The organism is Desulfovibrio sp. 86, assembly GCF_902702915.1.
Taxonomy (GTDB): domain Bacteria; phylum Desulfobacterota; class Desulfovibrionia; order Desulfovibrionales; family Desulfovibrionaceae; genus Desulfovibrio.
Window position 1 is genome coordinate 3,385,001 of the sequence record NZ_LR738849.1, and the last position, 57,671, is coordinate 3,442,671.

Consider the following 57,671-nt stretch of genomic DNA (forward strand, 5'->3'; position numbering starts at 1 on the left):
TAGAAAAGCTTCTAAGTATAGAACATGCAAACCGTACCGAAAACCAACTCAGGTGGGTGGGATGAATAATCCAAGGCGCTCGAGAGAACTCTGGCCAAGGAACTCGGCAAAATAACCCCGTACCTTCGGAAGAAGGGGTGCTCCTTCGGGTGAAATTGATTCACTTAATGAGCCTGAGGGAGCCGCAGTGAAATGGTGGTGGCGACTGTTTACTAAAAACATAGGTCTGTGCGAAGTCCTAAAGACGACGTATACGGACTGACGCCTGCCCGGTGCCGGAAGGTTAAAAGGAGAGGTCAGCGCAAGCGAAGCTTTGAATTGAAGCCCCGGTAAACGGCGGCCGTAACTATAACGGTCCTAAGGTAGCGAAATTCCTTGTCGGGTAAGTTCCGACCTGCACGAATGGCGTAACGATCTCCACACTGTCTCGGCCAGAGACTCGGTGAAATTGAAGTCGCGGTGAAAATGCCGTGTACCCGCAGAAAGACGGAAAGACCCTGTGCACCTTTACTATAGCTTGACATTGGGATTTGGAACTGCATGTGTAGGATAGGTGGGAGACTGTGAACCCTGTACGCTAGTATGGGGGGAGTCATTGTTGAAATACCACCCTTGTTTTTTCAGGTCCCTAACCCTCTACCGTTATCCGGTGAGGGAACAGTGTCTGGTGGGTAGTTTGACTGGGGCGGTCGCCTCCTAAAGTGTAACGGAGGCATGCAAAGGTTCCCTCAGGCTGATTGGAAACCAGCCGTCGAGTGCAAACGCATAAGGGAGCTTGACTGCAAGAGAGACATCTCGAGCAGGTACGAAAGTAGGTGTTAGTGATCCGGTGGTCCCGAATGGAAGGGCCATCGCTCATTGGATAAAAGGTACGCCGGGGATAACAGGCTGATCGCATCCAAGAGTTCACATCGACGATGCGGTTTGGCACCTCGATGTCGGCTCATCACATCCTGGGGCTGAAGCAGGTCCCAAGGGTACGGCTGTTCGCCGTTTAAAGTGGTACGCGAGCTGGGTTTAAAACGTCGTGAGACAGTTTGGTCCCTATCTTCTGTGGGCGCTGGAGAATTGAAAGGGCCTGTCCCTAGTACGAGAGGACCGGGATGGACGCACCCCTGGTGGACCTGTTGTCGTGCCAACGGCACAGCAGGGTAGCTATGTGCGGAAGGGATAACCGCTGAAAGCATCTAAGCGGGAAGCCTGCCTTAAGATAAGTTCTCCCTGGAGCAATCCCTGAAGGGCCGAGGTAGACTACCTCGTTGATAGGCTGGAGGTGGAAGCGTCGCGAGATGCGGAGCTGACCAGTACTAATAGCCCGTGCGGCTTGTTTATGAAAAAAACTCCTTCCTTCCCTGTCAATTAAATATTTGACAACTTTGTTGGTAGCCATGGAGGAGAGGGTACACCCAATCCCATTCCGAACTTGGAAGTTAAGCTCTCCATCGCCGATGATACTGCATAACGTCATGTGGGAAAGTAGGCCGCTGCCAACATCTTTTAAAAAGCCCTTCGCTGCTACAGCGCGAAGGGCTTTTTGCCGTTCTGTAGCTAGATCTTCCTTTCATTTAACGCAGCCTGATTCCTTGCCGTTTCCCATATCCTTCCTTTTGGCCGCCTGCGCGGCGGGCGGCAGAGGGGGCTTGTTAGGGGCTGTGTCCCTCCGAGGCCCCCTCTGCACTCCCCCCGGACGACCCCCTGAGGCTTTCCAAAGCTTTACGCCCGCGAGGGCTGCGCGGCCTCTGCTGCGGGAGCTTCCTCGCTGCGCTCGGCGATCTCCCTCCGCACCGCGCAACGCCAGCGTACGATTTGCAGCTAATCAAAGATCAATGCGAACGTAGGGTACATTGAATCCCATTTCGAACTTGGAAGTTAAGCTCTCCATCGTCGATGATACTGCATAACGTCATGTGGGAAACTAAAGAAAAATTGCCGTGCCTGCAGGGTAGCCTGCCGCTCAAAGACCAAGTGGTGAAGGGTCGCTGCAAAATAATTTTGCCTTGGTAAGCATTTGTATGTCTGTTGTTTGACAATACTCTGCTGCAGTTTTCTTTGTGATTATGTTGAAGGCGCTCATACTCAGAGCTTGTTGGAGAGGGAAGGCGGTCCTGGTCGTTCAAAAGGCGCTGCGTAAGAATACTTGACAGCGCCTTTCTCATGGCAACGGAGAAGGAGTGCAGCAATGCAGACTATGAAAGGGTCAAATTAGAGTTATGCGTACGCCCGTGATTGCACTATTCTTTACTCTTGTCAGTGGTCAATAAAAGTACGGCTCCAAGCACTAGCGCGCAACCTAACCAGCCAAGGGGGGTAAAATTCTCATCCCAAAACAACCAGACCCACAGAGTACCGAGTACTGGTTCCAAATGGCAGGTAACAGCGGCGCGGACGAGGCTGATGCGCTTTAGCCCCATGCCATAACAAAAATATGCCAAATAGCAGGTTAAAAAACCGAGAACTATGAGCCATGCCCAGATATCAAGACTGTGGGTAATGTGAATGGGTTCAAAAAATCCCAGGGCAATACAGCCACCAAGAAGCATGTAGGCGTAGATAGCAGCAGTTGAATAGCGCGTCTGCCACCAACGATAAAAAGGGTAGTGTGTTGCGTAGCAGAAGCCAGCTAGCAACCCAAAAAGTATCCCCATAATGGATGCCTCACCGGGAATGCTGCCCCCAGTGAAGCAAACTAGTGCCGTGCCGCATAGAGCTATGCCAATGGCCAGAATTTTACGTTTTGTGATCTGCTCTTTAAAAAGAAGCCGAGAAAAAAAGGCAACCCATACAGGGGCCGTGTATAACAGTACTACTGCAGTGCCCCCGCCACTGAATTTGATGGAGATCTGCACGGCGGCGAAAAAGACAGCCGTGCCCCATAGTCCAAAAAGCATAAAAAGTAGCGCATCACGAATATTGACGCGCCATGAGCCTGTTATTGCCGCGTGGATTATGAAGCATAGGCAGCCGATAGCCGCCCGCCAGAATGCTGTTTCAAGAGGCAACAAACCGCCCGCAATGCAAAATTTAGAGGCAACGCCCAGCAAAGACCAAAAAAATGCCGCAAACAAAATCCACACATAGCCACTGTCTTGTGGATTTACCTGCAACATGAGGTCTCCGACTGTGCCGTCTTTTTGCATTGTCCGCTCCTTATGTTGACTGTCTGTCCACTGCCAGCCCCAGCGCCCGCAGAATAAGATCGGCTATATCGGTCTGTTGAGAAGGCATGGTCTGGTTTTTCCAGGCTGTGCCCAACAGCCATAGCGGAACACGCCGGGTCGCTTCTGTATTGTCATTGTGTTTGTGGTCTTCATCCATGCCATGGTCACTGGTCACCAGCACAGAATAACCGAGACTTAGCCACAGCGGGAGCCATTTGGCCAACAGCCCGTCAGCGTGGCGTGCGGCATCGCGATATTCACGGCTGCGGGCACCGTAACAGTGCCCCGCATAGTCAATGCCCATAGAATGCACCAGTAAGAGATTCGGAACAAAACATTGACAAAGTGCGGCAGCATCATGAAAAAGTTCATCGTCAGGGTAGGCGTCGTTACTGTAAAACAGGCCATGTTCGATGGGCATGCCTGGGGCGTTGGTCAAACGATGTCGCGCTGGCTCAAAGGGGGAGGTGTTGCACAACTCGCTCATCCAGTAGTAGGCGGCAGCGGCGGTTACAAATCCCGCATTTTGCGCCCTGGAAAAGATGGTAGGTGCGGGGCAAGGCCGCAGGTCGCCATTATGAAAAATACCGCTTTGCGCAGGTGGCAATCCGCAGAGCAGCGTTGCGTAGGCAGGTCGGGAAAGTGGGGGAAGAAAGCACATGAGTTCGGCGTATTGAGCTTCGCCGACCTCCTCAAGAGCTTGCGGATAGGAAAGGCATTGCCTGGCTGTGGCAGCAGCGAGTCCGTCCAGCAGGACCATGATTACGCGGGGCATTACCAGTCACCATCTCCCGTGGGGCGTGTTCCAAAATGCAAAGAAGGCGCAAGAGCGCGAAACTCCGCCGCAGTAACTCCAATGACGTCATGATTTTCACGCAGCCAGCGCAGGTAGTCATAAATTTTTTGGTACAAGGCGTCGGCTGCGGCTTTGTCTGGTATGTTGGGAGAACCACCTGGCAGCATTTCGGAAGAGTGCCAGAAAAGACTGAGCACCCGTCCCCCGCGCCGTAACAACATCTTGGTCGCTGCACGCATGATGGATTGGCTGTGCCATACAGGATTGGGGCTTAACGCTCCCCAGAAATGAAAAGAATCCACCATCGGCCACCTGCGGGTCAAACTGTACCAGAGGCGGGCCAGAAACGGATGCAGCGGCAACTGTGTAACCGGAGACTCCAGAAGGCCGGGAGCGTCATCGACCCAATACGGGTCAGTCGGCGCAAGAAAATGGTCTGGCCCGCCAGGAAAAACCCGTAACGGACAGACGGAACTGTCGAAGGTAATGCCTTCCTCCACCAGCAAGGGGCGTACACTGGATTTCAGATCCCAGCGCCCCATGCGGAAGCTGGTCAGGGGCGCGCCTTGAAAATCAAGTCCGGCGTCCAGCAGGGTTCGCAGGCGTTGCCGCAGCAGTTCGCGCGGCAAGACATCCGTGCGGATGGGGGGGCCTTCCCCGCAATGGGGAGAACCCTCGCACGAGAGGAACGGCGGCGTACTCCAATGATGGAGGTGAGCGGCAATTTCAGCCTGACATTTGTCACGCATCCAGGCCAGGTGGGGGCGGGCTTCATTGCTGCTGAAAACGGTATGGGCGCAAAAAAGCGTCAAAGGGAAGTCCAGATCGCGGGTAAGGGGGGCAAGTCGTGGGAGCAGGCCCACATTGCGTACGCCGCATCCCGAAGACGCATACCGCCCTGAAAAAAGCCCTTCTTCTTCCACATCAAGGCTGACAATGACGTAAAGAGGTTGGCTGGTGCTCTGCTGTGCGGCTGATGGCTTGGTCATTGCGCCATTGTAAACTCAACGTCCTGGTATGGCAATGTAATAGAGTCCCAACAAAGGATGAAAACTGTCGCATGCCTGGTAGGGCGTCGCTTGCAAATAGCTCTGGAATACATAAAAATGGGCGCAATCGTTCACCTGGGGCGGGTTGTCCTGTTCGGGTTGAATGCTTAGCGCCGAAAGGTTCAGCCAAGGCTTTTCGCGCCATAAGGAGAATCATGCCCACACCTCTGCGCGTTCTTTTTTTGATGGAAGACCTTTGCTTCGGCGGAACACAGCGTCAAACGCTGGAATTGGCCCGCCGCCTCGATAGAAAAAGATTCACTCCGGTCATGCTTACCCTTACAGGGCCGACTGATCTCGACGCTTCCGCCCATGAAGCAGGAATTGAGTTGCATCATATAGGCATGGGGCGGCGGGTGCCTGTGTTCTTTTTTATGCAATTGGCCGTCATCCTGAGGAGGCTGGCCCCGGATATCATTGTGCCCTGCACAGCCTTGCCCAATATTTGGGGCCGTATATGGGGGCGCGCACTGCGCCTTTTTGACGGAACCAGGCGTCCAATGATAGTTGGCACCTGCCGTGGCGGAGGCGCCCCGGCACGCCAGCATGAAAAGTACTTTTGGCGTTTGGCTGACCATATGGTATGCAATTCTGAGGCCCTGCTTAAAATATTACAGGACTTTGGCGTTCCTTCTGGCCGGATCAGCTATATACCGAACGGTGTGGATACGGAGTTCTTTGTTCCAGCAAAACCTGCACCTTCACAACGGGAGCCGCTCATACTTTGCGTCGCCCGCCTGGCAGGCGACAAGGATCATCTGACGCTGCTGCGCGCCTTTGAACTTGTGTTGCAGCGTTGTCCTTCTGCCCGTTTGCGCCTGGTAGGCGATGGGCCGGAAGAAGCCGTGCTCAAGCGTTGGGCCGCAGAAAATCCTGCGGGCTGCAGTGTTGATTTTGTTCCCGGTGGGCTGGACATGCGGCCCCATTACGCTGCCGCCCGCATTTTTGCCTTGTCTTCGGCGCGGGAAGGGCAGCCGAATGTTATTCTTGAAGCCATGTCCAGTGGATTGCCTGTATGCGCCACTTCTGTGGGGGGAATCCCGCGTCTGGTTGAGCATGAAAATAGCGGGTTGCTTTCGCCAGCGGGAGATGCCGCCACGTTGGCGCGCCATTGCTGCCGCCTGCTTGAGGACAGCGCCTTGTGTGATTCTATGGGGGCTGTGGGCAGGCACAGGGTTGAGAGGGCTTTTTCCTTTGCGTCAATGGTAACGGAACATGAAAAAATATTCAGCCATATTGGTATGTTGATGTGATTTTGTGCAGAAGAGAGTCATGTATGAAATGTATGAACAAAGCTCAAGTAACACTTGAAGCATTGATCGGGCCAGATCCCATCCCCGATTCCGAGATGGCAGGTCTTGCCCAAAGAATAAAACATAGTTTAACTCGTTGCGTGTCTGATGCTTGTGGCGAGACCTTTTTACGGCACAGGGGGCGTTTGCGGATTGGCTGCCTGCTGTTGGCCGGCCTGATGGTTCTTTGCCAGGGAGGCTTTTATGAGCCCCGGGCTCAGGAGAACGCATCCACAACTACAGACGTGGCGCCGGATGTTGGCGGTGAAAGCAAACCTCACACTGACGCGGCCAAGGAAGAGGCCGTGGCTTCGGAGCCCTCGGGGGGGCCTGTTGAGGTGAGAGAGCTTTGGACGGGCTCCCTCTATTCTTCAACCTACAGGGTTGGCCTATGCTTTTCGGCCGACGGAAATGTGCGTGGCGTCGTATACTTACGCCTGTACAACGGCAAAGTAGACGTGTACCACATCGTCGGCAGCGTCAAGAATAATGAAGTCCGGGCGCGGCATTCTTCAGGTCATGCCTTTAAAGGGCGTCTCGTTTCCAATGATAAGGTCGAGGGCACGATTACGTTGAAAAACGGTATGAAGGTGCAGCTTGAAGGCAAGCGCACTCTTGACGTTCCCCTTGCACCTGAAAATTGTGCGCCCTTGCCGGAATAATGCGAATACTGTGGCGAAGACAAAAATCTTGATCCGTAAGGCTCCGGGTTCTGTGTTATTGTGAAGGAGTAGCTATGTTTTGGCTTTGGTTAGCGCTGGCAAGCTTCAAATGTTTGTTGCTTTATATTCTGGCAAAGACGGGTGAATCCCTGCCGCGCCGTGTACGCCTTGACGAGGCGGCCAACCGCGCCCTGCCGGAAGACCGGTGGCCTGTAGTGGGGATGATTGTGCCTATGGCCGGAACGGACAGGCGTATGTCTGCGGCAGTGCGAAGCTTGCTTATCCAGAACTATCCCCAATATATTCCCGTCCTCGTTACGGCGAAGAATGAAGAACCCGCAGCGGATCTCGTCCGCAGCATACAGAATGACTATCCCCATGTACGGCATGTGGTCGCTGGAGCAGCGCAACATTGCGGGCAAAAAAATCATAACAGCCTTCGCGGTGTGGCCGCTGTAAAGGACGATGTGGAAGTTTTTGTCTTTTGCGACAGCACGCACATGGCCAGGCCAAATTTTTTACGTCATCTTGTGGGCCCCATTGCCACAGGGGAAGCGGAGTTTTCCACTGGCTATCATGTCGTGGACCCGAGAGATCAGCGTCCGGTAACGCTTGCCTACGCCTTGTGCGTTTTGCTTATGCGGCTTTTGCAGGCCGTATCGTCCTTAACCCAGCTCTGGGGCGGGGCCATGGCAATGACGCGCGAAGCCTTCAGCAGGTTCGCTGTTGAAGAACTGTGGGCAAGCAACGTTGTTGACGACTGCTCGCTTTCCGCTCGTCTGCAAAGTTTGCGGGTGCCGGTGCGCTTATGCCCCGGTGCGCTTCTGCATACGGAGGCCGCGAAACATGAACGTCAGGTCTGGCGTGCCTGGCTGGAACGACAGGTTCTTTTTCTCAAATTTTGCATGCCGTTGCAGTGGGGCTTGCTGGGCTTCATGTGCGCGGCAATGGTTCTGCCCCCTTTGCTGGCAGTCTTCATGCTGTTGGGGTGGCTTTTTGCCAAGGTCAGCGGGCTGACCATTGTATTGGTGCTGTTGTGGGTGGTGCTGCTGGCCAAGGTTCTGCATTTGTGGCGAAACCTCTTGAAGCGAACCATTTCACTCGCGCGTTGGTGTCTGAGCTTTTTGGACGCCGTGGCGATGTTTGCACTGGTCTATGTGCGCAGTCTGCCCGCCAGAAGCATTGTCTGGCACGGTCAGCGTTATGTGGTTGGGCCGTGCGGCAAGGTACTGCGGATAGAGCGGCGTTTTGAATGAAGTGGCAAAATTTTTTCGACAAGACGATCTGAGTGTTTGTCGGCAGTCGGGCCAGCAGCCTTGGTGGGCGGATAGCCTTTGACATATGGCTGTTCTGGCATATATAATACTTTGCTCATTTTGAGCAAAAGTGAAAATTCTCCTGGCCTGCTGTTGGGGGGAAAGATTGATACGGTACGTATGCGGCGACTGATTACGCTTTGTTGACACCACGCGCGTTACAGTTTGTTCAATGATATTTTTACAGTGGTTTTGTCATGATTGCCATGTCCGACCTTTTTCGCGTCAGCCTGCGTCAGGTTGTGCGCCAGCGCGGCTTCGGGGTGATATTGTCTATCGCCCTGGGCATCACGGCCTTTATTGTTCTATCAGTGCTTGGGCGAGAAATTCGCTACAAAGTCGGCCAGGATATGGTTTTGATGGGGGGGGTAAACGTTGTCCGCGTATATATGGATGACGCCCAGTACCCTGGTCAGCCCATGCGGGGCTTTTACCCCGACTCCATTGAAGCCCTGCGCCGTCTGCCCGGTGTGGGCATGGTCAGCCAGAACATCCGGGAGGGCAAAGGGTTTGCCCTGCGCGGAGAGGGTGAACGTACGGTCAATGTGTACTTTATTGGCATTGACCAGTATTTTTCTGATGTCTTTTCCGTGTCGCTGGTTGCCGGGCGCTTTATGGACACTGAAGATGTCACTGCCCATAAACGCGTATGCATGCTTGGCCGTGAAGCCGCCCAGGACCTTTATGGCGATCCTGCGCAGGCTGTGGGGAAACTGCTGTTTCTCCAACAGGATGTTTTTGAAGTGGTGGGAGTGGTCAGTGGCGTGATGCTTGGCAGTTGGTCGCAAGGGGGCTTTTTGCCCTATACGACCATGATTGACCGAAACTGGGGGGGCGACAAGGTGACGCGACTGTTTGTCCGCGCCATCGGCTGGCAGGATGTCCCCCCCCTGGTAAAAGAAATCCCCACTGTTGTCAGGGATCATCAGGCTGCTCCCTACCTTGTCGTGCACACCCAGGAAGATCAACTGGTCCGCATTCAGGACACATTCCTGTGGGTTGAGGTGCTTCTCTGGCTTGGTATCGCCGCGTCTCTGATGCTCGGCGGCTTCGGTATCTGGTATGGCACCTTTGCCGCCGTGCGTGCGCGTACTCGTGAAGTGGGCCTCAAGAAGGCCATGGGCGGATCGGACACCGATATTCTGGCCCAGTTTTTGGCTGAAGCCCTGTGTAAATCCGTGGCTGGCGGCGTGTTGGGCATTGCCGTGGGCATCACGCTGGTTGAAGTGGGGGCCTTGTCCTTGGGAACAGGCATTTCCTACCCGCTGCTGCTGGCCAGCAGCTTGGGCAGTATTGTTTTTTCCGCCGTTATCGGTGTGGCTGGCGGCCTATACCCGGCTGTTCAGGCAAGCCGGATGGATGTTGTTACGGCTCTGCGTTTTGAGTAAAAAATTCTGGCGGCCTGTTCACCGAGATGGCGGAACCGGCTGCTTATGGATAGGGTGATTCATGGCTCCTGTGATCGTCGCCAAAGATCTGTACAAATGCTACGCTGGTTTTGCGCCAGTTTTGCGTGGCGTGAATATTGAGGTGGAGCCGGGTGAAATGGTCGCCATCATGGGACCATCCGGTTGCGGCAAGTCCACCATGTTGCACGTGCTTGGCATGCTGCACGCGCCGGATTCCGGCTCGCTGGAAATCCTCGGCAAGGACGTGCTGCACCTCGACAGAGAACAGACCGCAGCCTTCAGGCGCGGCACCATGGGCTTTGTCATGCAGTCCAGCAACCTTTTCGACCATTCCACTGTTTTTGAAAACGTGGAATTTCCGCTCATCTACGAAAAGCTGCCCCCTCAGGAACGTTGGGAAAGGGTTATCCGGGCACTGGAACTGGTGCGCCTCTCGACCCGGGTGCACTACCGCAGCAACAGGCTTTCGGGCGGCGAGCAACAGCGAGTGGCCATCGCTCGCGCCATGGTCAACAACCCCCGTATTCTTCTTGCCGACGAACCCACCGGTGCCCTGGATGCCAAAACCAGCCGCCTTATTATGGATAACTTCCGTACGCTTTGTCATACGGGCGGCGTGGCCATGGTTGTTGTGACGCATGATCCCAAGATGGCTGAGTTTTGCGACAGCGTGTATACCCTTGAAGACGGTATTTTGCATTGCCGCAAGCGTGAGATTCCACAAATTGCCGTTCAGCAAGCGTATAACCTTCTTGCCGGACCCAAGCCCGTTGTGCGCGGCGCTCTTGTTGCGGAGCGGTTTCCTGAAGCGTCCGGCCAGGGCCTCATGTATGAAGCGCATCACATGTATGACACTGGCCTGCTTAGCCGCATTTACGCCATTCATGACAACGGCCTGTTGGGCAGCCCAGAAGGTTACGCTTTGCCCCTTGCTGTACGCCGCATCGGCGCATGGCGCATACTCGGCGCATACATGACCATGTTCCGCCATATGCGCGGCTCTTCAGCAAGCATGTGGAGCCTTTGGCGCACTTTGCCTGGTCGTGGTCGCTGGGGGCATGGGCTGTGGGACCATCTGCGCTCTTTTGGTTCCGGCGCATTGCTGGCCCGATGGGGTCTGGAAGAAAATATTGAAATATTTTATGCCGCTGGCGCGCATGGACCAGCCACGGCGGCCTGGGTTGCTTCACGTCTGTTGGACGTGCCCTATGCCTTTGCCGTAACGTCGCATGATCTGGCAAGCCCTGGCCAGAATTGGGCAGCCAAGGTCAAGGATGCGGTTTTTGTGCGCTGTGATACCGAAGCAACACGTAAGGCCATGTGCGAACTGTTGCCAGAAACGCCTGGGAACAAGCTTGTGGTTTTGCGTGATCCTCTGACGCTGACGCCCGCACTTTCCGAAGAAGATGCGGGGCAGGGGGCTCCTGGCGGCAAGGTAGAGAGCGCTCTGAATATTCTGGCTGTGGGATCCATTTGTCGCCGGAAAGGATATGATATTCTCCTGCAAGCCTGTGCTGCCCTGAAAAACAGAGGAAGAGATTTCAACCTCAAAATAGTCGGACGCGGGCCTGCGCGCTTGCGTTTGCGCTGGTTGGCCCTACGTCTGGGCTTGCGCGGCCATGTGCAGTTTATGGGCCAGGTGCCCCATGAAAATATGCCCGAACTCTACAATAAGGCGGATATTTTCGTGGCCCCCGGACGCCGGACACGGCAAGGCGATATGGACGGTCTGCCGTCGGCGCTGGTAGAGGCCCTGGCTTTCGGGGTGGCCGTTGTTGTGAGCGACCTTCCTGGTCAGACCGAAGCCGTGACTGATGGGCGCAATGGACGTGTGGTGCCGCAAAATGACGTGGCCAGTCTGGCCGCCGTTCTTGAAGAACTGGCTGGGGCCCCTCATGAACGTCATCGTTTGGGCGAAGCCGCACGACGCGCTCTGCCCGATTTCCTTGACGAAAAGGGTGTTGAAGCCCGAATGAGCGCTTTTTTCAAAGAAGCATGTCATAAACCGTGAGGCTGCATTGACGCGTCCACGTCTTGAAACGGAATTGCCATGAATTTTGACAAGGTACGTGTACTGGTTGTGGGCGATGTCATGCTGGACCGCTATATAACCGGCAAGGTGGGACGCATTTCTCCCGAAGCCCCTGTGCCGGTGCTTGGTGTGAACAAACGCTGGTTTGCGCCAGGCGGAGCGGCCAACGTTGCCCGAAACCTGGTCCATCTTGGCGCGCAGGCCGCCTTGGTCGGGCTTACCGGGGCCGATGCCAATGCTGCGGATCTTTGCCAATGTCTTGAGCAGACAGGCATTGCCCACCGCCTTGTGCCATCATTGACACGCGCCACTACCTGCAAAACCAGGATGATCGCACAGGGCCAGCAATTACTGCGTCTGGATGAAGAACAATGCCGCTGCCCCTCGGCGCAAGAACTTGAAGCCTTGTGGCAGGCTGTGCAGGATTTGCTGCCCGCATGCCAGGCTGTCGTTATTTCCGACTATGGCAAGGGGGTATTGCTGGACACCGAACAGGGTCGCAATTTATGCCGCCTTGTCATAGACGAGGCGCGCCGCCTTGGCATCAAGGTGCTGGTTGACCCCAAGGGCGTAAGGTGGGAGCGCTACGCGGGCGCGCACTGCGTCACGCCGAACAGGGCTGAGTTTGATATCATTTGCGGCAGGGACGCCAATATGCCCCTTGACCGTGAAACGCGCGAAAAGCTTGCGTCTCGTGTACGCGACGACTACGCCATTGAAAGGCTGATCATAACCCGAGGTCCCAAGGGAATGGCCTTGTTCACTCCCGATATGCCGCCGCGCTACATTCCGTCTGTGGTGCGGGAAGTGGCGGATGTTTCGGGAGCGGGTGACACCGTCATCGCTACCCTGGCGGCCTGCATCGGCAGCGGTCTGACCTGGGAAGAAAGCATGGATGTGGCCAATGCCGCTGCCGGCGTGGCCGTGGGCAAAATGGGCACAGCCCCTGTGAGCCTCAGCGAATTACGCCAGGCTCTGCGACAGGGGACAGACAACCCCAAGCTTTACGCCTTGCCGGATCTGCTTGAAAAAGCGGAAGACTGGCGTCGCAAGAACCAAAGCATCGTCTTCACGAATGGCTGCTTTGACTTACTGCATCCTGGTCATATTTCTCTTCTTCGCCAAAGCGCTTCTCAGGGTACACGGCTTGTGGTGGGCCTGAATTCTGACGCCTCTGTGCGCCGCCTCAAAGGGCCCAGCCGTCCGGTACAAAACGAACAAAGCCGGGCCATGCTGCTGGCTGCCTTAAGCGGCGTAGACGCTGTGGTGCTTTTTGATGAAGATACTCCCCTGAACCTCATTACGGCGCTTCGCCCTGACGTGCTTGTCAAAGGCAGCGATTACACTGTGGATACCGTTGTGGGGGCGGATGTCGTTCTCGCCTCCGGTGGACGGGTATACCTGGCTGATCTGGTGCAGGGATGCAGCACTACCAGCATTGTGCGCAAAATCGACGCATCAGGCGCAAGCGCCCCTTCACGGTAAGAGAAATCAGTCATGCAGAGGATACTCGTAGCTGATGTTGGTGGCACAAACTGTCGGTTCGCCAGTTTCTGCCTTGAGAATGACAGGCTGTCCCTGGAAGTGGCAACACGCATTGATTCCAAAATATTGACCAGTAGAGAGTCGCTGTTTGCCGCATTGTCAGACACGCTGTCTCAGCCTGTTGAAAGCGCCGATGCCATTGTGGTGGGATTGGCCGGGCCTGTGGACCGGCTGCGGGGACGCCTTACCAATGGCAGTCTGTACATAAATATTGAAGACATGCCAGCGTGCCAAGCCGTTCGGTGCCTGCTCCTCAATGACTTTACCCTCCAGGCTTACGCCACGCTGACCCCACCGGGAATTTCGGCCTTACATGTGGCGGGCCCTGCCAAAGGGCGGAGCGCCGCTGTGGGAGCCTCGTCGAAATCCACTGGGGGCAGTGGCGCAGACGAACAGAGTCACAGGGAGGCACGTTCGGTTGTCGGCGCGGGAACAGGACTTGGCGCTGCCAGCCTCCTGCCTGTCGGAACTGATGAGTGGCTGCCTGTGCCCAGCGAGGCCGGGCATGCCGCCTTTGCTTTTTTGGAGGACGAAGAACAGGAATTCAGGCGCTTTTTGTGCAGAGAGCTGGGGCGGCCTTTTGTCAGCGCCGAAAATGTTCTTTGTGGCGATGGTCTCTCCATCCTGCACTATTATCTTACTGGACAGTTTTTTCAGCCACGACAAGTCGGCGAGCGCGCACTTTCGTGTGATACGCCAACCCTTCAGTGGTATGCCCGCTTTTTGGGCCGTTTTTGCAGGGGCTGGATGCTCTCTACTCTTTGCAGGGGTGGTTTGTGGATAGCGGGTGGAGTAGCCGCCGCCAATCCGCTTTGTGTCACCAGCCCAACATTTCTTGAAAGTCTGTATGCTTCTTCTGAGGCTACGCGGTCTCTTTTACAGCACATTCCTCTGTATCTTGTCACAGATACAGACAGTGGGCTTTGGGGGGCGGCCTTTGCCGGACAGACCCTGTTGCGGAAATATGGGCATACACATACAAGTGTACCGCTGTAGCAGGATGTGTTTTACAGCATATGGCACAGTTATGCGCATATGGACAAAAATAAAATTTCAAATAATACACGTTATTGCCTTGAAAATTGCGAATACTGCAGTTTGTCTGGCCCTCCATGCTTGACCTCATGATGGAAGTTTTATAACTTACCATACTCCTTTGATTCACAAACAGCAGTGGAAGTGCAGGACGAAGCAGCAATGCCGAATTTTGTGGCTCGTATTCTACGCCGCATCACGGTAAAGCTACGTCCGGACTGAGTATTGTTGCGTTGGTTATCTCTTGGCCCGGAGTAGTTTTGGGTGAATGCCCAAAATGAACCATGGCCAGGCGATCGATATGGCGCGTGAGACGACAGGCCGGCAGTATTCTTTTCGGAGCCTACTGGGTGTCTTGTCGCTGGAAAACGACCGGGGGCAACCGGGCGTATTTTGCCAGAATACCAGGCGGGAGAAGCGTAGATCCGTACCGATCTATGCCGCTTGCAAGATATCTGCGGACTTTTGGAACTGGGGCCTTTGGTTCCATGTCTCAACGGAGAATGAAGGAGAATGTGAAGGCTTCCAGCCGAAGCAATGCTGACCCTGGCTATGATACGGTTTGGGCACGGTTGCCTGCGGGTGCGTATCAAGACGCCAGGGTGGCTACAGTTCATTGGTTACGCTTCGGGTTGAGGCTGTGGATGAAGGTGGGGGAAACGGGGCGCTGTGCGACAACATTGCGCTTTGTTAAGGGTTCTGTGTCCAAATTCAAACAATATCACTGCAGGTTACACTAGGGTAAAAACATCATACCGTCATGTCGGCGTATGTGTTGCGCTATTTGATTAAGGCTTCGTATTTGCGGCCTTTTTAATAATGGCAGTCACATGATGGGAGCTTTGCTCAAGGGCGCGGCTCCAGAAGACATACGGTCGCATGTGTAGGGCTCAGGCTTTTTCGCTCAAGACAACCGCGTAGCAGCGTGACCGTGAACCTCGTTCCTTGATCTCGGTTCAATTCAAGCCATAGATCCGGCCATTCTGCTTATTGGACCCAGACAGCAAAAAAAACGCTTTCTGGGTGAAATGGGCTTGACAGCATCCTGCGGTAACAGTAATTTTTACTATCAAATGGAGACTGATATGGCTCAAACAAATGGAGACTGATATGGCTCAAATTCAAACAAGAATGACCCGGCAGCGCGCGGTGATTTTGGAAGAACTGCGTAAAACAAAAACGCACCCAACAGCGGATGAGCTTTACAGCATCGTGCGTGAACGCTTGCCCCGCATCAGCTTGGGAACCGTGTACCGCAATCTGGACTTTTTGGCGGATAGTGGTGAGATCCGTCGTCTTGAAGCGGCTGGTTCCACAAAGCGTTTTGACGGCGACATTTCTCGGCACCAGCATGTGCGTTGCATCCAGTGCGGCCGCATCGGCGACGTGATGGAACCGCGAGAGGCGCCTTCAGTGGCGGGCCTGAGTGTTGAAGGCTTTTCAAGCATTCTGAATTCGCGGATCGAATATGACGGAATTTGCAAAGAATGCGCTGGCCGCATTCGCAGTACCAGTCATTAGGAAACCTTCGCTGTTTTTTCGCCGTTCAGGCGAATAAAATTTGCCCGCTTTGAGGAGTTGCCTCAAGGCGGGCAAATTTTATATACTATAGTACGGGATAAGAGAACGTACCGTAACAGGCAATTCTTGTCTTCTTACACCCTTGCCTTGTTACGCATTCCCTAGCCCGTCCGGCTTGTGTGTTTATTCAAGTCGGTTTATAAATATTCCATACCTGCTTAACATCAAGGAGTATCCGAATGGCAGAAAATAAAGAAAACCGTAAGGCCAAGGTGATTGAGGTTCTTAACAAAGCTCGCGCCCTGGAGCTGCACGCCATTCACCAATACATGAACCAGCATTATAGCCTGGACGACATGGACTATGGGGAACTGGCTGCGAACATGAAACTTATCGCCATTGATGAAATGCGCCACGCTGAAAATTTTGCCGAACGCATCAAAGAGTTGGGTGGTGAGCCCACAACCAATAAAGAGGGCAAAGTCGTTACCGGACAGGACGTGCCCGCAATCTATGAAAGTGACGTAAATCAGGAAGATGCAACCATTGAGGCATACAGCCAGTTCCTTGCAGTCTGTAAGGAGCAGGGCGACATCGTCTCTGCGCGTCTATTTGAGCGCATTATTGATGAAGAACAGGCTCATCTGACGTATTACGAAAATATTGGCAACCACATAGCCAAGTTGGGCGACACCTATCTTGCCAAGATTGCCGGCACGCCCTCGACTACCGGAACCTCAAGCAAGGGATTTGTTACCGGGACTCCGGCTGCCTAATAATTGCTTACAATGGAGGCACCATGGCTGATCCTCATGACATGTGGCGTTGCCAGATGGTGAACTGTGGTTACGTATATGACCCCGATCGCGGTGACAAGCGCCACAAGATTCCGGCGGGAACCAAGTTTGAAGATTTGCCGGATGATTGGCATTGCCCGGTTTGCGGTGCGGGTAAAAAAAGCTTTCGCAGGTTGAGCGACGAAGCCTAGGCATCGTCGCCGGATCGGTGCAAGCCATTAATTGTAGAATAACTCCGGCCGATAGGCTGCCCCCACAAACCGGCAGGTAAAACGACCCTGAGGCCACACGTTCGCGGCCAGCTTTTTCCATTGGGAGAGCTGGCCGCATACTATTATGGCGGTAGCCGATTGAGCGCGCAGCGCCTAGAGCAGAGATTAACTTTGAAATGCTTCACATTTCAAAGTTTTCATTAAGCCGAAAAATGCGGTTTGCGACAGCCATCAGCAGGCTGTTCGTTCTATTAACCAATCGCTGTGGCCATTCGTAAGGCTCGCAGACTCGCCAACGACTGCCGCGAAGACAGCAGGCGTAACGACACAGCTTGTTCCATACAATCGCTGTCGCCATCCGTAGCGATGCTGTCCTGCCCCGTAAGGCGGTTCCCGCCAACGGTTCAGGCAAGTCCGCAGGAGCGGGCAACGGCTACCGCGAGAACGGATATTCTCAGTGCGAAAATGCTCTAGGGGATCAGCCCCGAAGTACGGCAAAGGCCCAATACCATGCCAGGACGGGAACCGCTACGGCCAATGCTCCGGCCAGCAGTTGAGGAAGGGCGGGCCAGTTTTTGCCCAGGCGCCAGGCTTCCCATGCGCCCAAGGCCATGCCGCTGCAAAGGCCTGCGATATGCGCAGCGTAGTCAGTGCGTTCGCCTTCAGTGCCGAGCATGGCCAAGATGGCGATTCCCGCCGCGATTGGCAGGATGGCCTTGCCGCGTTGGCTGTGTTGCAGGGCCATAAAACCGGCCAATGCCCCCACTGCGGCAAAGAGTGCGGTGGAAAAACCCATGCTTGTGACCAGGCGTGGGCGAAAAAGCACTGTCAGTCCGTTGCCCAGGATGCCGCCGGCCACAGTAAGCCACAGGGCGCGACCTATCCCGGTGAGCCGGGCAAGCAAGGGGAGGAAGATGGCGCCAAAGGCCATGTTGCCGCACAAATGCGTCAGCCCTGCATGCAGGGTCAGTGCGGTGGCCAGTCGGTACCATTGTCCGTAGATGCGTACAAGAACATTATCAAGCATGCCTGCCCCTGACCATGTTTCAGGCGGAGGCAAAAACCGGGGTGCTGGCCACCAGTCCACGCGCCAGCCATGCCATACAAGCAGGGGCAAAAGAAAAAGCGCGGCAAAGGCATAATGCCTGTGCATGCGCAAAGGCTTTGAAACTGGCGCAGGCCTGCTGCTTTCAGCAGAAAACTCGCCAAGCTCCGCCAGGGCAATGCCTTCGAGCAGGGGAGGAACATAAATTTGTTCCCTGCCCGACAATGAGACTGTTTTGTGAGGAATGGCGCGGGCATTGAGCACCAGCAGCCAGTCGCGAAAGCGCACGTAATTGTCCACACCACTGGCCTGGCTGATATTCCGCCAGAACCGTGGCAAGCTGTTGGGCCTTCTGCGAATGAGCCAGCGCCCGCTGGTGGGCTTTGCAGCGCGCGAAAAAATCGGCGGCATATAGCAAAAAAGGCCCCGACAGAAAACTGACGGGGCCTCAGATGCGAAAAAAGGTGCTAACCCTGCTTGCGAACCAGGGGCTTGGACACCACGCCAGAACGGATGCAACGGGTGCAGACGGTAAGGGTCCGCACGCTGCCATCGGCGAACTGGTGCCGAACGCGCTGGAGGTTGGGGTTGAAGCGACGCTTGGTCTTGATGTTGGAATGGCTGACGAGATTACCAACCTGGGGCTTTTTGCCGCAGAAAATGCATTCCTTGCTCATACTATCCTCCGTATATGCAAAAAAGTTGTTCACTTCACATGCGGCAAAAACAAGGCCCTGCGCCGGAAGATGTTCAGCGTATGAGTGGGCGTAACCGCGCGAAGAAGTGCTATAGCTGATGCAGCACTAAAAGGCAAGAAATTTTCTCGAAACCGATGCGCACAATGGTGTGGTGCCGTTATCAGGAGAATTTCTCTGCACCATATACCTGTCAAACTCTGGCTGATGAAGCGGACTGTTTGTTATCTCCTGCCGGAGGAGCCATGGACGCCGCCTTGGATGTGGCCATCAGATAGATTTCATGTGGATCCAGAATCAGGATAACAGACCCGTCGCCCATAATGGTCGCGCCGGAAATGCCCTTGAGGTCCCCAAGATAGGCTCCAAGGGGCTTGATGACTATTTCCTGCCGTTCCAGCAACCTGTCCACAACCAGGCCAAGGCGGCGGTCATTATCGTGAATGACCACAACGGAAAGCACCTCGGGGAGGGGATCGCTGGCTCGGGGCAGTCCAAGCATTTCCGCCATTTCAACAATGCCTAGTACCTCACCGCGCAAGGTGACGGCTTTGCGGCCCTTTACGTCGGTAAGGCGATGGGCTTCAATCTTTGTGGTTTCAGATACCGCGTCCAGGGGGATGGCGTACATCTGACCGGAAACATTAACCATAAGGGCATCGATAATGGCCAGGGTCAGCGGCAGGCTGAGGGTGAAGCGCGTTCCCTTGCCGACCTCGGAGTGCGTGCTGACGCTGCCCTTGAGGTTCTTGATATTGGTACGCACAACGTCCATACCGACGCCTCGGCCGGAAATGTCCGTGATTTGGTCGGCGGAGGAGAAGCCAGGCGCGAAAATGAGTTCTATTGCCTCACGGTCGTCAAGCTGGGCGGCTTCATCTGCGGTAATCAGCCCCTTGCGTACGGCGATTTCGCGCATCTTGACCGGATCTATGCCCTTGCCGTCATCTTCAATTTCAATGGCAACGGAATTGCCCTTATGGAAGGCACGCAACGTGACCTTGCCCTTGGGGGGCTTGCCTGCGGCAATGCGCACATCCTCAGGTTCAATGCCGTGATCCACAGAGTTACGGATAAGGTGAACCAGCGGGTCCCCGATAACTTCCACCACGCTTTTGTCCAGTTCTGTTTCCTCGCCTTCCATGATCAGGTCCACTTCTTTTCCGCTTTTGCGCGAAAGGTCGCGCACGAGGCGGGGGAAGCGTGAAAACACTGAAGAAACCGGAACCATGCGCACTTTCATGATGGTGTCTTGCAGATCGTCAGAAATGCGCGCCATGGCATAGGTGGTTTCAGAAAGGCTCTGCGCCACGTGCGAGATGTCCACCTTTTCGCTGCTGTCTTCAAGAGAACGGGCAATGAGGGTGTAGCGGTTACGATTGATAATCAGTTCGCCAATAAGGTTCATGAGGTGGTCGAGGCGCTCGTGATCCACTCGTATGGTCGAGGAACTCTTGTGATTTTCAGCAGCAGGCGCAGCACCCTTGGTCTGGGGCGCAGCCGGGCGCGCCATGGCGGCCGCAGGAGCAGGCTGCGCGGCCGGGGCGGCCGTTCTGGCTGGGGAGGCAGGGGCCACGGGGGGTGCAGCAGCCGCAGGTTTTACGGCGAGGTTTTGCCCTTCCCGACTTGCGACGGGCTGAGATGCCTGGGCCGGGGCGGCGCTGGCGACCATTGCGAATGTTTTGGGCTGGGCATGGTCGGCGCCAGGAGCCTGAACTGGGCTATCAGTTTCGTCTTTTTCATCCACCGCTTTTTCAGCGCTGGAGCAGACGTCCGCCGCAACTTTGCCCTCCGCCAGCGCCTGGTGGATCATATCTTCAATGATACTGACTTCCTGGCTGAGCAGGTCGATCATAAGGCCAAAATCGATGTCACTGATGCGCCCCTGGTCAACGATGCCAGCGGTGCGTTCCGCGTAGGTTTTAATGTCGGCAAGTCCCACAAAGGCGCAGGCGTTCTTTATGGCCACAAGGCAACGGAACAGGGCGTCGATGGAGTCTTTGTGACTGCCGTTTTTTTTGAGTGTTTCCAGCGCGGCGTGTATGATTTCAATCTGCTGTTGCACGGTAACGCGGAAAGCTTCCGTGTCGTCGCTTTCGGAACCGACCGGAATGATTGTGGGGGTGACCACCTCAACAGAAGATGCCTGATCAGCCGCCTCTGTTCCGGAATCCCTGGGTTCTTCAGCAGGCATATGGGCGCGCCCTTGCGCCGCCAGCAATTCTTCCGGCAAGGCAATGGGGCCGCCTGCCAGGGCAGCCTGTAGCTGACGTACCACGGCATCGGTTTCAAAGGGGGTGGCCTGTCCGGAAGGAATATCGATATTGCGAACCAGGGCTTCCATTACATCCACAACCAGCAGGAGCAGGTCGATAAGATCGTGGGTCGGCGTTATCTTGCCCTGCCGCACGTTGTTAAGCAGGGTTTCCGCTTCATGGGTCAGCGCATTGAGCTCATTATAGCCAATAATGCCGCTGTTGCCCTTCATATTGTGGAAAAAGCGGAAAAGGTCATTGACCAGATCATTCTGACCCGTGGGATTTTCTTCAAGCTCCAGAAGCCCATTGGTGAGATTTTCTATGATCTCGATGGATTCATCAATGAAATCTTTAAGATGCCCTTCGCCGAAGGCAGTGAGGGCATAGGGCTCGTGCTCAGGCAATGTGCCCACCCATTCTTTGCCGGACATGCCGCTGGCATTGTCGGGCGCGGAAGCGGAATCAGCCTGGACGTCCTGAGGCAATTCCGATGCGGAAGCCCCCTCAACACCGGTTTCAGCCGGCAGGGCACCTTGTGCCTGAACATCCGCGACCACAGGGGCGGCAACGGTTTCGGCAACTGTTTCGACAGGGGCGGCGGCAACGGGCGGGTTCAGAGCGGGGCTGTCGCCAGCCATAATGGCGTCGATCTGCGCCATAATATGTCCGGTTTCAACCTCTCCTTCAGAGTTGTTGGCTTCAAGGTTGTCGATCATCTGGCGCAGGGCATCGGTGGAAGCCAAAATGACATCCATAATTTCCGATGTAACCACCATGCTGCCTTTGCGCAGTTCGTCAAGAATATTTTCAGCCTTGTGGGCAAGCTGATTGATGCGGTTTAGCCCAAGAAAGCCTGAAGCACCCTTGAGGGAATGCATGGGCCGAAAAATATCATTGAGCAGGGCCAAGTTTCCTGGGGCCTTCTCAAGCTCCAAAAGATTGGGCTCAATGGTCTCAAGATGCTCTTTGGCTTCTGCAATAAAATCGGCGAATAATTCTGGGTCAAAAAAATCTTGGCTCATACCCCATACCTGCTTGACTGAAAGCGCTGTACCCAGACGGGCAATATTGTCTTTCTTATCGGCTAACCCAAGAGCATCTTTATATTACGGACCATTTTTTCGGGCTGGGCGGGCTTGACCATATAAAGATTTGCCCCAAGGCTCATGCCGGTCTGTATATCCTTTTCCTGTCCTTCCGTTGAAAGAACAATAATGGGGATGTCCTTGTAAGCGTCCTGAGCGCGGATGGTTTTAATGAAGGTGAATCCATCCATGCGAGGCATATTGACATCGGAGACGATCAAATCAACGGGGTCCAGGCTGTACAGCTTTTCAATGGCATCAAGGCCGTCTTCAGCGGTACTGACCTTAAAGCCTTCTCCTTTTAGCACAAAGGCCACCAGATTACGGATGGTCTTTGAGTCATCGACGACCATGATATGTTTTTTCATAATATCCGTTCCTGTCCGTCAGATGTTGACTGCCGCCTTATCGGGAAAACCTGGGCGTTCGATTGTCCGATTATGCTGAAAGCAGCCGCGCACACAAAGAATGCGCGCCATTATAAAGGGCTGAGCCCTGAAAGAGCACTCAAAAGCTTGCCACACATCATATTGATGCGAACTGTTTAGAGGTTATTCATACTTTTTGCAACGGTACAATTTTATTACAAATTCTGTGGATTAAGCTTCAAGCAGCTTTTCCACGATCATTTGTGGGTCAACAATGCCGTGCAGGTGGTCATTCACTTCGGCAAGTCCGCAAAGCAGGTCTGCGCTGGCCCCCAGTTGGGCCTCGGCATTCCAGTTTATCTTGGCCTGATCCAGCATATACATAGTATGAATCTTATCAACGATAAGGCCAAGCTGCATTTCATCACTGCCGCACACCACAATGAAACTTCCGGGTGTGTAACGATGCTGCTGATCAAGGGTCAGCAGGGCATCAAGGTGCAGCAGAGGGGTGACGCGCCCCCGCAGGTTGACGACGCCAGCCACAAAGGACGGAGCCATGGGCAGTCGTGTGAGCGGCATATGACGCAACACTTCAATAATCACGCAAACCGGCAGAAGAAAAATCTGTTCACGCACATAGAACGATACCATCTGCACTGTGGGCAGTGTGGTCAATTGCGTTTTTAAACTGACTGCGGCCTGCGTGGGACGTACTGCATGATCCTCACGTCCCTCTAAGCCGGGGGCGGATATACTGCCCAGAGCGGCGTCCGGCGCTGACCCTGCGGCATCGGGGGAGTATATGGACATATCCGCCAGCGCATCAACGCCAAGATACTTTTGAACAAAAGCCTGCTCAGCGGCGCTGAGCGCAGACGATGCCCCTGCCATGCCCGGCGGGGTAAAGCTCTGACCAGAGAAATATTCTTCAGGCGTTTTTACCATAGCTGCAACACTTCCTGCGCAAGAGCTTCATAGCAGCGCGCCCCTCGCGAATGCTGATCAATGTCATAGATGCTGCATCCCTGTGCGCTGGCCTCACGAAAACGTGTGTCAATGCCAATAATGGAGTTGAACATGGCGTGCTCCATTTTTTGCTGCAAAAGCTCCAGTACCCTGGTGCATGCTTTGGCGCGCTTGTCATACATGGTGGGCAGGGCCCGGTAGAGAATGGGTCTGCCCAGTGCCTTGTTCAGTGTATGCAGCGTGTCAAACAGCAGTTTCAAACCGTGCAGCGCCAAAAAATCTGTCTGTATCGGAATTATCAGCAAGTCAGCCGCCACCAGTGCGTTCACAAGAAGTATACCTACATGGGGCGGGCAATCCAGAATAATAAAATCATAATTTCTGCGCACGGCCTCCAGGCTTCTGCCCAGTATGCTGCCTTTGGCGCTTCTGTCTTTAAAATCAACTTCAAGCTCCGACAGGCGAATGCTGCCAGGGGCCATATCCATACCGTGCAATGCCTGGGAGCGCAGCAAAAGCGGCCACAGTGCGGGCCAGCTTTCTTCGGAGGCCATAAAAAGGTCATGCAGGCTGTAACGCACGTCCTCTGGATATATTCTGGCATGCAGGGTTGCACAGGCGTGCGGATCGAGATCCAGCAACAGGACTTTTTTCCCCGCCCGCACCAGCGCACAACCCAGAGTTACAGCGGTTGTGGTTTTTCCCACGCCTCCTTTCTGATTGGCAACAGCCAGGATTTTGGCGCACATGTCGCGCCTAAGCCAGCTTGCGGTAGACGATGGTGCCTTTGAAATGCTCCAGCTGGAACGCACGGCTGATATTGTGCAGCGACTCTGAATGGCCGATGAGCAATGCGCCATTGACCTCCAGATTGTCATAGAAGGCATTGATGACTTTGCGCTTCATTTCATCGTCAAAGTAAATAATGACATTACGGCAAAAAACGATCTGCGATTTATCAACACGCTTCAACTGTTCTTTGTCGCTAAGATTTATCTGCCCAAAAGAAACGAGGTTTTTCAGTTCGGGCTTGATCTTGTAGACGTTGTCCTCTTTAACAAAGTAGGTGTCGACAATGGATTTTGGCGTGGTGCGCAATGCGTACTCGCTGTAGATGCCACGCCTTGCGGCAGCAAGTACGGCTTCAGAAAGGTCGTTGGCCGTTATTTTGATGTCCCAGCTATGGATTTCACTTCTGAGAACTTCATGAAGAATGATAGCGAGGGTATAGGGCTCTTCACCTGTGGAACAACCTGCCGACCAAATACGCAATTTTTTTTGGCCTTTTTGGCGGCATTGATCCAGTATCTCGGGCAGCACGTTTTTTTGAAAAACTTCCAGTTGCGGCGGATTGCGGTAAAAACTGGTTTCGTTGGTGGTAACAACCTCAAAGAGCTTATTTAATTCAGTCTTCCTACTGGCATCAAACCGAAGGAAATTGTAGTATTCGTTGTAACTTTTGAGATTCAGATCTTTAATGCGGTTGGAAAGACGGTTTTCAACCAGATATTTGCGGTTTTCGGCGATAAAAATGCCGCATTGCTGGTAAATAAAATCGCGAAGCTGCAAAAATTCCTCATCTGAAATCTGCAAGTCCTTGCGAAAGGGCGAAGCAGCCTTTGTGTTCACAACAGCAGGAGTAGGCGTGCGAAAGGCCGAACTTGGGGTGAGGGGTTGACGCAAAGGCGTGCCTGGCTGTGTGCGGAAAAGAGAGGGCTTTGGCGGCACTGCCGCCTGCGGCGTCGTATTGGCCCCGGGCTGGAAAGCGCTGGTTTTGTTGGCCGCCGCGCCTGCTGACGGAAAAAGGCTTGAGCCGGTCGCGCCGAAAGAGGGTGCCTGCTGCGCCCCGAAGGGAGGTTTTTGCGCAGCGGCGTCTTTTGCGGCAAAGGGGCTGGAAACCGAGGTTCCGGGCGGCGTCTGGGCTGTCTGGCGCAAGGGAGACGTCCAGTTGGACTGCCCCAGATTGGGTTGTCCCAGGCCAGACTGGCCAACATAGGGAGAGGTTGCGCCGCCAAATGCAGAAGGCTGGTTAGGCGTAGTGCCCCCGGAACTGAAGGGGCTGCTTCCCGTGTTGTTGCCAAAAGCGGGCCGCGCCGGGGACGCGGCGGGGTCTGTGGGGCGCGGGGCATATCCTGAGGGTTTGAAAGCTGATGTCGGTTGCGGCGGTGTCAGACCTGCGCCAGGGCGTGACGTTTGTTCGTCAGCCGGACGCGAAAAAGCCCCAGGCTGGCTAGGGGGCTTGCCCGTCGCGGATGGAGCCGTGGAAGTGGACGTTCCGCGATTTTCTGTATCGTTGGCGTTTTTATTTTGCGCGCCGTGGGGAAAAAAGGTCGGAGGCTGTGACATGGCTACTCCTGTTCGGCCTGGATGGCTGCCACCGCTTCAGCCGCAGCGTGCTGTAATTCCTGGTCTTCACTGTTCATCAAGCCAAGAAGCACACTGAAGGCCACATTGCCGCCGATCATTCCCAAGGCTTCAATAATCTTGTAAGAAACCATGGGACTGGCTGTTTCAAACAGTTGAGTCAGGTAGGGAACAGCATCGGCAAGTTTGTGTACGCCCAGGGCTTCAATCGCTCTGATTTTGACCCAGTCATTCTCGTCGGCAAGGGCAGAGACAAGGTGCGGCATGACTGCTGGCGTCCCTATCTGACCAAGCAGGTCCACCAGGGCGATCCGCACGTCCTTGTCTTCATCAATCAGGCGGGGCAAAAAGTGGGGCAAAAAGTCTTCAGCCTGTGCCCCCAGATTTTGAAAGGCCTCGATGGCAACCTGTCGCACACGGGGCGAGGGGTCTTCAAGAGCCTGCAGTATTTCATCAAGATTTTCAGTGACGCTATAGCGGCCAAGAGCGTAGATGGCCATCATGCGCTGCATGGGGTCTTCGCTGCGCGCCCTGATTTTAAACTGGCTGTTGAGTTTGGGGCTGTGAAGATTGATGCATGCTTCAAGAGCCATTTCCTGCACATCAACATATCGATGGTCAAGCTGGGCAAAAACGATGTCTTCCACTTCAGGGCAACCATGCTGATTACCGAAAAACACCAGCGCGCTCTTTAAAACTTCCGGGTCGTCAGAGTGTTCGATAATGGAGAGAAAGAACGGAGTATCCGTGCATGTGCCCATCTGCGCGAGCTCGGCCACAGCTTCCCGTCGCAGTTCTGGACTTACCCGCCAGAAGATGTTTTTAAGCTCCTCAACCGGACTTTGATCCTTTAGAAGCCGACAGGCTTCCATTGCCACGGCAATACGCTTTTCATCTTCGCTACGCAGGGCGTCACGGAGCATGTTGTTGTACCCAAGGGAAGCAATGGCATGTATGGCAGCCTCATAAAGTTCGGGCTGCCGCTCCGCATCAAGGCCTACGGCCAGATTGATGATAGCCTTGGTGGAGTCTTCGTTGCCAATGGCGCTCAAGCCTTGCAGCGCGGCCAACAGAATGTCCTCATCATTATCGGCGAGCGCCTCAAGCAGATAGGCGCGCAAGCGTTCTTGTGACTTGGCGGCCAGCAACGACAGGGAGCGCACGCTCAGAATCTGTACGATGGCTTTGACGATTTTATGCCGAAGAGGCACGCCGACATTTTCAAGTGAGCTGAAAAGAAGCGGTATGGCTTTTACATCCCCCATATCGCCCAGAGCGTCAATGATGGCGGAGCATACCAGTGGCGACGCCTGCGGCAGCAGCTTTACAAGCCCATTGGCAGCGGAAGGATCCTTGATTTTCGCCAGGGCTTCCACCACCGCGAACTGCACCCATTCTTCATCGTGCATGGCCTGGCACAGAGAGGGAACTGCCTCGGGAAAAGCAAGGTTGCCCAAACTCACGGCCGCCTGATAGCGTACGTTTACTTCCGGATCTTTAAGCAGAGCTTTTGAAAGAAGCAGAACAGCCTGGTGCGTCGGGCTGTATCCGAGAATGTCGGCTATAAATATGCGCAGATCCGGGTCTTCATCCTGAAGATACGGCTGCATGCTTTCAATGCTGTCACTGCCGATTTCACGCAAAATATCCATGGCCACATTGCGCACAGGGGCTTCATCGCTACGCAGCAAGGGCAGCAGGGCAGCCACTACCTGGGGGCCTCGAATTTTGCGCAAGGCGTATTCTGCCGCTTCCTGTATGCCGATATTGCTGCTTTTGACAAGCGAGCAGAGCAAAGGGATAGCTTCAAGCAGGGCCATGTCGCCAGCATTGAAAGCGGCACCGCGAATAGTGGCGCTGTCGTCTGACTGCAGTGCTTCAAGTACTTGCGGAGCCGTGTCGAGCGAATTTTCCATAATAGTGCTTCCTGCTGCGCTACTGGTCAGCCCTTGACAATTGTCATGATGGCTTGGGCGATATCATCTGCATCAAGAATCTGATTGGCCAATTTGGCATCAATGACAGCCTTGGGCATGCCATATACCACGCATGAAGCCTCATTTTGGGCAATGAGGCAGCCGCCTTTTTCTCTCAAAATTTTTGCGCCTTCACATCCGTCCGAACCCATGCCGGTGAGCATGACGCCCAAGGTGCGGCGGCCCATGTTTTTTCCGGCGCTTTCCATAAGCAGGTTGACGGTGGGCTTGTACAGCGCGTCACGGGGTTCTTCGGTGATGGCGACTTCAGGCAGGGGGCCGCGCATGCGCACGCTTATATGCTTGCCGCCAGGGCAGACGTAGGCATGCCCGTTTTTTATGCGGTCTCCATCCACTGCCTCGGTGACGCGTATGTTGCAAACACTGTCGAGCCTTTTGGCAAAAGGGCCTGTAAAGGCGGCAGGCATGTGTTGCGCCACAAGGATGCAGGCTGGCATATCTGCAGGCAGGGCTGACAGGATCTTTTGAACCACTGGCGGCCCCCCCGTGGAAACGCCCACGACAACGAGGTCGCGTGGTCCATGGCAGGGCGTCTGAACATAGTCCGCCGGTTGTGAATGCTGCATTCGCGGCAGGGGGGAAGCCGGCATGGCAATATTGTTGATGCGGCGGTATTTGAGACGGATGATGGCCTTACGCCGGGCCAGCGCCGTTACTTTGCGGCGCAGTTCCGACCCGAAAGAATCACGGTCATTGCTCATGTTCTTGGGTATGAAGTCCAGCGCCCCGTATTCCAGAGCCTTGAGAGTGCTTTCAGCACCGCTTTCTGTCAGCGAACTGATCATGAGCACGGGCATGGGCGTAGTCTTCATAAGGCGCTGCAGCGTTCCAAGGCCGTCAAGGCGAGGCATTTCCACATCAAGCGTCATGACGTCCGCATCAAGCTCTTCGGCTTTTTGCAGAGCTTCCAGCCCATCTCTGGCAGTACCGACAACCTTGATTTCCGGGTCCTGCTCCAAAAGAGAGACAATAGCGTTGCGCATGAAGGTTGAATCGTCCACCACGAGAACACGGGTCATACAGGTCGTTCGCTCCGCAAAGAATTTGTCCTTCTAAGGACGGATGTTATATTACGTCAGCCCTAATTTTTTTACAAATAAAAAATGGCTTGCCAAAATTCAACGTCTCGCATATGTTCCCTTTCTCAACGGGATGTGGCTCAGCTTGGCTAGAGCGCAGCGTTCGGGACGCTGAGGCCGCGCGTTCAAATCGCGCCATCCCGACCAGTAAAATCAAGGGGTTACAGATAACATCTGTGGCCCCTTTTTTTATCGGGGTACTGGGTGGTTCTTTGCTTTCACAGACAAGGCCTGCCCTCAATATGGTTGTTGCTTACAACTGGTGTACTATGTTGACAACGATGCCGTCATCCTGCATAGTGCCTCAACAACTGCTTCTACATTCCCTGATTGCCCCGGTATCCCCGGGGCTTTCCATTTCAGAGCTACTAGCAACACGCTGCTTTATTGCGCAAAATTATAAAATGAACTTCTTTGTGCCGCAAAAAATCACCTGCGGCCGCTGCGGTTCATTTTTTTATTTTGTAAAAGCAGAAATAATTATTTTTTGTTTCGCGTGGGCGTGTGGACAAGGTAGCGGTTATGTGCCGCTTATGGCTTAAAAGAGCTCCGGCGGCTGACTAGAGCAGTTTGCCCTTGATTTCGTCAAAGCTGTCGAACAATTTCATTGCCTGAGGGTTTTGCTGGGTTTGCGCACCATAACGTGCCACAAAGCAGAGGAACAGCAAGGCTTCTTCCGGATCTGACATGCTGTTGCAAACAATATCGTAATATTCTCCCCTGTTGGCAGAATCGAATTTTTTTACGCTTTCCGCAGCCTGGTGAAAAGTTTTAAGGAACACTTCACACATCTCGTGCCGAAACACACGGCGTGACAGGGTTTGCAGCAGGGGCGTTTCGGATCGGTTGCCCGCAAGCACGCCTTCCACCTCATCAATAAGCGCTGGCACGGGTGAATCTTGATCCGGACTGCCCACATCGTAACCAAGGCAGTCATAGATAATGCGGCGTACGTCGGCAACAGTGTAGCGATGTTCCCTTGATTTTTTGAATTCATCCATCAGCAGAAGAAACATTCTTTCCCTGTGGTATAACAAGGCATTTTTCTTCTGTTTTTGCAGCTCCTTGCGTTGTTCGCGCATTTCATCATTCTGCATTTTTATTGAAACGATAATCCCAGCGAAAGCCAGGCCGGAAAACAGCGTGTTCAGCACTCCGAAAGAGTCGCCGAATGTGCCGGATTTACTGAAATCTGAGGCGAACAAATATAAACCCAGGGCAGAAGCGGACCAGATACCTACTACAAGCAGGGCCGCTTTCATAAATAGTGACCACGTCACCCGATCCTGAGTCGTTTCTATATTATGCGAGCGTGAATGAGGAGTGGCGGTGTACTCCGGGCCCCGCCGGGTTTCCGCGCTGGAAACGGCTTTGTTTTGTGTGTGTGTACTCATGATTCCGTCTTGTGTCTCCCTTATCAGGTGGCATTGATATTTAGAACATAGCCTTTCGCCATCTGGTCTGCAATCCTGGATGATCAGGAGGTCGTTGTTCCGTTTGCATTTTTGCCAGTACCCAATCAGCTTGACACTATGGCCCATATTTTCCGGGAACACACTCCAGAATCTGACCAGAATCTGAACGGATGATCTGTATTCCATTCATGCCAAGGAATTTTGTGCAGCATGGTGGAGTGAATAAGTTGTTATCCTCTGTCTGGGCGGAGGAGTGGTGCAAGAAACACATCGACATTGATCCGTTCTTTGTCTGCTGTATCTATTCCCACAGCATGTCTTTGCTGATATGTTTTTCCATGCCCTAAGCAGCAGCCGTTCAAGACACACTTGCCCCATATGACTCTGCGGGACGATCGCGTGGGCATGGTGCTGTTCCGCATCCACACGGCAAGCATTGGGACAACCGTCAGTGTGTCGTGTGAGCGTGTGCAAGCGCCAGCGGCTTGCGGGCGTGGGGAGGAAGACATGCCTGACAGGCGTCAGCCCGGCAACACGGGTGTAGGCACAGGCATCATGCAGCGCAGCTGTGCGAGCCGTAGCCAATGCCGTTGCGCGCGAACCGTTCCGCCCGTGCTGCTGTCGGCATTGGCGATGTGGGGAAACAGGCCGAGGGCGGCAATATCCCGTCTGACCATGACAATCTTTCGTTTCCAACAAGGAGCCCATGAAAATATAAGGCGCCATCAGAATACATTCGTCAGTCATCCTTCGTAAAAATATAACAAGCAGGAGACGCAATGGCGGCAGAAGCATGGATAGGTGCGGGCATCGTCACCGCCACGATCGGGCTTTGGGCCACGGCGAGGCTGCCGGAATACCTCGTCGCTTTACTGTTTTTTGCAACCGCCGCCATCTTGCATCTGGCCCCGCCCGACGTGTTGTTCTCGGGATTTTCTTCGGGCGCGTTCTGGCTGGTGCTCAGTGGCTTTGTCCTTGGCGTTACTATCCGCAAGGTCGGTTTGGCGGACCGCATCGCCCGCAGTCTGGCGAGCCGGTTGACAGGCTCATGGCTCCATATGGTCGGGGGCGTGGTGCTGCTCACCTATGCTCTGGCCTTCATCATGCCTTCCAACATGGGGCGCATCGCCTTGCTGATGCCCATTGTCCTTGCTCTGGCCGACCGCTCTGGACTGGTAGAGGGCAGTCGCGGACGCACGGCACTGGCATTGGCGGTCGGCTTCGGCACCTTCCAACTGTCTGCCAGCATCCTGCCCGCCAATGTGCCCAACCTCATCATGGCTGGTGCAGCCGAAAGCGCGTATGGCATCCACCTTTCCTACCTGCCCTACCTGCTGCTGCATGCGCCTGTACTCGGCCTGCTCAAAGGGCTCGCGCTTGTGGGCTGGCTGTGTCTGCTGTTTCCCGCAAAGCCGCGAAAAATTGCGGCATCTGGGCCCTCCCAACCGCTGAGTCCTGCCGAAAAACGCCTGAGTGTCCTGCTGCTTGCGACGTTGGCGCTGTGGATAACCGATGCCGTGCATGGCATCTCGCCAGCCTGGATAGGCTTGGCGGCCGCCTGCGTTTGCGTGTTGCCCCGCATTGGCTTTCTGACTGGCGACGAGTTTGCCGCTGGAGTCAACATCCGCACCTGTCTCTATATTGCCGGTATCCTGGGGCTGGCCGCGTTCGTGAACTATTCCGGGCTGGGAGCCATCATGGGCACGTGGTTGCTGCACAGGCTTCCGCTCGATCCGTCCAGCCCGGCCAGCAACTTCGGAGCCTTGGTCGCGCTGACCAGCGCATTAAACTTCACCGTTACTGCCAATGGCGTACCAGCCTTGTTCACTCCCCTTGCGCAGTCCCTGTCAGATGCCTCCGGTCTGCCTTTGCTGACCGTGCTCATGGTGCAGGTCATCGGCTATGCCACGCCGTTGCTTCCTTACCAGGCATCCCCCATTGTCGTTGCAATGGGCATGGGGCAGGTGCCCGCCAGGGATGGCATTCGACTTTGCCTGGCGCTGGCAGCGACCACCTTCCTGATGCTGGTGCCGCTCGACTATGTCTGGTTCAAGCTGCTGGGCCAGATTCCGCACTGAGCAACCGCACTGAACGCCTCTGATGAGGCCAACGGTCCTTTCTTATGGGGCAGTTGCCACAGGATCGTGGCCCGGTTGCGCGGGCGAAATTGCCCGAAACCGTGCCGCTGCCGTGGCGCGGATGGGCCATTCGAGCATTCAGACCACGGCGGCAACCTATGCTCACGTTACGTCGAAGGGGCAGGGCAGCAGCCCAATTGATGCCTGGATTTAATAGTGGTGATACGGCAGTGATATAAAAATAAGGCGGCTACATTTCTGTAACCGCCTGCTTTTCTTTGGTACCGGGAGCGAGACTTGAACTCGCAAGAGGTTGCCCTCGGCGGATTTTGAGTCCGCTGCGTCTACCAATTCCACCATCCCGGCAAGACGTGGGGCTGGTTTTATCCCTGCCCGTACGTGCGAAAAGCATTACTAGCGCAATGGGCGGGGGTAAGTCAAGAACCAGAGTGAAGCTGATTGCCCCTGAGGTCAGAAACCCTGCGATGTCGCAGAAGTATGCGCATCAAAAAAGCGTGGTGTTGGCGCTTGGGCTGGCCCCGCAATGCATTGCTATGGCGCTTGGTCAGGCGTCTGTTCCTCTATCCAATGGGAGGCCCTTGCAACGGCGCGGTGCCATTGGTGCAGCATTTTTTCTTTTTTATCTTCCGTCATTGCGGGCGTGAAGCGGCGATCGAGCTTCCATTTTTGGGCAAGGACCTCTTCACTTTCCCAAAAGCCCACAGCAAGCCCCGCCAGATATGCAGCCCCAAGAGCCGTTGTTTCTGTAATGGTGGGGCGTTCCACCACTACTCCCGTGAGGTCGGCCTGAAATTGCATGAGCATGTTGTTTCTGCTGGCGCCGCCGTCCACCCGCAAGGTAGTAAGGCTGATGCCAGTGTCTTTTTTCATGGCGTCAATAATGTCAAGCGTCTGTAATGCAATGGCCTCAATGACGGCTCGGGCGATATGGCCTCTTGTGGTGCCTCTTGTCAGGCCGACAATCGTGCCTCTGGCATATTGATCCCAATAGGGTGCGCCCATGCCCACAAATGCCGGAACCATATACACGCCGCCATTATCAGGGACAGTGGACGCCAATCCTTCCAGTTCGGATGCGTCTTTGATGAGCCCAAGTCCGTCCCGGAGCCATTGCACAGCCGCACCAGCCACAAAAACACTGCCTTCAAGGGCGTATGAATAGCCCCGGTCTGTTTGCCATGCCACTGTGGCAAGCAGGTTGTTCTGGCTTGTGCATGGTTTTTCGCCGGTATTCAGCAATAAAAAACAGCCTGTTCCGTAGGTGTTTTTGGCCATGCCTTCTTGCATGCAGCCGTTGCCGTATGCCGCCGCCTGCTGGTCTCCCGCAATGCCGGCAATGGGGACGGCGTGCCCAAAAAATTCAGGATGCGTCCGTGCCATGATGCTGGAAGAGGGGGCAATTTCGGGCAGCATGGCACGCGGTACGCCCATAATTGCCAGCAGTTCATCATCCCATTGCCGCGTATGTATGTTAAAAAGCAGTGTGCGGCTGGCGTTGGAGGGATCCGTGACATGGGCCCCACGCTTGCTGAGGTTCCAGACAAGCCATGTATCCACCGTGCCGAACAGAAGTTCGCCTGCTTCAGCCCGCGCGCGGGCGCCGGGAATGGTATCAAGAATCCAGCGTATCTTGCTGCCGGAAAAATACGCGTCAAGGACAAGACCGGTTTTATCCTGAATAACCTTGGCTTTTCCTTCGGCGCGCAGCTGGTCGCAAAAGGCTGCGGTGCGACGGTCTTGCCAGACTATGGCGTTATAGATGGGCGCTCCGGTGGATTTTTCCCAAACAATGGTGGTTTCGCGTTGGTTGGTGATCCCGATGGCTGCCAGGGCGTTGCCGCTTACCTGTGCATTGCGCAGGCATTCGCGAACGACGTGACTTTGCGAGTCGAAAATTTCATTGGGGCTGTGTTCTACCCATCCCGCCTGAGGGTAGAGTTGCGTGAATTCTTTTTGCGCGATCTGAACGATGTTGGCGTTGTGGTCAAAGAGGATTGCCCGTGAACTGGTAGTGCCCTGATCAAGAGCCAATATGTATTGTGCAGCCATATGTCCTCCACCTGATTCAAAAGCCAGCGGTCTTTGCATGGTACACGGGCAGGGCTTCGTTGAACAGGGGATGCCTCTGGCCTGTATCCCAAGCTTTGCCTGTGAAGAATGCATGTGGCAAAAGAGTGCCCCCATGTTGCCGCTGGCGGATAAGGTGCATTACTGACGTGTCATGCCGGGAGTGCGGCTGCGGGGAGTTTGGCGCACATGTGGATGTGTCCTGAGCCTGAGACGCAAATACCCCTCGGCGCAGGGCCAAGGGGTATTTGCCATAACATTGGAGCAGAGTGCAGCCTGGGCGCTCGGCCAGGCTAAAGACTTGTTAGGCGCAGAGGCGTGCGGCGGGAATAATGGTGAAATTGTTTGCCTGAAGCACCTCAACCGCCTGATCCACTTTGTCGAAGCGAAAAATCATGACAGCGCTTTCGTTTTCGCGTTGGACAAAGGCATACATATATTCCACATTTATGCCGTTGCGCGAAACCAGTTGCAGCACGTCATCAAGGCCGCCGGGCCTGTCGGAGACTTCCACAGCCACAACGCTGGTGCGGCCGAGAGTAAAGCCTTTTTCTTTAAGAACGGTTTTGGCTTTTTCGTGGTCACAAACGATCATGCGCAGGATGCCAAAGTCAGAAGTGTCCGCAAGTGACAACGCACGAATATTAATGCCTGCTTCAGCCAGAGTGCGGGTCACTTCTGCCAGGCGTCCGGCCCTGTTTTCCAAAAAAACGGATAATTGTTCTGCTTTCATGACAAAATCCTTTATGTCCGGCTGGACTCAGGCTTTATGGCTGGGGTCGTCATCAGTGGAAGAAGGCTTTTTATTTTTGGGCGTGATGTCAATTTCATCAGGCTCGGAAGAGGCCCGGCGGAAGTTGCGAATGGCCCTGCCAAGGCCGCCGCCAATTTCGGGCAGTTTCTTTGCGCCAAAAAGCAGAAAAACAACTACCAGTATGAGCAACAATTCTTGCACGCCAATGCCGGCCATGCGGCAAGCCTCCGTTACGGGGTTGGGCTGAAAAGCCGTATCTATTCTTAGGAATATAAGCCGCACGGGGGGGAAGGTCAAGGTGTCTGCCCCATGGAGGGGGGCGGGGATATGCGGCAAAAACTGGCAGAAACAAGCGCGGGCCATCACATAAAGGTGACGGCCCGCGCTAGCATGTTTGGAGTAGGTTAGTCTGCTTACACGTTGCCGTCAGCCAGAGCGGATTTGGCAACGAGTATGGTCATATTGTCGCTGGTAAAGGCAATATAGTCGCCGGACATGCTGCCAGGGGTCTGGCTGGCGTTTTGGCTCCAGTCTGACGACAGCTCAATTTTTTCACCGTTCAAAACCACGCCGTGGCTCTCAAGGCCGGACACGCTGGTCAGGCCATTTCCGCCATCCGTCACAAATATTTCAACATTCTTAACGGGATTGGCAGCAGGGTTGGCAAACAGGCTGTCGAGCGTATCTTTGTCCGCGCCTATCATCATATCAATGCCGGTGCCGCCGTCCATAACGGTATTGCTGGCATTGAACACAAGCACATCGTTGCCGGCCCCGCCGTAGAGTTCGTTGCTTCCGGGGCCGCCATCAAGGTAGTCATTCCCGGCGCCGCCAAAGAGGGTGTCGTCGCCAAGACCGCCATAAAGCATGTCGTTGCCGTCGCCACCTGAAAGGATGTCATTGCCGGAACCGCCATGAAGGACGTCATCACCGCCGCCGCCAAAGATCACCTGCGGGCTGGTTGCGCTTTCATCACCAAAAGGCCCGCTTGCATGGCCGCCATTCAAATGCACTTCAACCTTGCCGGAATCGCTATTCGTCCAGACGCCGTCATTGACCTTGTACTGGAACTCGTCCTTCACGTCCTCGCCATTAGCGTACATTGCGGCCAGCTTTTTCAGCACGGCCGTATCGTCGGACATCGTGTACTTGTACTCATACCCGTCGCCGGCGCTGTTGGTAATAAGTTCAAGTGTGCCAAATTCACCAGCTATTATAGTTGATGAACCGGAAACCGCGACCTCGGCGCCGTGGCTGTCGGTGAATACATAGCTGAGGTGGTCGCCGTCCTGGTCCTTGAAGGACAAGGGATTTGTGTCAAACTGGATCTCATTTCCAGCTGGGATAACGCCGCTAAGAATCACGGGCAGCGTCACATCGTGACCCTCAGGCGCATGGTTTGTACCCGCGTAGCGGATGGTCACATCGCCCGACGTATCACTGGCCCCATGCTGGTCTGTCACCTTCACCGAGAAATCAAATTCTTTGTATTTATTGGAGGGAATGCTGCCTGCCTTGGAAGGATCGGGCTCAAAGGTGTACTTCCACTGTTTTTCGCCGTTGCTCGCCTGTTCATAGAGCAGCGTGAGCGTTCCTTCAGGAAGGTCGCATGTAAAGCGCGTGGAGTCGCTGGGATCCACCACAAGAGCATGCTCCGTTCCACCAACACTGATGGTGAGGGTATGCGTATCACCCTTGTCCGGATCTGTAACCGTGATGGTACTGTCCGCGCCATTCACGGTAATTACAGGCGCGTCATTAGCGCCTATAATGTCAATGACGAGGCTTCCTGTCCCTTCAGCTCCATACGGGTCGCGCACAACAAGGTTAAAGGTGTCCTGGTCTGTCTTCCCTTCGCCCAGGGCCTTGATGGCGTTGGGGTTGGTTACCGTGTATTCATAGTACGTTTTGCCGCCGGCACCCGTGGTAAGCGTCAGCTTGCCATATTTGCCGTGCAGCTCGGTGACGTTCAGATCGCCAAGTAAGGGGTCATTCGTCCTGATGAAGACCTGCGTGGCATCGCCGTCAGCGTCAAGCGTAACAACTTCACCGGTAAGTGCCGTATATTTGTCGTCACTGCTTTGCGCAAAGTCAAAATCGTTCTTGTTCAGAGGATCGGCGGTGTAGTCAGGATGTTTATCACCAGTGAAATCAACAATGATGGGCGTGGTATTGGTGCCCATGATATTGATGTTCAGGTCGGCCGTGGATTCATTGCCGTGCGTATCCTGAACCACAACGGTGCCGGGGATGTGAAGCTCTTCTCCGACGCCAAGTTTGGCGATGCCGTCAGGCTTGCCCTTGAAGGTATAGAGGCCTGTCTTGTCGTCAATACTCAGGGACCCCATTTCTACCGCGCCGGGGGTGGAGTTTGAGGTGACCTCCCAGCCCGAGGCGGTTTTGATGGCGAATATTTTGACGTCAGTAGCGTTAGTGCCGCCATCCTTGATGCTGTACTTCAAGTGATCGTAGTCGGCCGCGTCCGTATCATAACCCTGGGCCTTGCCATGCACGGTATAGTCAGCGTCAGTGCCGCCCTGCTTTTCCTTGACGACAAGCAATGCGCCAGACCCGGCAGGGCCGGTTGCCGCAAGCGAGCCGTCCACGCCATAGAGGTAGAGCGTGGGCACATCGTCGGTGCCCTGAATGTCTACAGTGATTTCCTTGTAGGTGACGCCACCTTTGTCATCTCTGACGATGACCCTGAATTTTTCACTAATGGATTCAGGCTTCGAAGACGGGTCGTTGGGATCCGCCCCGTTCAGCGCCTGAACTTCCGGGTTGGCATTGTTCAGCTTGAAGTAATAGCTGCCGTCAGCGCCCATGACCAGAACACCGTACTTGCCAACTACCATGGACCCTTCGCCGCTGCCGTCAGCATTGGCCACACTGTATAAAAGCTTATCTGCATCGCTTCCGGGGAAAGGCGTATCAGGGTCGGTTGCCGAAACCGTGTTTGTGTCGCTGATGACCTTACTATCCTCGGTGACGACAAGATCGTCAGCCGTGGTGATTATCGGGGCATCGTTTTTGGCATCCAGGCCGACATTAAGCGTGTGGTTCGTGCTTGCCTTGCCGTCGCTGATCTGGATGGTCACGGAATCCTCTACCTTCCCCCCCAAGTTGACATTTTGATAGGCGGGATCAAGCGTGTACGTATACTCGAAATGCGAGTTTCCGTTAACGACCGTCTTTGTAATGGTGTATACGCCATACTGGCCCTGAACCGTGTAGGTATCCGTGCCGGTGGACGTAACGCTGTCGCCCTTGAGGATAAGGTTCTGGCCTTCCACCATGTCGAGGTCTTTGGCCTCAAAGTTGCCGGTCGTGGTAGTATTGGTCCACGTGCCGCCAGGTTGCTGGGTCAGGCTGCCGTCGGACGAACTCACCACAAAGGGCAGATCATTGGTGCCATTTACGGTGATCTCAATGACCTTTGAAGTGCCGTCTTTGTCGGTAACCGTGAATTTCTGCACGATATGGTCTTCTTCGCGAAGCTTCTGCACGTCAGGATGGTCGTTATTTAGGGTGTAGGTATAACTGCCATCCGGCTTGAGAGTGATGGTGCCGTACTTGGTGACAATCATATTGTCAGTGGCCCTGGTGCTTGTGTCTCCGCTATCAGAGGACGTAAAGCCCGTCAGCTTGAGGCCGGCATCATAGTAGTCGTCGCCGCCCACCTTGCCAGTAGCAGCATATTTAGCATCTTCCTTGACGGAGTTGTGCTGATTATCCAGACCCGTACCCGGGTGCGTACCGCCGCCTTCGCCCGGGTCGGGGTTGGGAACAGGGGTTCCCGAACCGCCACCGCCACCGTGGTCCGCATCAGGACCGGCAACCTTGATGACAAGCTTGATGGGTTCTTCAGACGTGGCATGGTGGGGGTCGCGCACATAGACATCAAAGATTTCTTCCGTAATGGCTTTAGAGTCTCCGGCGACAAGGTCTTTGTAGTTAGCGCCGTACTTGTCCAGAGTATACTGGTACGAACCATCGCGCTGGATAATAAGCGTGCCGTATTTGCCGACAATCTCCTGCACCAGGTTGCCCTGGGCCTCTCCAGCGCCAGTTTCGCCATCAACGGCAAAAAAGACGAGTCTGCTCTGATCGCCGTGGTCGACGTCCTTGACGATACTTTGCGATTGGAGCGAACCGTTTACCGTAAGATTCCCACCATTTGTCCTATCCCAATGGGCCATTTCGTCGCTGTCCACAACAACGGCATGGCCATCCCTCTGGTCAAACGTGAACTTGGAGGTGACGGTATTTCCGGTGAGACTGTTGGTGTAGGTCACAGAAACGCTGCCGGATGTTTCTGACGTCACCACCGGAGCGTCATTGGTGCCATTGATGGTGATCACCAGATTGTCTTTGGTCGTTTCGCCATCGTGATTTGTACCCGAACCGATTACGGTGACAGGCACGGTTATGACCACGGATTCTCCAATGGCAAGGTTGTTTATGGGCGCACCAAGGGCATCACCGTCCTTGAGGGGTTCAAACGTGTACTTTCCATCGGGCCAGAGCGTGAGAGTGCCGTAGCCGTTGATGGTGTATACGGAGGAACCGTCGCTGCCAAGAGCAGGGCCACTGATGTCGCCGATGTTCGCACCGTCGTTTTCAGCCGCTGCGGGAAAACTCACAGTGGGTTTTTCATACGTATACTTATCAGAAACGTCTGAACCAGGCGTCGGCCTGTCTGACAAGTCCGGATCGTCCACGTGGAGTTGCCCATTGATCACAAAATCTGTATCAACTGGCCTTCCGTTGTTGGGGTGGTTCGCGCCAAGGTGGTGCACATGTCCGTGGCTGCTCGTGCCGTCATAATGCAGATAGTAGTAGGTCTCGCCGGGCAGGTCCGAGCCGTCCACGCCGTCTTCCTTGATACTGCCCTTATTGCCCTCAAGGGTGCCAGGATCGTCATTGCCGTTGATGGTGATGACGATGGGTTTTACTTCGGAGTACGCGCCGTTGGGGTCTTTTACGCGTACGTAAAAGGTGTCTTCTGCGGATTCGTTGTTGTTGAGCCAGGTGAGATCATCGGTACGGGTATAGGTAAACGCGCCCGTCTGCTGATTGATTTCAAGAATGCCGAACTTGCCCTGGACAATAAAAGTGTCGCTTTTGAGGTCAAAATTGGCTTCATCGTTCAGATCATTACCGCGCAGAGCCGCGTTGGAAACGGATTTTCCGGGCAGCAGGTTGACCAGCGAGAAAGTAAAGCCGTCCCCCGCAGATACAACTTCAGATGAAGTAGTCGCGATTTGATCTGACAGTTGTCCCTTGAAAAGCGAGGGGAACTCCGTTTTGATGGAAGTGTAAACGTACCATCAACCGGGCACAGCGCCCACGGAGTTTCCCCATGGAAAGTTTCAATCAAAACGTCATCAAACACAAGACCGGACTTCTCAACCTTGCTGCCGAACTCGGCAATGTCTCCAGAGCCTGCCGCATCATGGGCTTTTCCAGAGATACCTTCTACCGGTATCAAACAGCACGAGACGCCGGAGGCGTTGAAGCGCTGTTTGAGGTCAGCCGCAAAAAGCCCAACCTGAAAAATCGCGTGGAAGAGGCCACGGAACTGGCGGTGTTGGATTTTGCGATAGCCTTCCCTGCTCATGGGCAAGTGCGGGCCAGCAACGAACTGCGCAAAACCGGCGTATTTGTGTCGCCGTCAGGGGTGCGTTCCATCTGGTTGCGCCATGACCTGGCCTCAATGAAGCAGCGCCTGAACGCCCTGGAGAAGAAGTCCGCTGAAGAGGGCATTGTGCTCACCGAAGCCCAGGTACAAGCTCTGGAGCGTAAAAAACACGACGATGAGGCTTGCGGCGAAATAGAAAGCCATCATCCCGGATATCTCGGCAGTCAGGACACATTTTACGTCGGCACCATCAAGGGCGTCGGCCGTATTTATCAGCAAACCTTTGTGGATACCTACTCTAAGTGGGCGGCTGCCAAGCTCTACACTACCAAAACACCCATCACCGGAGCCGACCTGCTCAATGACCGGGTTTTGCCATTCTTCACTTCAATGGAAATGGGCATTATCCGCATGCTGACGGACAGGGGCACAGAGTACTGCGGCAGACTGGAAACGCATGACTACCAGCTTTATCTGGGCATAAACAACATAGAACACACCAAGGCCAAGGCGCGGCATCCGCAGACAAACGGCATCTGCGAACGTTTCCACAAGACCATCCTGCACGAGTTTTACCAGGTTGCCTTCCGGCGGAAACTGTATAACTCTCTGGAGGAACTGCAGGCCGATCTGGATGTCTGGATGGAACATTACAACATCGAAAGGACACATCAAGGGAAAAAGTGTTGCGGCAGAACGCCATTGCAAACACTCCTTGACGGAAAACAGATCTGGAAGGAAAAGGTCGGACAACTCAACTAACCTGACAATCGGAACCATCAAAACGGAACCGACTGTCAGATCAAGTCTGAACTACTACACTTCAGAATGCCATGTCTGGTCTGTATCGACATACGTGCCGGCATCCTCATAGTCTGTAATGGCAATTTGCCCCGTGAGAACCTTGCCGCCGATGTTCTTGTCGTAGTGTTCTTCCATGGACATATCAAGAGTGCCAATGTCAATGATGGGTCTGTCATTGGTGCCTTGCACTGTGACGTCGGCAGGTGTTGTGTTCACAGGCGGGCCTGTGATGACATGATTGCTGTCGGTTTCATACACCCGCACTTCAAAGTCGTCAGTGAGCTTTTCGTTGAAGTTCAGCTTCTGCACATCGGGGTTATCGTTGTTGAGCTCGTACGTATACTTGAAAGGGGGAGTGTCGTCGTGGTCTCCGTCCGCCTTGGTGCGCTCGATAATGAGCTTTCCGTATTTGAGCTCGATTTCGATGGAGTCCTTCCCGCTCATGAGCGTGTTGACATCATAAAGGCCGCCGTCGCCGTCTGCGATAACGTAGTGCATCTTGGCATCAGCGCCGGGATTGTTCAGGGCTTCCTGATCGCTCTTGTCAACATCGTGGGCGTAGATTTTTCCGGTGGATTCGGGCTGTCCCTTTTCTTCGTTCTGGTACTGCGCCTTGTACACAGTGTCCTGACTGTCGGTAACCCGCACAAATCCGGCAGGCATGACACCTTGTTCCACAACGATGCCACGGCCGCCGGTAAGCCCGGTGCTGGTGGGATCATCACTGCCGACCACTTCAAAAATCAGCTGTTTTTCATCATACGCGCCAAACTGGTCACGGATGGTAAGGGTAAAGTCGTCCTGGCTGGTTTCATTTTTGCCCACAGCGGCGGCGCGTATGGGGTCTATCACATAGCGGTACGTGTAGGTGTCGTTGGTATGGTCACTACCTGAGGAGGTGCGCACAACATACAGGTCGCCGTACAATCCACTGACCTTGATGGTGTTGTCGGACGTGCTGCTGGCCAGATCAATGCCCTGCCCGCCAGTTGCAGCGTTTTCTGCCTTGATGTCGAGGCCATTTTTCATGTCCAGCGCATCAACATCGTGGATGGTAAGCTTGCCCGTGGCCGTCTGGACAGTCTTGTCATCCTGGAAAATTCCGCCAATGTTGCCGGTCATGGCGGCATTGTCGTGCGTGATGGTGAGTTCGGGGACGTCGTTGGTGCCAACAATAGTTATGACAATCTTGCCATTGCCCACTGTGGTGGCTTGTCCGTCGCTTACCGTGGGCGAAAGAGTTATGATCTTTTGCTCGCCCTCGCTCAGTATGTCAGCGGGGCCGCCGGTGGCATTGTTGAGCGTGAATTTAAAAGTTCCATCGGCATTCATGCGCAGAGTGCCATAGTAATTGTCATTGCCGGGCGCCTGGTCGGTAACGGTGCCGTTGGCAAGATAGTAAACAGTGGTTGAACCGTCCGCAGCGGCGGCAATAGGCGTGCCGCTTGAATTGGCCATGCCATACGTCAGTTTGGCGTCATCGCCGAAGTCCACGTCATCAGCCTTGACATGACCGTCAAAGGTCAGTTTGTGCTGCTCATTGCGCGTGGCGTCGTCAGCCAGATTGGCGTCGCCGACATCCTTGGTGGGAGTTTTTTCCGCGATGTTGGGGAAGAGATCATTGTCATTGGGCGCGAACACGCCGCTTTCCTTAACAGTGCCCTTGCTGCCTTCGGTAAAGAAGGGCGCGTCATTGGCGCCGACGATCTGAAGCTTCAGTGGAATGTCGCTCCATGCGCCGAATTCGTCCTTAACAACGACTTCAACCTCCACGAGCATTGTGTCGCCCTCGTTCATGCCCTGGACGCAGGTGGAGCTGTTCTTAAGGGTAAAGGAGTAGGAAGCGCTGTTGGTAGTGATATTCAGCGTGCCGTAATAGTCTGTGGTGTTCAGCGCGTGAAAATCCGCTTCGGTGAGCAGAACATACCCATCAGCACCATTGGGCACGACATAAAGCTTGCTGACCATCTCCTCCTGGCCAGAAGAGTCCGTCACCTTGAAGCCATAGCGCAATTGCGCGTCGTTGTCGTAGTCTGTGGCGGTTATGGAGCCTGTGACCTTGACGTTGTCGTTGGCGCCGCTGGCATCATTGTCCTTGCCGGATTCCTTGATGCTTTCCTGGTTCACGCCATTTTCGTCGGGCAGCATCTGGGCGTTGTTCCAGTGAGCGGCATTGTCGGTGAAAATCGGGCGGTCATTGGTGCCAATGATATTCACGTCAATGGTGTTGTCTCCGCCCACGGGGGTGCTGCCGTCACGCAGGTGGTCGACGTCATAGTCCTTCAGGCCATATTCGTCCTGCACGGAAGGCCTGAACTGCAAGTGCACTTCCTGGCCTTCAGCAAGAGCGTTGGTTCTGCCTCCGGCTTCAGTGCCGGTAAGGGTAAACGTATAGCTGCCTGATGAGGTATCGAGGCTGAGGTCGCCATATTCAGTATGGTAGATGGTGATATTGGGGTTGCTGGAGTCAGTCTCAATGCCTGTGACTGTTACAGGCCGTGTCCCATCAACAAGGCCCACAACACTGCCAACAGCCATGGCATTGCCAGAATTGTCGGCAATACCGTAGGTCAGCACGCTGTCGTGGTCAGGATCGCGCGCGATGATCTGGCCTTCAATGGTGGTTCTGTGCTGATCCGGCCCGATGCCGCCAGCCTGGGTGGAGGCGTTTTCATTGGGGTCAAGCGCGTTGGTGGTGTCTTTTTGACCATAGCTGCCGGCAAACACACCGTCTTCTTTCAATATAACGTCATCAACCCTGATAATGTCGGGCGCGTCATTGGTGCCTTCAATGACCACATTGATGGGCTGCGTTATGCCGGTATTGATGCCGTCAGTAATGGAAACAACAATGCTGTCAGTGTGGATTTCGCCCTGTTTCAGCGAGTCCGCGTTGCCGTAGTCCTCGTTGTTCAGGGTGTAGGTATAATCGTAGGTCACATTTGAGCCAGCGTTGGAAGGCGTGATGGTAAATGTGCCGTAATCTGTGGTGATGGTGGTGGTGCCTACGGCATTAACGGCATAGCTCGTTCCGTTGATAATGACAGAGGCGCTGAGAGTGTCGCCATCAGGATCATTGGCCGTAAAGCTGCCGCTCATGGTGGCCACGCCAGCTTCGGGAACGAAATTGCCGGAAGGGTTTTTAACCCAGCCGGATTCCTTGAGCGAAAGGGTGATCAATTCGCCCTCGGTGTTCAGAGTCGGGGCTTGGTTGGCCAGCGGCGCACTCAAGAGGTTTTCAGAGGCGACAGTGTCAAGGGTAAAACCATAGTCAAGCCCGTCAAGATGGTCCAGGCCGCTTTGCAGGCTGCTGTCAACATATTCGCTGTAGTGGCTGTCGCGCCCAGCGGTGGCAGGGCCAGCCGCAGGCATGAGGTCCGGGCCCATTGCGGCAAAAAAGTCGGCGCTGCTGACGAGCTGACCGTCAACTTCGAAGCTGGGGGCAGTTTCCTTGGTATATTCTGTGTAGAAATTTTCGACACGGACGCTGGAGCCGTCGTCAAAGCGGAACAAAAGGTCATTGCCAGAGCGCTCAAGGGTTGCTTCGTCAGCAGGAAAACTCAAAGCAATCCGCGCATCGGGTTCAGCTGGCACAAGGGCCTGCTGCGAAGCCGCCGGACGGGTAATAGTAACAGTACGCATGGATGCCTCCAATAAACTTTTTCGCGAACTGAAAAACAGCTCAAGCGAAAAGGCTAGCTGTTCGCACAGAAATAGTGCGAAAGTTGGTTGCCCGAATCGGGCCAAAGTAGGGGATAAATAGGGAGCAGGCGGAACCTGCTCAAGGCTGGATGCCAATTAAAGGGTGGCATCGCCTCGTGTTCGTCGTGTGTGCATTGGCAGATTTGACGAACGCAGTGAAAAAACGTGGGCAGTAAATAGAAGTTATTATTAAAAGCTGGCTCAAATATACGCAGTTTATAGAGCTAGTCAAGGCATAGACTTCATTGTTTTGCCAATAGCCAATAGAAAAAACTGTGTGAAGAACCAATTTTTAATTATTATATTTAATGTGTTAAAAAAAGACTTCCGATAAATTTAAAGAACGATTTTGTGTTAATGTAGTGCTGTTTTTTGTAAATTGCCAAATTAGAAAACTGAATTTTTTTAGAGTTCTAGAATACAGTTTATCATAATAATGCATACAGATATATCATACGGATGTCATGACAGGCCGAAAAAAAATGTTCCTGAGAAAAAATATCAACTTACATCGAGATCGCGAACTGTAAAAAATACTGGTGCGGTACTTTTTTTCTCGGGCAGAATGAATGAAAATATATGATAATCATCTGTAATAATTACAAATTAAAATTATTTTTGTTGGTGCAGTATCGAGTAACCAGTGGGGTGGCAGTGAAAGCAAAAAACTGCCCATTGTGACAAGGCAGCCATTAATAGCAACACGCTGGTTCACAGATATGCCGTTTTTGTTCTGGGCAGGTTTTCCTTGATGGTCGTTCACCAGCATTGGTGCCTGTTTCATAAATAATTACCCTTTGGCGGCAACGCTTCCTTGTTCGGTGATTTGTTATTTTTGTGTGAAAAATAGTTATGTTAGCAAAAGTCTGAGTTTCATTTTCTGGATAGGTTGTTGCCGCTGTATTGTTGGCCTGAGTGCGGCTTTCGTTGTTTCTGTTCAATAACATCCCACATTCTTTCTGTATTTTCCTATGAGTTGTGTATGTTATACTATTCACAATTTGTAGGTATAAAAGTGACTAAAATACTAGGTATATTGATGAGAACACGTAAATGCACTTATGATCAATTTCATGAAAAAGTGTCAAGAAATTGCAAAAAAGGCGTGGATCGGGTCGTGACGTGGTGATGGGGCAATCGGCAGAGTAGCGGAATGCGGCTTTATGCTCCAGACGGACCCATCCCTCACACTTGAAAGCCAGCCTTGTGGGAGGTTCTGTTATGGAAAGCTTAAAGAATACTTTGTCTGCTGCTATTGAATTTGGCGAGTGCGTTTTTGTCACTGAAAAAGAACGCGGAAATATCGGAATCATCCCCAGAGGCGTTACTACTGACTGCGTTGTCTGCGATATTGTATCCGTTTCGCGTTCCTGCGATGCGCAAAAGAGAAGGGTAAAACTGGATCTTGGTGATATTCAGCTGGCTTAGAGCAATTTTATTTTGAAATTGCTCTGGCGGATGCGGGAGCCGGCGTCCGCTGTAGAGGCGCAAGCGCAGCGTCAGCCGTTGCGACGCAGGAAGCTACGGATGCTTAAAGCGTTGTGACGCAGGAAACTACGCTTGAAGACAGCATGAGTTACCATACGTCTTGTTCTGTGTAATCGCTGTCGCCATTCGTCAGGCTCGCAGACGCGCCAACGACTGCCCCAAAGACAGTATGCGTAACGGCACTGCTTGTTCCATACAATCGCTGTCGCCATCCGTAGCGATGCTGTCCTGCCCCGTAAGGCGGTTCCCGCCAACGGTTCAGGCAAGCCCTTCGGGCAACGGCTGATGCGAAGACAGCACCGCTATTTATTTGCGCGGTTACGTGCCGAAGCGGGCGTCTTGACAGCATTGAGATTTGTAGCGTGTCCATTGAGATTGAGCGTAACGCCCGGCCAGTGAAAATCCTGGTCGGGCGTTACGCATATTTACGGTGTGGCGTGTAGTGAAATGGGGCGCTGTTGGATGAGACGCCGTCCCCTCTTATGCGTCAGGAACATATACAGCATCGCAAACCAGAGCATCCCCTGCACTTGTTCTTCGTTTCGCGCGCTGGCGCGCTCAACTGGCTAAAGCCATAAATCAGCACCACCCGCATAGCGGGTGGTTTGCTCTGGCCCTGTAAGGGCCTGTTGCCGGCTGCGCCTAAAGACGCTGGCTTTCACTGCGTTCAAGCCCAGTGCCATTGTCGCTTTGGCTACCCCTTGAAGGGGTCTTGATACTCGCGCGTACTCAACTTATCTTGCAAAATGTCATGCTTCTCCAGCTGCTGGATATATTTTCTGATCGTTGCCTCATTGAGTCCGACTGTGCTGACATAGTATCCTTCGGCCCAAAATTTTCTGTTGCCGAACTTGTACTTAAGGTTTGCGTATTTATCAAAGATCATCAGTGAGCTTTTGCCTTTCAAATACCCCATAAAACTCGATACGCTGATCTTTGGCGGGATACTCACCAGCATGTGTATATGGTCTGGCATCAAATGCCCTTCTAAAATCTCTACCCCTTTGTACTTACAAAGACTCTGCATGATTTCTTTTATACTATCGCGCAGTTGTGCGGATATTATTTTCTTCGATACTTAGGTGTAAACACGATATGATACTTGCACAGCCATTTTGTGTGAGCTAAGCTTTGGGCCTTGATTCCCATAACAAAAACACCCTTCTTTAAAAGTTACGATGGGCTTGAACAACTTCATCGTACAGGAAGGGTGTTTTTGTGTGTATAACACTTTGTCCCCACCCGCATAGCGGGTGGTTTTCTGTTTCGCGCGCTGGCGCGCTCAACTGGCTAAAGCCATAAATAAAAAGGGCCGGGTTTTCCCGGCCCTGTACGTTAATGTTCCCACTACTGTGGTGTATGACCATAGCTAAAAATAGCCTAGGCGTAAAGAGCTTCTCATCGGCATTGTTCGCCAAGCTTCATGCGCTATAAGCCAAACTAGCAGGGTGGACTTTCCTCATCTTGGGAGATGTTCTTGCACATAGCTGAATCCTCCTTGTGATGTATGAGGATGCTCTAGAGCTTGATTAATTCATGCAGAAAATCCCCATAAAATGCAAGTAAAATATATTTAATAGTTATAGCTAATTAAAGAAAACATGCTGTTTTCACACATAAAAAAATGCCATAACCCCGATGCCCCGATTCGGCAATGGATCATGCCGAGGTTGTTGCCCGCAATGGCATGTCTGAAGGATTGGGGCGTCCGATCCTGATCGCGGCGGCATGCAACACCACGGCAATAAGCTGGAAGATAAGGATTCTCCCATCAGAGCATTTTGCTTTTGAAATACTTCCTGTTTCAACGCATCATTCTGTCGAAAAACGTGGTTTTCGCCAGAATCCACGCCACTTCGTGGCGGTTGCCGCGCTCGCGTCAGCAGAGCAATTTCAAAGTGAAATTGCTCTAAAGCCGCCTGATTTATGGGAGGCAGTGCAGATATGAGCTGTCAAGATACAGAGTGACACAAAGAGAAACAGAAAAAGCCTTTAAACTAACTAAAACAAAAGGCTCACGAGCCTTTGTGAGACATCGTGAGCCTTGCTGAAATTGTTTGATGGTGGAGGCGGGGGGAATCGAACCCCCGTCCGAGAACATTCCACTCGAAGCATCTACAGGTTTAGTTCAGGAATAGATTTCACCACGTTGTTGGCCCCTGAACAGGCGCAACACAGCAATCTCGCCGGTAACCTCCTCGCGGAAAACCCCGGTGAGCTCCGGTCTCCGCCAGCCTGATAAGTGTCGCCATCCAGGGTTATCAGGCATAGCCCTGGACGACGTGACCGTTAAACGGTCTTTGCCTCGCTGTTATTAGGCAGCGTAAGCGTAGTCGTAATCGTTGTTGGCAATTACTTTTGTGCCGCTTTTTACGAGGCCAGCGGCGCCTCGACCTGCCGCTAAGGCTTCTACGTCCCCGTCGAAACCAGTGCGCCCCCAAATATGGTGGAAGAGAAATATAAGACTGTTATGCCCAATTGGCAAGCTCAACGGATATAGAAATGTGAGAGCGGCCCTTTGAGGCACATATGGTATCGGCTGAACAGGGGGTCTTCCAGCGTTTCGCCCTGAGCTGCAAGCGCTTGCTGAGCCTGTGAAGCCACGGTGAGACCGTGGGAAAGCAGGGCCGCTTGAGCCATTTGCTGAAAGAGCCGCTGCAGACTGGGTTGTTGCGCGATAATGCGACACAAGCCTTCCGCGTCGGCATCACTGCCTTCCACGACAAGTTTTCCCGCAGGAGACAGGTACAGCAGCAGCCGGCTTTCAAGCTTCAGGCCAACTTGTTCGACCTGATTGCGGATCTGCGCCATAAACGCTTCTTGCATGATTTCAAGCCGGGCTTCCAGGGCCTCGACAAGGCTGTCTCCAGAGCGCTCAAGCTCACGCAGGATTTGCAGGGTTGCTTCATCCAGGGCCGTCAGGGGGGAGCCTTCATACATCCAACGGTGCTGATTGGATGAAACGTTGCCGGACTGCACGTGGAGCATGCTGTTTATCTGGTTTTGGCTTTCAGGTGTCACAGGCTACCCCGCATATGCTTATGGTCATTTTTTCCGTGTAAAGTCACAGTGCCAGATATAAAGCAAGATGGGTGCCATACCGGTCAGAAATACGCAGCGTCAGAAAATATTCTAGAAAATATTAAGAATATGTTGAAAGTACGAACTGTCGTTGAAGGTATCATTAATGAAAAAGAGAGGAGGGGGCAGAGCAGAGCGCCAAAAAATGAGCGCTTTGGGGTTGCAAAGAACAACGGCAAAATCTTCCGACAGCGTTCAGCCTTTGCGGAATCCGGGCGAATAGGGGATATTGATGCCGGTTATTGCGCCTCAAGGCTGCGGGCCATTGCCTCGCCCTGTGCGCCTCCACCGGCCATGCGGGCCAGTTCCTCATGGCGAGCCGCCTTGTCCAGTGGCAGGCAGAGCGTGAAGGTGGCGTTGTCCCGTATGGTTTTGCTGATCTGAAAATGCTTGCGTGCCCTGGCCGCAAGCTGCGGCCAATGCGTTATAAGAAGCATCTGGCGACTGCTTGCCAGCGCGTACAGTTTTTCAGCCAGCTTGTTGAGAGTGAGCCCGCCGACTCCGGCGTCAACTTCGTCAAAAATAAAAATGGCGCTTTCTTCATCTTGCCGTACGCTGGCCAGGGCCAGTAAAAAACGCGAAAGTTCGCCGCCCGAAGCTATTTTATCCAGAGGTTGCGGGGGTTGGCCAGGGTTGGGGGCCCACAGGATGCGCCCGCGCTCATCCCTGATGCCTGGCCAGATTTCATGCTGTTCGAAATGGGGAATGACGCGCACCTGTTCTGAAAAGCCCAGTTGCCGCAGTTCCTCTTCAAGCGCGCTTGCCATGTGGGTTGCCGCGCTGCGGCGCAGGGGAAGGATTTGCGCAATTATGCCGGAAAGCTGCTCTGCCAGCGCTTCTTCTTCCCTGCCAAGACGGGCAAGATCAAGAGCGCATATATCGAGAAACGACAGGTTTTCAACGATTTCTTCACGCAGGGACAGTATCTGCGGCAAAGTGCGGTGCAGCTTGCGCTTGAGTTGAGCCAGAGCAAAAAGGCGCTCTTCAAGCTGATCCATATCAGGCAGGTCTTCCATGGGAGAGGGACGGCGCAGGCGGCCGCCCAGGTGAAACAACTGCTGACGGAGCGCGGTAACGGCGTCCGCATCGCTTTGCAGGCTGTCGTCATCCCTGGCCATGCGTGTGAGCACTTTTTCAAAATGGCTGAGCATGTCCAACAGGCCCTCAGCGTCTTCTCCGTGCAAAAGAGCCAGAGCCTGCTCATAATTTTCGCGCACATGCTCAAGAGAGCGGGCCTTGGCCCGGGTTTCTTCCAGCCGTTCCTCTTCATTTTCCTCTGGAGCTACCTTGTCTATTTCCTGCTGTTGCATTTCAAGCAGTTCGCGCTTTTCAGCCAGCCCGGCCTGACGCTCCAGCAGCGCCTTGCGTTGGGCCGATGTTTCATTCAGGCGGGCGAGCAGAGCGTCCCGTTCACGCAAGAGCTCCGGTTTGGCAAGGCCACTTTCAAGAAGGCGCGCCTGAAACGCAGGTTGTAAAAGTTTTTGCTGCGCGTGCTGACTTGTATGCGCCACAAGACGGGGGCGTAAATCACGCAGGCTGTCCTGCGAACGCAGTTCGTCATTGATGTACAGGCGGCTGCGGCCGCTTTCCGCCAGAATCTCGCGCCGCAGGACCATGTCTTCGCCATCAAGAGTAAAAAGGGCCTCAACCTGGGCGCGTTCTGTTCCTGCGCGCACCATATCCGCAGAAAGTCTGTCTCCAAGCAAAAAACCAAGGGCTTTAAGAATAAAGCTCTTGCCGGCTCCGGTTTCACCGGTAAGCACGTTCATGCCCGGTTCGAACTCCAGCTGCATATCTTCGATGAGGGCGAGATTGCGGATGCGCAGGTATTCCAGCATATTATTTACGCCATCAATTATTTAAAGTTAATCTTTAACTTGAAGTTTCTGGTCTTGCGCAGTGTATCAGCGCCGTAGCCGGGGGTCAAAAATATCTCTCAGGCTTTCACCAAGCAGGTTGTAGCCAAGCACGGTTATGAGGATGGCCAGACCGGGATAGACCGACAGCCATGAGGCATTTTCGATCACGGCTTTTCCTTCCATGAGCATATTCCCCCAGCTTGCGGTGGGAGGCTGGACGCCAAGCCCGAGAAAACTCAGGCTCGATTCCACCAGAATGGCCCCGGCAACGCCCAACGTGGCCGTAATAAGCACAGGAGCCAAGGCGTTGGGCAAAATGTGGCGGATAAGAATCTTGCCCGTTGGCGTGCCTGCAAGGCGTGCAGCGTCAACAAATTCGCGCTCGCGCAAGCTGAGGGTCTCAGCACGCACAAGGCGCGTCACGCCCATCCACGAGGTGAGCCCGATGACAATCATTATATTGGTAAGGTCCGGCTCCAGAAAAGCAATGACCGCCAGGATAAGAAAAAATGAAGGAAAACATAGCATCACGTCGACAGCGCGCATGATGACTTCATCCACCCATCGCCTGAAATAGCCGCTGATGAGCCCCAACGTGGTGCCAATGCTGATGGATATGCCCACAGCCACAAAGCCGACCCAAAGCGATATGCGTCCGCCATACAGCAGGCGGGAAAAGACGTCGCGCCCCAATCTGTCGGTTCCAAGCCAGAAAAGCGAGGAGGGCGGCTCCAGGATATGGTCGAGGTGCAGCGTGTCCGGATGGTAGGGGGCAATGACCGGGGCAAGCAGGGCCGCCAGAGACATGCCCAAAACGATAAAAAGGCCGAGCAGCAGCATAATATGGCGGCCAAGCAGTTTTTTGAGAGCTTTGGGCAACATCAGGCATCGTCCTTTGCGTCTCTGATGCGCGGGTCAGCCAGGCCGTAGCACACATCGGCAAGCAGGTTGCCAAACAGGGTAAGTACCGCGCCCAGAACAAGGTTGCCCATTATCATTGTATAGTCGCGGGCCATGACGGCGGCGTAAAAAAGCTGGCCAAGGCCTGGCAGGGCAAAAATCGATTCAATGATGACGCTGCCGCCAATGAGGCCGGGAACGGAAAGCCCAAGGAGCGTGATGACGGGCAGCAGGGCGTTGCGCAATGCGTGACGCCTGATAATGGTTGTTTCGCTCAACCCTTTTGCTCTGGCCGTGAGAATATAATCCTGACGCAGCACTTCAAGCATGCAGGCGCGCATGTAGCGCGACATGCTGGCAAGGCCGCCAACAGTATACACGAGGATGGGCAAGGCCAGGTGTTTGGCCAGATCGCAAAATTTCCCCCATAGCGTCAGCTGCTCATAGTTCATGGATGTCAGGCCGGATATGGGCAGCCACTGCAACTCGATGCCGAAAAACATCATGAGCAGCAGGGCCAGCCAAAAAGACGGCATGGCAAAACCTAAAAAGACCAGAACAGTGACAGAGCGGTCAAAGAGCGAGTTCTGGCGGCACGCCGAGGCTATGCCGACGGGAATGGCAATAAGCAGGGTAAGAAGCATTGCCGTAACGTTCATGCCCACGGTAAGGGGCAGGCGTTCCATAATCTTTGTCAGCACCGGGCGGGAATCCGCCGACATGGAGTTGCCGAAATCAAAATGCAGCAGGCGCAACAGCCAGTCCCAGTATTGCACATAGATGGGGCGGTCAAGGCCGTACAGAACTTCAAGCCTTTGCCGGGCGGCTTCACCAGCCAAGGGGTTCAGGGTGGTTTCCATATCCGTGGGCGAACCCGGAGCCAGGTGTATGACCCAGAAGCTGATGAGCGTAATGCCCCAGAGCACCAGAAGCATCCAGAACGTTTTACGCAGGATGCCAGCTGCTATGTCGGCCAGTCTGGCGCGGCGGTTATGTGAGGGCAGGGGAGGCATGGGCGGCTCACTATTCGGTACGGGTCATCCACTGGCGCATGTCTTCCACTTCTTTCTGCCATTGAGAGGAAAGCCGCAGCCCAAGAAAGCGGGCGTACAGGGCGTCGAGAAGGTTGGTGCATACTTCCATAAGGTAAAACTTTTCAAGCAGCAGGGCATCAGGATCGTCATCACTGTCGCCCTTGTCGAGCTTGGGGGTTTTCAGGCTGTTAAGGCAAAAGTCTTCTGCTTTAAGTGATACCTGAAATGCCAGCTCTTCTTTTTCAAGGCGAATCAGCGCACGACTGACTTTTTTGCCGGTGCCAAGGCCAAAGCGCGCCTCGCGCAGGGGAGAGAGCGAACCGGAAACCGAGGCGGTCTCGCGGGCATCGCCTTCTCCACCCTGGACCACAATTCTCTGTTCCATCGAGACGGAAAAGGGGGCTCCTTCCTTGTCAGTAAACGCGCCGGGAGCCGTATCGCTCTGATACCAGAGCCATGTCAGAAATTCTTGACCAAGAACAATGTCGGTGGATTCTCCAAGATAGGGCATACTCATGTACTGGCTCCGCTAAGACAGGGGGGCAAATTGTGTGGCTTCAAGCTGATCGAGACGCGCAAGGCCGTCCTCATCAAGCATGGAATCCGCCAGATTGTAGGGCGTCAACTGTTCAAGCTTCAGATCAAAGGTTTTAAGAAATTCCTCAATAAAAAGATCAATCATCTTGCTTTGAGTTGAAGCAAACCAGACTTCATTTCTGTCGATGGACCAAAGCACGTTGAACTCACTGGGGATGGGCAAAAAGCGCATCCGCAGCCGGAGCATAACCTGTTCCTTGAGCTCTTTTTTACGTTCACGCGAAACGAAGGTCTTTCCCTGTTCGTGCATGCGGTTTTTTTCGTCGCGCAGGGCCACAGCCAGATGCTTTTTGACAACGCCCGCAGGGATGCGCCGCATATCAAGGCGCAAGGAAAAAACGATATATGCGCCTTTTTGCGGCGGTGCCGTAGCCCATTCGGTATCCAGCATGTCTTCATAGCAGACCCATCCCTGGGCCTGCATTTCAGGAATATCGTCAATATCCCGAAAGGCGAATTGCTTCAGCTTGTCGGGAATCTGTGCCCATAGTTCGTTGGGGATCGGATCAAGTATGCGAAAGCGGGTAAAGCTGCACGCACTGTTGGCAAAGCCCATGAAAACTCCTTGATTGGAAACATCGCCGAATATTGGTTGGCGCTGGTTTGTGTTGTACGTCAGAGCCGCCTTGTGAGCAAGCCTGCCATATGCGGGTCAAAAGCGCCGCCTTCAGCAGCGGCGTGGCTAGGTGGCGGCTTTGGCAGTGCGGTCTGAGGCCGGAAACGGCGGCGATCCGGGGGAGAAATCACCCTCGCGCCTGGGTTTATCAATGTCCCATAATGATAATTATGTAAACTTTTGTATAAAAATACTCTATCGAATGCGGATCTGCCCTTGACCTCTCACCCCTCTCCTTGCACCATGCGTTACAGCATTTACTGCAAGGAGAAGACGGTGGCATCTCACAATCGTTCGCAACGGCCAGATACAAAACGCCCAGCATCACGCTCAGAATCACGTCCAGCATCCGGGGCCCATAAAGATTTTTCGCGGACTTCGCGTGCTGACATAAACAAAGGGATCGCGCCTGAGCCATCATCACCAACAAACGTCAAAGCCTCTTCGCTGTCCAAGCCTGTTGCCCATGACCGTGAGGCTGCGGTTGGCGGAAAAGCCTCTGGTAAACCATCGCCTGCGTACAAATCTGATTCCGGTACAGAAAGCTCTATGCGTTTAAATAAAGCCATTGCTGCTTCCGGGCTGTGCTCACGCCGTAAAGCTGATGAATTTATCCTTGCTGGTCGTGTTGTTGTTAACGGCGTGCCCGAGGTCAACCCCGGTCGTCAGGTACAGCCGAACGATGCTGTTGCCGTTGATGGCCGGTTGCTTAATGACGCGCAACATTTTTGCTACCTTATGCTTTACAAGCCAGTACAGGTGGTTTGTACCGTCAGTGACCCTGAGGGGCGCCCTACTGTTATGGACTATCTGCCGGAAGACGTGCGTAAGCTTCGCCTCTACCCTGTCGGACGTCTTGATTACTTTTCGGAAGGATTACTGTTGCTGACCAATGATGGCCAGCTTGCCCAGCGTCTTACGCATCCCCGGCATCATCAGCCAAAAGTTTATGAAGTTCTTGTGCGCGGGGCTGTGCCCGGCGCGGCCTTGACTGCCATGCGCCGCGGCATGGTGCTGGCTGAAGGTGAAAAGCTCATGCCTGTGGAAGTGGACGCCCGACCTGCTGCAAATGGAACTCTGATGCGCATGGTTCTGCATCAAGGGATCAACCGCCAGATTCGCCGCATGTGCCGCGATTTTGGACTGACCATTCTGCGTCTGAAACGCGTTGCACAGGGGCCACTGGAACTGGGGCGGCTTGCTCTGGGGGCGGCACGGCACCTGACCGCAGCGGAGGTCGCAGCTTTGAAAAAAAGTGTTGTACTATAAAGAGGCTGAAATGCGGAAGCTTATTCTGTGCTCTTTGATTGCTTTTGCCCTGTGCATCAACACTTCGGCCGCGTTCGGCGCAAGCGCACCAGACAAGGCAATGGAAGCGGCAAACACCTGGCTTGCCCTGGCCGACAAGGGCGATGCCCAGGCGACGTGGAATCAGGCTGCCGCAGCATTCAAAGCTGGCATCGAGTTGAAGGAATGGGAAAAGACCCTGCCCAAAGCCCGGCAGCCTCTCGGCGCTGTCATACACAGAACAATATCGTCTTCAGAAACAACTGCGACGCTGCCTGGCGTTCCTGATGGCGAGTATGCGATTTTTCGTTTTCAAACAGGCTTTTCGCAGAAAAAAGAGGCAGTGGAGGCCTTGCTGATGCAAAAGGAAAACGATGGCGTCTGGCGCACCATAGGCTACTTTATCAAGTAGCTCTCTTAAAAAAAATCCGGCTCCTTACGGAGCCGGGCTGGAAATATTCCCACAAAAACTGCCGCTTCTCTAGTTCATGATTTGAGCAGTCGATCCAGAAAATCGATGGCGTCCTTTTGCATGTGGGTCAAATGCTCTTCACCCTTAAAGCTTTCAGTGTACACCTTGCAAATGGGTTCGGTTCCAGAGGGGCGCACCGCAAACCAGCCGTCAGCGCTGGAAACCTTTACGCCGCCTATGGGGGCGTCGTTGCCAGGCGCCCTGGTAATGACCTCCGTAACCGGCGAACCACCAAGTTCTTTCATGTCCACACTTTCTGGCGTCAGTGCCTTGAGCTTGGCACGCACCTGATCGTCGGCCGGAGCATCCAGCCGCTGGTACACGGGGCTGCCCAGCCGTGCGGTGAGCTTTTCATACAGCTCGCTGGGTGATGCCTGCTCAACTGCCATCATCTCGGCAGCCAGCAGACACATGAGGGGGCCATCCTTGTCGGTGCTCCAGGGGCTGCCGTCAAAGCACAGGAATGATGCCCCGGCGCTTTCTTCGCATCCAAGGCCGCAGCGGCCGCTCAGAAGATACGGCACAAACCACTTGAAGCCCACGGGCACTTCCACCACAGGACGTTTTACGTCCTGCCCCACCCTGTCCAGCAGGGCGCTGGTGACAAGCGTTTTGCCAATGCCGGCATCGGAGGGCCAGGCTTTGCGCGTACGGAAGAGATACCAGGCGGCTACTGACAAAAAATGGTTGGGGTTCATAAGTTCCTGACGGGTGACAATGCCATGGCGATCTGAATCGGGATCGCAGGCCACGGCCAGGTCAAAACGATCGCGCATGTGCAAAAGGCCGCTCATGGCATAGGGCGAAGAACAGTCCATGCGGATTTTACCGTCTTTGTCAAAAGGCACAAAGCGGAATGTAGGGTCCACCGCTTTGTTGACTACAGTAATATCAATTCCATAGGTTTCAGCTATGGGTTCCCACATTTGCAGGCTCGCCCCGCCCAGAGGGTCCACGCCAAGGCGCAGCCCGGAAGCCGCAATGGCCTTCATGTCCAGAGCTTTGGGCAGGTCGGCAACATACGCGCCTATAAAGTCGTATTCTTCTACCAGCGGAGAGCTGAGCGCCGCGCGCAAATGGGTCAACTGTACGCCACGATTGCCTTTTTCAAGGTACGCATTGGCGTTTTTTTCGATCAGGTCGGTGACGTGCGTTTCTGCCGGGCCGCCGT

At 54.0% G+C, this 57,671-nt stretch carries 43 protein-coding genes, 2 tRNA genes, 2 rRNA genes, 1 other RNA gene and 2 pseudogenes (2 of these 50 running past the window's edge); 19 read left to right on the forward strand and 31 right to left on the reverse strand.

The window, feature by feature from the left end:
• Together DESU86_RS13985 and rrf are read left to right on the forward strand one after the other, a co-directional pair.
• Positions 1 to 1,332, forward strand: a 23S ribosomal RNA gene (locus DESU86_RS13985) (it extends 1,601 nt beyond the left edge of the window).
• Positions 1,333 to 1,378: 46 nt separating this feature from the next.
• Positions 1,379 to 1,493: ribosomal RNA gene (gene rrf, locus DESU86_RS13990) — 5S ribosomal RNA — on the forward strand.
• Positions 1,494 to 2,231: 738 nt separating this feature from the next.
• Here rrf and DESU86_RS13995 read toward each other — a convergent pair.
• From DESU86_RS13995 to DESU86_RS14005, 3 genes are read right to left on the reverse strand one after another with little or no spacing between them, the layout of a single operon-like run.
• A complete protein-coding gene (locus DESU86_RS13995) occupies positions 2,232 to 3,137 on the reverse strand; it encodes a DMT family transporter (RefSeq protein ID WP_232088383.1) in 906 nt (301 codons plus the stop codon).
• Positions 3,138 to 3,147: 10 nt separating this feature from the next.
• Complete coding sequence (locus DESU86_RS14000; RefSeq protein WP_179981581.1) at positions 3,148 to 3,933, reverse strand: alkaline phosphatase family protein; 786 nt, start codon at positions 3,931 to 3,933, stop codon at positions 3,148 to 3,150.
• A complete protein-coding gene (locus DESU86_RS14005) occupies positions 3,933 to 4,943 on the reverse strand; it encodes a hypothetical protein (protein ID WP_179981582.1) in 1,011 nt (336 codons plus the stop codon). The genes DESU86_RS14000 and DESU86_RS14005 overlap by 1 nt, the downstream gene beginning before the upstream one ends.
• Before the next feature lie 215 nt (positions 4,944 to 5,158).
• On the opposite strand from DESU86_RS14005, the gene DESU86_RS14010 reads away from it, so the two are divergent.
• The 10 genes from DESU86_RS14010 to DESU86_RS14055 all read left to right on the forward strand — a co-directional run bounded on the left by DESU86_RS14010 (position 5,159) and on the right by DESU86_RS14055 (position 16,803).
• Positions 5,159 to 6,256 (forward strand): glycosyltransferase family 4 protein, encoded by a 1,098-nt coding sequence (locus tag DESU86_RS14010; protein WP_179981583.1) that lies wholly within the window; start codon positions 5,159 to 5,161, stop codon positions 6,254 to 6,256.
• A 32-nt stretch (positions 6,257 to 6,288) separates the two neighbouring features.
• A complete protein-coding gene (locus DESU86_RS14015; protein ID WP_179981584.1) occupies positions 6,289 to 6,957 on the forward strand; it encodes a hypothetical protein in 669 nt (222 codons plus the stop codon).
• 74 nt (positions 6,958 to 7,031) lie between these two features.
• Positions 7,032 to 8,213 carry a glycosyltransferase gene (locus DESU86_RS14020; RefSeq protein ID WP_179981585.1) on the forward strand — a complete coding sequence of 394 codons (1,182 nt, stop codon included), beginning with the start codon at positions 7,032 to 7,034 and terminating at the stop codon, positions 8,211 to 8,213.
• Positions 8,214 to 8,470: 257 nt separating this feature from the next.
• Entirely contained in the window at positions 8,471 to 9,661 is a 1,191-nt protein-coding gene (locus DESU86_RS14025; protein ID WP_179981586.1) for an ABC transporter permease, read from the forward strand.
• 61 nt (positions 9,662 to 9,722) lie between these two features.
• Positions 9,723 to 11,693, forward strand: coding sequence for a glycosyltransferase (locus DESU86_RS14030; protein WP_179981587.1), 1,971 nt, complete (start codon positions 9,723 to 9,725; stop codon positions 11,691 to 11,693).
• A gap of 39 nt (positions 11,694 to 11,732) precedes the next feature.
• Positions 11,733 to 13,199 carry a D-glycero-beta-D-manno-heptose-7-phosphate kinase gene (rfaE1, locus tag DESU86_RS14035; protein WP_179981588.1) on the forward strand — a complete coding sequence of 489 codons (1,467 nt, stop codon included), beginning with the start codon at positions 11,733 to 11,735 and terminating at the stop codon, positions 13,197 to 13,199.
• Positions 13,200 to 13,211: 12 nt separating this feature from the next.
• Positions 13,212 to 14,255 carry a glucokinase gene (locus tag DESU86_RS14040; protein ID WP_179981589.1) on the forward strand — a complete coding sequence of 348 codons (1,044 nt, stop codon included), beginning with the start codon at positions 13,212 to 13,214 and terminating at the stop codon, positions 14,253 to 14,255.
• A gap of 1,137 nt (positions 14,256 to 15,392) precedes the next feature.
• Positions 15,393 to 15,815 (forward strand): Fur family transcriptional regulator, encoded by a 423-nt coding sequence (locus tag DESU86_RS14045; RefSeq protein ID WP_232088384.1) that lies wholly within the window; start codon positions 15,393 to 15,395, stop codon positions 15,813 to 15,815.
• Between the two features lie 239 nt (positions 15,816 to 16,054).
• Positions 16,055 to 16,591, forward strand: a complete 537-nt coding sequence (locus DESU86_RS14050; protein WP_179981590.1) for a bacterioferritin — start codon at positions 16,055 to 16,057, stop codon at positions 16,589 to 16,591.
• A 23-nt stretch (positions 16,592 to 16,614) separates the two neighbouring features.
• A complete protein-coding gene (locus DESU86_RS14055) occupies positions 16,615 to 16,803 on the forward strand; it encodes a rubredoxin (protein WP_179981591.1) in 189 nt (62 codons plus the stop codon).
• Positions 16,804 to 17,302: 499 nt separating this feature from the next.
• Here DESU86_RS14055 and DESU86_RS14060 read toward each other — a convergent pair whose 3' ends face one another.
• From DESU86_RS14060 to DESU86_RS14100, 9 genes are all read right to left on the reverse strand, one after another.
• Positions 17,303 to 18,280 (reverse strand): rhomboid family intramembrane serine protease, encoded by a 978-nt coding sequence (locus DESU86_RS14060; protein ID WP_179981592.1) that lies wholly within the window; start codon positions 18,278 to 18,280, stop codon positions 17,303 to 17,305.
• Between the two features lie 56 nt (positions 18,281 to 18,336).
• Complete coding sequence (gene rpmB, locus DESU86_RS14065) at positions 18,337 to 18,546, reverse strand: 50S ribosomal protein L28 (protein ID WP_179981593.1); 210 nt, start codon at positions 18,544 to 18,546, stop codon at positions 18,337 to 18,339.
• Positions 18,547 to 18,757: 211 nt separating this feature from the next.
• Positions 18,758 to 21,844 carry a chemotaxis protein CheA gene (locus DESU86_RS14070; protein WP_179981594.1) on the reverse strand — a complete coding sequence of 1,029 codons (3,087 nt, stop codon included), beginning with the start codon at positions 21,842 to 21,844 and terminating at the stop codon, positions 18,758 to 18,760.
• Between the two features lie 62 nt (positions 21,845 to 21,906).
• Positions 21,907 to 22,275 (reverse strand): response regulator, encoded by a 369-nt coding sequence (locus DESU86_RS14075; protein ID WP_012625008.1) that lies wholly within the window; start codon positions 22,273 to 22,275, stop codon positions 21,907 to 21,909.
• A gap of 231 nt (positions 22,276 to 22,506) precedes the next feature.
• Positions 22,507 to 23,223, reverse strand: a complete 717-nt coding sequence (locus DESU86_RS14080; protein WP_179981595.1) for a chemotaxis protein CheW — start codon at positions 23,221 to 23,223, stop codon at positions 22,507 to 22,509.
• Positions 23,217 to 23,993: a ParA family protein gene (locus DESU86_RS14085; RefSeq protein ID WP_179981596.1), complete on the reverse strand. Its 777-nt coding sequence runs from the start codon at positions 23,991 to 23,993 to the stop codon at positions 23,217 to 23,219. The genes DESU86_RS14080 and DESU86_RS14085 overlap by 7 nt, the downstream gene beginning before the upstream one ends.
• Positions 23,994 to 24,000: 7 nt before the next feature.
• Positions 24,001 to 24,873 (reverse strand): CheR family methyltransferase, encoded by an 873-nt coding sequence (locus DESU86_RS14575; protein ID WP_232088431.1) that lies wholly within the window; start codon positions 24,871 to 24,873, stop codon positions 24,001 to 24,003.
• Positions 24,874 to 25,592: 719 nt separating this feature from the next.
• The gene (locus DESU86_RS14095; protein ID WP_179981598.1) at positions 25,593 to 27,524 is read right to left on the reverse strand and encodes a HEAT repeat domain-containing protein; all 1,932 of its coding nucleotides are present in this window, start codon (positions 27,522 to 27,524) and stop codon (positions 25,593 to 25,595) included.
• A 26-nt stretch (positions 27,525 to 27,550) separates the two neighbouring features.
• Positions 27,551 to 28,624: a protein-glutamate methylesterase/protein-glutamine glutaminase gene (locus tag DESU86_RS14100; RefSeq protein ID WP_179981599.1), complete on the reverse strand. Its 1,074-nt coding sequence runs from the start codon at positions 28,622 to 28,624 to the stop codon at positions 27,551 to 27,553.
• Between the two features lie 129 nt (positions 28,625 to 28,753).
• Here DESU86_RS14100 and DESU86_RS14105 point away from each other — a divergent pair.
• Positions 28,754 to 28,831: transfer RNA gene (locus DESU86_RS14105), tRNA-Pro, on the forward strand.
• A gap of 413 nt (positions 28,832 to 29,244) precedes the next feature.
• Here DESU86_RS14105 and DESU86_RS14110 read toward each other — a convergent pair.
• Both DESU86_RS14110 and DESU86_RS14115 read right to left on the reverse strand, forming a co-directional pair.
• Entirely contained in the window at positions 29,245 to 30,078 is an 834-nt protein-coding gene (locus DESU86_RS14110; protein WP_179981600.1) for a hypothetical protein, read from the reverse strand.
• Positions 30,079 to 30,620: 542 nt separating this feature from the next.
• Entirely contained in the window at positions 30,621 to 30,776 is a 156-nt protein-coding gene (locus DESU86_RS14115; RefSeq protein WP_179981601.1) for a hypothetical protein, read from the reverse strand.
• Positions 30,777 to 30,878: 102 nt separating this feature from the next.
• Here DESU86_RS14115 and DESU86_RS14120 point away from each other — a divergent pair, with 102 nt between their 5' ends.
• Positions 30,879 to 32,177 (forward strand): SLC13 family permease, encoded by a 1,299-nt coding sequence (locus tag DESU86_RS14120; protein WP_179981602.1) that lies wholly within the window; start codon positions 30,879 to 30,881, stop codon positions 32,175 to 32,177.
• 279 nt (positions 32,178 to 32,456) lie between these two features.
• Here DESU86_RS14120 and DESU86_RS14125 read toward each other — a convergent pair.
• The 6 genes and pseudogenes from DESU86_RS14125 to DESU86_RS14725 form a co-directional block, all read right to left on the reverse strand.
• Positions 32,457 to 32,543 (reverse strand) — tRNA-Leu (locus tag DESU86_RS14125).
• Positions 32,544 to 32,729: 186 nt separating this feature from the next.
• Positions 32,730 to 34,247, reverse strand: coding sequence for a glycerol kinase GlpK (gene glpK, locus DESU86_RS14130; protein ID WP_179981603.1), 1,518 nt, complete (start codon positions 34,245 to 34,247; stop codon positions 32,730 to 32,732).
• Positions 34,248 to 34,569: 322 nt separating this feature from the next.
• The gene (locus DESU86_RS14135) at positions 34,570 to 34,998 is read right to left on the reverse strand and encodes an ACT domain-containing protein (protein ID WP_179981604.1); all 429 of its coding nucleotides are present in this window, start codon (positions 34,996 to 34,998) and stop codon (positions 34,570 to 34,572) included.
• 27 nt (positions 34,999 to 35,025) lie between these two features.
• On the reverse strand, positions 35,026 to 35,235 hold the full coding sequence (locus DESU86_RS14140) for a twin-arginine translocase TatA/TatE family subunit (RefSeq protein ID WP_179981605.1): 210 nt from the start codon (positions 35,233 to 35,235) through the stop codon (positions 35,026 to 35,028).
• Positions 35,236 to 35,432: 197 nt separating this feature from the next.
• On the reverse strand, positions 35,433 to 39,890 hold the full coding sequence (locus DESU86_RS14145) for a VCBS domain-containing protein (protein WP_179981606.1): 4,458 nt from the start codon (positions 39,888 to 39,890) through the stop codon (positions 35,433 to 35,435).
• 63 nt (positions 39,891 to 39,953) lie between these two features.
• Positions 39,954 to 40,331 (reverse strand): annotated as a pseudogene (locus DESU86_RS14725) (VCBS domain-containing protein); the annotation flags it as partial.
• Between the two features lie 50 nt (positions 40,332 to 40,381).
• On the opposite strand from DESU86_RS14725, the gene DESU86_RS14155 reads away from it, so the two are divergent.
• Positions 40,382 to 41,422: an IS481 family transposase gene (locus DESU86_RS14155; protein ID WP_072312028.1), complete on the forward strand. Its 1,041-nt coding sequence runs from the start codon at positions 40,382 to 40,384 to the stop codon at positions 41,420 to 41,422.
• Positions 41,423 to 41,476: 54 nt separating this feature from the next.
• Here the strand turns inward: DESU86_RS14155 and DESU86_RS14160 are convergent, their stop codons facing one another.
• Both DESU86_RS14160 and DESU86_RS14165 read right to left on the reverse strand, forming a co-directional pair.
• Positions 41,477 to 45,106 carry a VCBS domain-containing protein gene (locus tag DESU86_RS14160; protein ID WP_179981607.1) on the reverse strand — a complete coding sequence of 1,210 codons (3,630 nt, stop codon included), beginning with the start codon at positions 45,104 to 45,106 and terminating at the stop codon, positions 41,477 to 41,479.
• A 646-nt stretch (positions 45,107 to 45,752) separates the two neighbouring features.
• Positions 45,753 to 45,950: a hypothetical protein gene (locus tag DESU86_RS14165; RefSeq protein WP_179981608.1), complete on the reverse strand. Its 198-nt coding sequence runs from the start codon at positions 45,948 to 45,950 to the stop codon at positions 45,753 to 45,755.
• Between the two features lie 437 nt (positions 45,951 to 46,387).
• Between DESU86_RS14165 and DESU86_RS14170 the strand changes: the two genes are divergently transcribed.
• Positions 46,388 to 46,594: a hypothetical protein gene (locus DESU86_RS14170; RefSeq protein WP_179981609.1), complete on the forward strand. Its 207-nt coding sequence runs from the start codon at positions 46,388 to 46,390 to the stop codon at positions 46,592 to 46,594.
• A gap of 754 nt (positions 46,595 to 47,348) precedes the next feature.
• Here DESU86_RS14170 and tnpA read toward each other — a convergent pair.
• Positions 47,349 to 47,803, reverse strand: a pseudogene (gene tnpA / locus DESU86_RS14175) (IS200/IS605 family transposase).
• Positions 47,804 to 48,308: 505 nt separating this feature from the next.
• On the opposite strand from tnpA, the gene DESU86_RS14180 reads away from it, so the two are divergent.
• Positions 48,309 to 48,602: a hypothetical protein gene (locus DESU86_RS14180; RefSeq protein ID WP_179981610.1), complete on the forward strand. Its 294-nt coding sequence runs from the start codon at positions 48,309 to 48,311 to the stop codon at positions 48,600 to 48,602.
• 113 nt (positions 48,603 to 48,715) lie between these two features.
• Here the strand turns inward: DESU86_RS14180 and ssrA are convergent.
• The 7 genes from ssrA to rdgC form a co-directional block, all read right to left on the reverse strand.
• Positions 48,716 to 49,093: a transfer-messenger RNA gene (ssrA, locus tag DESU86_RS14185) on the reverse strand.
• 48 nt (positions 49,094 to 49,141) lie between these two features.
• Positions 49,142 to 49,675, reverse strand: a complete 534-nt coding sequence (locus tag DESU86_RS14190) for a hypothetical protein (protein WP_179981611.1) — start codon at positions 49,673 to 49,675, stop codon at positions 49,142 to 49,144.
• A gap of 299 nt (positions 49,676 to 49,974) precedes the next feature.
• On the reverse strand, positions 49,975 to 51,573 hold the full coding sequence (locus tag DESU86_RS14195; protein WP_179981612.1) for a DNA repair protein RecN: 1,599 nt from the start codon (positions 51,571 to 51,573) through the stop codon (positions 49,975 to 49,977).
• Between the two features lie 66 nt (positions 51,574 to 51,639).
• Entirely contained in the window at positions 51,640 to 52,476 is an 837-nt protein-coding gene (locus DESU86_RS14200) for an ABC transporter permease (RefSeq protein WP_179981613.1), read from the reverse strand.
• Positions 52,476 to 53,507 (reverse strand): ABC transporter permease, encoded by a 1,032-nt coding sequence (locus DESU86_RS14205; RefSeq protein WP_179981614.1) that lies wholly within the window; start codon positions 53,505 to 53,507, stop codon positions 52,476 to 52,478. Before DESU86_RS14205 ends, DESU86_RS14200 begins: the two co-directional genes overlap by 1 nt.
• A gap of 10 nt (positions 53,508 to 53,517) precedes the next feature.
• Positions 53,518 to 54,045: a hypothetical protein gene (locus DESU86_RS14210; protein ID WP_179981615.1), complete on the reverse strand. Its 528-nt coding sequence runs from the start codon at positions 54,043 to 54,045 to the stop codon at positions 53,518 to 53,520.
• Between the two features lie 12 nt (positions 54,046 to 54,057).
• A complete protein-coding gene (rdgC, locus tag DESU86_RS14215; protein ID WP_179981616.1) occupies positions 54,058 to 54,681 on the reverse strand; it encodes a recombination-associated protein RdgC in 624 nt (207 codons plus the stop codon).
• Between the two features lie 336 nt (positions 54,682 to 55,017).
• Here rdgC and DESU86_RS14220 point away from each other — a divergent pair, with 336 nt between their 5' ends.
• Both DESU86_RS14220 and DESU86_RS14225 read left to right on the forward strand, forming a co-directional pair.
• The gene (locus DESU86_RS14220) at positions 55,018 to 56,010 is read left to right on the forward strand and encodes a pseudouridine synthase (RefSeq protein WP_332068193.1); all 993 of its coding nucleotides are present in this window, start codon (positions 55,018 to 55,020) and stop codon (positions 56,008 to 56,010) included.
• A gap of 10 nt (positions 56,011 to 56,020) precedes the next feature.
• Positions 56,021 to 56,440 (forward strand): DUF4019 domain-containing protein, encoded by a 420-nt coding sequence (locus DESU86_RS14225; RefSeq protein ID WP_179981617.1) that lies wholly within the window; start codon positions 56,021 to 56,023, stop codon positions 56,438 to 56,440.
• Between the two features lie 74 nt (positions 56,441 to 56,514).
• Here the strand turns inward: DESU86_RS14225 and pgm are convergent, their stop codons facing one another.
• On the reverse strand, positions 56,515 to 57,671 hold the 3' portion of the coding sequence (gene pgm / locus DESU86_RS14230) for a phosphoglucomutase (alpha-D-glucose-1,6-bisphosphate-dependent) (RefSeq protein ID WP_179981618.1). 487 nt of this gene lie beyond the right edge of the window; only the last 1,157 of its 1,644 coding nucleotides appear in the window; its start codon lies beyond the right edge, outside the window; it ends in the stop codon at positions 56,515 to 56,517.

What these genes read in the sequence shown, in the direction of transcription:
- DESU86_RS14110 (WP_179981600.1), bottom strand. Translation starts at nt 30,078, where the DNA reads ATGAGTACACACACACAAAACAAAGCCGTTTCCAGCGCGGAAACCCGG.
- DESU86_RS14100 (WP_179981599.1), bottom strand. Translation starts at nt 28,624, where the DNA reads ATGACCCGTGTTCTCGTGGTGGACGATTCAACCTTCATGCGCAACGCT.
- DESU86_RS14010 (WP_179981583.1), top strand. Translation starts at nt 5,159, where the DNA reads ATGCCCACACCTCTGCGCGTTCTTTTTTTGATGGAAGACCTTTGCTTC.
- DESU86_RS14000 (WP_179981581.1), bottom strand. Translation starts at nt 3,933, where the DNA reads ATGCCCCGCGTAATCATGGTCCTGCTGGACGGACTCGCTGCTGCCACA.
- DESU86_RS14030 (WP_179981587.1), top strand. Translation starts at nt 9,723, where the DNA reads ATGGCTCCTGTGATCGTCGCCAAAGATCTGTACAAATGCTACGCTGGT.
- DESU86_RS14060 (WP_179981592.1), bottom strand. Translation starts at nt 18,280, where the DNA reads ATGCCGCCGATTTTTTCGCGCGCTGCAAAGCCCACCAGCGGGCGCTGG.
- DESU86_RS14155 (WP_072312028.1), top strand. Translation starts at nt 40,382, where the DNA reads ATGGAAAGTTTCAATCAAAACGTCATCAAACACAAGACCGGACTTCTC.
- DESU86_RS14050 (WP_179981590.1), top strand. Translation starts at nt 16,055, where the DNA reads ATGGCAGAAAATAAAGAAAACCGTAAGGCCAAGGTGATTGAGGTTCTT.
- DESU86_RS14020 (WP_179981585.1), top strand. Translation starts at nt 7,032, where the DNA reads ATGTTTTGGCTTTGGTTAGCGCTGGCAAGCTTCAAATGTTTGTTGCTT.
- DESU86_RS14120 (WP_179981602.1), top strand. Translation starts at nt 30,879, where the DNA reads ATGGCGGCAGAAGCATGGATAGGTGCGGGCATCGTCACCGCCACGATC.
- DESU86_RS14075 (WP_012625008.1), bottom strand. Translation starts at nt 22,275, where the DNA reads ATGAAAAAACATATCATGGTCGTCGATGACTCAAAGACCATCCGTAAT.
- rdgC (WP_179981616.1), bottom strand. Translation starts at nt 54,681, where the DNA reads ATGGGCTTTGCCAACAGTGCGTGCAGCTTTACCCGCTTTCGCATACTT.
- DESU86_RS14115 (WP_179981601.1), bottom strand. Translation starts at nt 30,776, where the DNA reads ATGGTCAGACGGGATATTGCCGCCCTCGGCCTGTTTCCCCACATCGCC.
- DESU86_RS14180 (WP_179981610.1), top strand. Translation starts at nt 48,309, where the DNA reads ATGGATCATGCCGAGGTTGTTGCCCGCAATGGCATGTCTGAAGGATTG.
- DESU86_RS14225 (WP_179981617.1), top strand. Translation starts at nt 56,021, where the DNA reads ATGCGGAAGCTTATTCTGTGCTCTTTGATTGCTTTTGCCCTGTGCATC.
- DESU86_RS14195 (WP_179981612.1), bottom strand. Translation starts at nt 51,573, where the DNA reads ATGCTGGAATACCTGCGCATCCGCAATCTCGCCCTCATCGAAGATATG.
- rfaE1 (WP_179981588.1), top strand. Translation starts at nt 11,733, where the DNA reads ATGAATTTTGACAAGGTACGTGTACTGGTTGTGGGCGATGTCATGCTG.
- DESU86_RS13995 (WP_232088383.1), bottom strand. Translation starts at nt 3,137, where the DNA reads ATGCAAAAAGACGGCACAGTCGGAGACCTCATGTTGCAGGTAAATCCA.
- DESU86_RS14135 (WP_179981604.1), bottom strand. Translation starts at nt 34,998, where the DNA reads ATGAAAGCAGAACAATTATCCGTTTTTTTGGAAAACAGGGCCGGACGC.
- DESU86_RS14045 (WP_232088384.1), top strand. Translation starts at nt 15,393, where the DNA reads ATGGAGACTGATATGGCTCAAATTCAAACAAGAATGACCCGGCAGCGC.
- DESU86_RS14140 (WP_179981605.1), bottom strand. Translation starts at nt 35,235, where the DNA reads ATGGCCGGCATTGGCGTGCAAGAATTGTTGCTCATACTGGTAGTTGTT.
- DESU86_RS14080 (WP_179981595.1), bottom strand. Translation starts at nt 23,223, where the DNA reads ATGGTAAAAACGCCTGAAGAATATTTCTCTGGTCAGAGCTTTACCCCG.
- DESU86_RS14210 (WP_179981615.1), bottom strand. Translation starts at nt 54,045, where the DNA reads ATGAGTATGCCCTATCTTGGAGAATCCACCGACATTGTTCTTGGTCAA.
- DESU86_RS14095 (WP_179981598.1), bottom strand. Translation starts at nt 27,524, where the DNA reads ATGGAAAATTCGCTCGACACGGCTCCGCAAGTACTTGAAGCACTGCAG.
- glpK (WP_179981603.1), bottom strand. Translation starts at nt 34,247, where the DNA reads ATGGCTGCACAATACATATTGGCTCTTGATCAGGGCACTACCAGTTCA.
- DESU86_RS14070 (WP_179981594.1), bottom strand. Translation starts at nt 21,844, where the DNA reads ATGAGCCAAGATTTTTTTGACCCAGAATTATTCGCCGATTTTATTGCA.
- DESU86_RS14085 (WP_179981596.1), bottom strand. Translation starts at nt 23,993, where the DNA reads ATGTGCGCCAAAATCCTGGCTGTTGCCAATCAGAAAGGAGGCGTGGGA.
- DESU86_RS14200 (WP_179981613.1), bottom strand. Translation starts at nt 52,476, where the DNA reads ATGTTGCCCAAAGCTCTCAAAAAACTGCTTGGCCGCCATATTATGCTG.
- rpmB (WP_179981593.1), bottom strand. Translation starts at nt 18,546, where the DNA reads ATGAGCAAGGAATGCATTTTCTGCGGCAAAAAGCCCCAGGTTGGTAAT.
- DESU86_RS14055 (WP_179981591.1), top strand. Translation starts at nt 16,615, where the DNA reads ATGGCTGATCCTCATGACATGTGGCGTTGCCAGATGGTGAACTGTGGT.
- DESU86_RS14005 (WP_179981582.1), bottom strand. Translation starts at nt 4,943, where the DNA reads ATGACCAAGCCATCAGCCGCACAGCAGAGCACCAGCCAACCTCTTTAC.
- DESU86_RS14165 (WP_179981608.1), bottom strand. Translation starts at nt 45,950, where the DNA reads ATGAAACAGGCACCAATGCTGGTGAACGACCATCAAGGAAAACCTGCC.
- DESU86_RS14160 (WP_179981607.1), bottom strand. Translation starts at nt 45,106, where the DNA reads ATGCGTACTGTTACTATTACCCGTCCGGCGGCTTCGCAGCAGGCCCTT.
- DESU86_RS14015 (WP_179981584.1), top strand. Translation starts at nt 6,289, where the DNA reads ATGAACAAAGCTCAAGTAACACTTGAAGCATTGATCGGGCCAGATCCC.
- DESU86_RS14170 (WP_179981609.1), top strand. Translation starts at nt 46,388, where the DNA reads ATGGAAAGCTTAAAGAATACTTTGTCTGCTGCTATTGAATTTGGCGAG.
- DESU86_RS14025 (WP_179981586.1), top strand. Translation starts at nt 8,471, where the DNA reads ATGATTGCCATGTCCGACCTTTTTCGCGTCAGCCTGCGTCAGGTTGTG.
- DESU86_RS14040 (WP_179981589.1), top strand. Translation starts at nt 13,212, where the DNA reads ATGCAGAGGATACTCGTAGCTGATGTTGGTGGCACAAACTGTCGGTTC.
- DESU86_RS14205 (WP_179981614.1), bottom strand. Translation starts at nt 53,507, where the DNA reads ATGCCTCCCCTGCCCTCACATAACCGCCGCGCCAGACTGGCCGACATA.